Raw genomic sequence first — 57,671 nt, 5'->3', positions numbered from 1 at the left:
CGCCGTCCCGGTGGAGCCGCTGCCCTGGCCGTCCGGAGGCGCGCCGCGGATCGCGGGGGTGAGCGCCTTCGGGATCAGCGGGACCAACGCGCACGTCTTGCTGCAGGAGCCCCCGCCGCCCGCCCCGACGTCGCCGGAAGGCCGCGCGTCCGTCGTGCTCCTCCCCCTCTCCGCGAAGAGCCCGGCCGCGCTCTCGGCCCTGGCGGAGGCGTACCGGCGGCTCCTGGTCGAGGACCCCGCCGGAGCCGCCGTGGACCTCGCGGACATCGCGTACACCGCGAGCGTGCGGCGCAGCCACCACGAGCATCGGCTGGCCGTCGCCGGCGGCTCGCGGCAGGAGCTCGCCGAGCTGCTCACGGCCTACGGGCGGGGCGAGGAGGCCGCCGGCGTCGCCCGCGGGGACGCGCGCGCGTCGGCGCGGCCGCGGGTCGTGTTCGTGTTCCCGGGCCAGGGCTCGCAGTGGCCGGGCATGGCGCGGCAGCTCCTCGCCGAGGAGCCGAGCTTCCGCGAGGCCCTGGCCGCGTGCGACGCGGCGATCGCGCGGGAGGCGGGGTGGTCGCTCATCGAGGAGCTCCACGCGGGCGATGAGCGCTCGCGCCTCGCGGAGATCGACGTCGTGCAGCCGGCGCTCTTCGCGATCGGCGTGGCCCTGTCGGCGCTCTTCCGCGCGTGGGGCGTGGAGCCGGACGCCGTGGTGGGGCACAGCATGGGCGAGGTGGCGGCGGCGCACGTCGCGGGCGCGCTGACGTTGGACGACGCCGCGCGCGTCATCTGCCGCCGGAGCAAGCTCCTGCGGCGGATCAGCGGCGCGGGTGCGATGGCGCTCGTGGAGCTGCCCATGGAGCAGGCGCGGCAGCTCGTCGCCGGGCACGCGGGGCGCGTCTCCGTGGCGGTGAGCAACAGCGAGCGGTCGACGGTGCTGTCCGGCGAGCCCCTCGCGCTCGACGAGATCCTGGCGGAGCTCGCGCGGCGCGGGGTGTTCTGCCGCCGCGTGAAGGTCGACGTCGCGTCGCACAGCCCGCAGGTGGATCCGCTCCTCGACGAGCTGCGGGCGGCGCTCGACGGGCTCGCGCCGGCGCCGGCGCGGGTGCCCATGCGCTCGACCGTGAGCGGGGAGATCTGCCGCGGCGAGGAGCTCGGCCCGGAGTACTGGGCGCGGAACCTGCGGGATCCGGTGCTGTTCTCGGGCGCCGTGCAGCGGCTCGCGGACGGCGGGCCCACGCTGTTCCTCGAGATGAGCCCGCACCCGATCCTCGCGCCCGCCATCGAGGAAGGGCTGCGCGCGAAGGCGCCCGGGGGCGCGGCGCTCCCGGCGATGCGGCGGGAGCGGGACGAGCGGCGGAGCCTGCTGGAGGCGCTCGGCGCGCTCTACGCGCACGGATACCCGGTGGACTGGAAGCGCCAGCATCCGTCGGGGGGCCGCTGCGTCTCGCTGCCGGCGTACCCTTTCCAGCGAGAGCGCTACTGGATCGACGAGGCCCCCCGGGCGCCGTGGCCCGAGGGGCGCCTCGCGGCGCCGGACGACGGCGACGGCGACGGCGACGGCGACGGCGACGAGCTGCTGCACGCCGTCGCGTGGGAGCGCCACGCGCCGGTGCCGGCGGACGGCGATCGGCGCCGCTCCCACCGTGGCGCCTGGGTCGTGCTCGCGGACCGGACCGGGACCGGCGCCGAGCTCGCGGAGCTCCTGCGAACGCGGGGCGACGCCTGCGTCGTCGCCGTGGCCGGCGAGGTCACTGCGCGCCATGCGCCCGGGCTCTACGAGCTCGACCCGCGAGACCCGATGGCGTTCCGGTTCCTGCTCGAGGACGCGTTCGGCGGCGGCCCGGCGTGCCGGGGCGTCGTGCACCTGTGGAGCCTGGACGCGCAGGGCCCGGACGGCGTCACGCTGGACACGCTGGAGCGGGATCAGCGCCTCGGGACGCTGAGCGCGATGTTCCTCGCGCAGGCGCTCGTGCGCAGGGGGTGGCGCGACGCGCCGAGGCTGTGGCTCGTGACCCGCGGCGCGCAGGCCGTGGAGGAGGCGGCGCCGGTGTCGGTGTCGCAGGCGCCGCTCCTCGGCTTCGGCCGCGTGCTCGCCTCCGAGCACCCGGAGCTCCGGTGCACGCGCGTGGACCTCGACCCGGCGCGCGCGCCGGAGGACGCCGCCTCGCTCGCGCGGGAGCTCGACGCCACGGACGACGAGGATCACATCGCGCTCCGGGCGGGCGAGCGCTACGTCGCGCGGATGGCGCGCAGCGCGCTGCGGGAGCGGCGCGCCGGCGGCGCCGCGCTGCGGCCGGACGGCACGTACCTCATCGTCGGCGGGCTCGGGGGGCTCGGGCTCTCGCTGGCGCGCTGGATGGTGGCCCGGGGCGCTCGCCACCTCGTGCTGGCGGGCCGCAGCGGCGCGTCCGAAGCGGCGCGGCGCGCGATCGACGCGCTCGAGGCGCAGGGCGCGCAGGTCGTCGTGGCCCAGGCGGACGCGTCGCGTCGCGATCACGTCGTCGAGCTCCTCGCGGCGATCGACCGGCGCGCGCCGCCGCTCCGCGGGGTCGTCCACGCGGCCATGGTCATCGCCGACAGCACCGTGATGGAGCAGAGCGCCGAGCGCTTCTGGGAGACCATGGCCCCGAAGATGCACGGCGCGTGGAACCTGCACGAGCTGACCGCGGGCAGGCCGCTCGATTTCTTCGTGATGTACTCGTCGGTGGCCTCGCTGCTCGGCGCGCCGGGCAACGGGAACTACACCGCGGCGAGCGTGTTCCTGGACGCCCTCGCGCATCACCGGCGCGCGCTCGGGCTCCCCGCGCTGAGCATCGACTGGGGCCTCTTCTCCGACGTGGGCATCGCGGTCCGGCAGGCCGACGTCATGGGCCGCGTGGGCGACCGGGGGATGGACAGCCTCACGGAGGAGGAGGGGCTGCGGATGCTGGAGCGCCTGCTCGAGGCGGACATGCCCCAGATCGCGGTCGTCCGGTTCAACGTGCACCGGTGGCTCGAGTCCTACCCGAGCGTCGCGCGGTTGCGCTACTGGGACCGGCTCACGCGCGAGCGCGCCCGAGCGGCGCCGAGGTCGTCGGACATCCTCCGGGTCCGCGAGGCGCTGGAGGGGGAGCCGCCCGAGGAGCGCCGGTTCCGCCTGCAAGGGCACCTGAAGGAGCAGCTCGGCCGCGTGCTCCGCGTGGACGCGGCCGCCATCGGGCCGCTCGAGGTGTTCGCCAGCCTCGGGATGGACTCGCTGATGAGCCTCGAGTTCCGCAACCGCCTCGAGTCCAGCCTGGGGCTCAGCCTCTCGGCGACGCTGCTGTTCACGTACCCGAACATCGCTTCGCTCGCCGAACACCTGCTCACCGAGATCGAGGCGGCCGATGCCCCTGCTCAGGAGGCGACCGAGCGGTCCTTCGCCGGTTCCCTCGGCGATCTCGACGGAAGTGCGTTGCTGAGCCTCCTCGACGAGGAGTTGACGCTGGCCAGCGGGAGGAAATCGGTATGAGCGTGCCGGTGACGGATTACGAGGCTCGTTTGCGGCAAGCGATCGCCACCATCCGGGAGCTCCGAGCCGAGCGAGACGCCCTCGCGCGCGCGAGGGCGGAGCCGATCGCCGTCATCGGCATGGCGTGCCGGCTCCCGGGCGGCGCCTCGACGCCGGAGGCCTACTGGCGGCTGCTCGAGGACGGCGTGGACGCGGTCACGGAGATCCCCGCCGAGCGGTGGCGCCTCGATCCGGCGCCCGACGAGGCCCCGGACCCGCGGGCGCGCGCGGTCCGCTGGGGCGGCTTCCTCCGGGACGTGGATCTGTTCGACGCTCAGTTCTTCGGGATCTCGCCCCGCGAGGCGGAGCGCATGGATCCGCAGCAGCGCCTCCTGCTCGAGGTGGCCTGGGAGGCCCTGGAGCGCGGCGGGCAGGTCCCGGAGCGGCTCGCGGGCTCCAGCACGGGCGTCTTCCTGGGCATCACCACCAACGACTACGCCCACCTGTGCGGCGCGTTCGATCCCGGCGCGCAGGACATCCACACCATGACGGGCAACTTCTTCTCTTTCCCCGCGGGCAGGCTGTCCTACACGCTCGGCCTCCAGGGGCCGAGCCTGACCGTCGACACCGCGTGCTCGTCGTCGCTCGTGGCGATCCACCTCGCCTGCCAGAGCCTGCGGAGCGGCGAGTGCGCGCTCGCCCTCGCGGGCGGGGTCAACCTCCTCCTGTCGCCGGTGATGATGCGGCTCATCGCCACGACCGGGGCGCTCTCGCCGGACGGCCGGTGCAAGGTCTTCGACGCGGAGGCGAGCGGCTTCGTCCGCGGCGAAGGGTGCGGGCTCGTGCTCCTGAAGCGGCTCTCCGACGCGCTGGCCGACGGCGATCCCATCTGCGCCGTCATCCGGGGCTCGGCGGTCAACCAGGACGGCCGCTCCACGGGGATGACCGCTCCCAACGTCCTCTCCCAGCAATCGATGCTGAAGAAGGCCCTGGAGAGCGCCGGGGTGCAGGCCTCGGAGATCGGTTACGTGGAGACGCACGGGACGGGGACCTCGCTCGGCGATCCGATCGAGGTCGAGGCGCTCGCGCAGGTCGTGGGCAAGCCGCGCGCGGGCGAGGCCGGGTGCGTCCTCGGGGCGGTGAAGACGAACATCGGCCACCTCGAGGCGGCCGCCGGCGTGGCGGGGCTGATCAAGGCGGTGCTCGCCCTCCAGCACGGCGCCATCCCGGCCAACCTCCACTTCCGGGCGCTCAACCCGCGCATCCGGCTGGAGGGCACGTCGCTCTCCATCCCCACGCGCAAGCTCGAGTGGAAGGCGGGCGGCGCCGCCCGCCTCGCGGGCGTGAGCGCGTTCGGCCTGAGCGGGACCAACGCGCATACGATCCTGGAGGAGGCGCCGCCGAGCGCCGCCGCCTCCGCGGGGGAGGCGAAGGTCGTCCTCTTGCCCCTCTCGGCGAGGTCCCCGGAGGCGCTCGTCGCGGCGGCGCGGGCGATGCGCGATCTCCTGCGCGAGCCGGTCACCGACGCGTCCCCGCGCCTCGCGGACATCGCCTATACGGCGAGCGTCCGGCGGAGCCACCACAGCCATCGCCTGGCCGTGGTCGGGAGCTCCCGGGAGGAGCTCGCGGCGTCGCTGGACGCCTGCGCCGAGGGGCAGGCGCCTCCGGGGGCGACCCGGAGCGTCGCGGAGCCGGGCGCGCGGGTCCGGGTGGCCTTCGTGTTCTCGGGGCAGGGATCGCAGTGGGCCGGCATGCACCGCGAGCTGTTCGCGGAGGAGCCGAGCTACCGCGCCGCGCTCGAGGCCTGCGACGCGCTCGTGCGGCGCCACGCCGGCTGGTCGCTCCTCGACGAGCTCGAGGCGCCCGAGGCGACCTCGCGCCTCCAGGAGACCGAGGTGGCGCAGCCGGCGCTCCTCGCCGTCCAGGTGGCGATGGCCGAGCTCTGGCGATCCCTGGACGTCCGGCCCGGCGCGGTCATCGGGCACAGCGTCGGCGAGATCGCGGCCGCGCACATCGCGGGCGTCCTGAGCCTGGAGGAAGCCGTCCGGCTGGTGGTGCTGCGCGGGCGCCTGATGCAGCGGACGAAGGGGCTCGGGAAGATGGCGCTGGTCGGCGTGCCCGCCGACGAGGCGGCGCGCCTCCTCGAGGGCGCGGGCGATCGCCTCACCATCGCGGCGGTCAACGATCCGCGCTCGGCCGTGCTGGCGGGCGACGAGGCGGCGCTCGCGGACGTGCTGCGCCGCCTGCGCGGGGAGGGGGTGGATTGCCGCCTGCTCCCGGTGAGCCACGCGTTCCACAGCGCGCAGATGGCGCCGCTGGATCGCGAGCTCGAGGCCGCGCTCTCCGGGCTCTCTCCCCAGAAGGCGGCGCTGCCCCTGTTCAGCACGGTGACCGGCGCGCCGGTCGCGGGGAGCGAGCTCGATCCGGCGTACTGGGCGAGGAACATGAGAGAGCGGGTGCGGTTCGCGGGCGCCGTGGACGCGGCGCTGGCCGCGGGGTACCGGATCTTCCTCGAGGTCGGCCCGCATCCCGTCCTCTCCGGCCACCTCCGGCAGTGCTTCTCCGCGCGGGGGGCGGACGCTCATGCGGTCTTCTCGCTCCGGCGAGAGCTCCCGGCGCGGCGGTGCCTGCTGCAGTCGCTCGGGGCGCTCCACGCGCACGGCCACGCCGTCGCCTGGAAGCGCCTCTATCCGGCCGGAGGGCGCTGCGTCTCGTTGCCGACGTATGCCTGGCAGCGGACGCGGCACTGGATCCAGCGCGAGCGACCGGAGGCGCCGGACGCCCCGGTCGCGCCGCGCGCGTCCGGCGGCGCGCCGGCGGCGGTCGACGTGGGCGCGCCGGCGGCGGTCGCCTTGGTCGAGCGCCTCAGGGCGGCGACGCCCGACGAGCGCCGGCGGGTGCTCGAGGGGTGGCTGAAGACCTCCGCGGCGCAGACGCTGGGGCTGGACGCTCCAGAGAGGATCGCGCCGGGCGCGAGCCTGCTCGACCTCGGGCTCGACTCGCTGATGAGCCTGGAGCTCCGCGACCGGATCGCGCAGGGCCTCGACATCAAGCTGCCGGTCAACCTGCTGCTCGAGCATCCGACCGTCGCGGCGCTCGCCGAGCGCGCGCTGGACGCGCTGAGCTTGCCCGCGCCGCCGGGCGGCGAGCGCGGCCGGCAGGATGGCGGGGCGCGACCGAGGTCGCCGCTCGTCGCGATCCAGCCCGGCGGCGAGGGCTCGCCGTTCTTCTGTGTCCACCCGTTCGGCGGGCCGGTGCTCTGCTACACCGAGCTCGCCCGCCACCTGGGAACGGAGCGGCCCTTCTACGGCCTCCAGGCGATCGGGCTGGACGACGGCGCCGCGCCCGATGAGCGGATCGAGGACATGGCCGCGCGTTATCTCGAGGCCATCCGGTCCGTGAAGCCGGCTGGCCCCTACCTGCTCGGCGGCTGGTCCCTCGGCGGGCTCGTCGCGTTCGAGATGGCGCACCAGCTCGTGCGGTGCGGCGAGCGCGTTGCGCTGCTGGCCATGATCGATGGCTACATCACGATCCCGAGCACCCGTGAGCGCCGGCTGTGGCAGCTCGTCGAGGCCGCGAGGATGGCCCGCCCCGGGATGGCGTACGATGAGCTCCGCCGGCTCGACGAGGGCGAGCTGACGGAGCTCGTCCTCGACGCAGCGCGCGGCGTGGCGCCGGGCTTCGCCGATGCGGTCCAGCGGCTCGGGGCGGCTCACGGGCGGGCCGCGCGCTCCTACACGATGCTCTGTTACGGTGGTCGTGTGGTCTATTTCCGGGCAGCGCAGCAGCCGCCGCCCGGACCCTTCGGTCCGGTGACGGAGCCCTACGGAGCCCTCTATCAGCCCATGGCTGGGATCTCGTCACAGCCGATCGAGATCCATGAAGTCCCGGGATCTCACCACACGATGCTCCGGGAGCCTCACGTCCGGGTCCTGGCAGAGCGGCTCAGGGAGCGCTTGCTGGCCGCGGACGTCTGCCCCCGCTGAGGCGAGCGGGACGGTCAGGCCTGCAGAGGGCAGATCGGAGCACATCGGACGCCGCTGTGAGCCTTCGCCCGGCATCTGCTCGGGTGTGCAGCTGCGCCGCCGTTCCCGGTGTGTCTGCAATGAAACGCTACACGCCCCGAACGAATTACGATAGGAGATCAGGGGGGCAACCTGGGCGGAGCCGCCGCTCTGGTGCCACGGCTGGGTGGTCTCGTTCGAGCGGTCAGCCGGCGTGAGGAGGACAGGGATGGAGAACAGCACGGCGGTAACCTTCTCGTCGGGACGAGTCTGGCTTGACGATGCGAACGGGATTGTGCGGGTCGAGTTCGCGCCAGGAACCCTACAGACGCTCCAGATCGCCCGCGAGGTCATCGCCGGTATCAACTCGACCACCAGCGGCGGGCGCTGGCCGGTGCTCGTCGATCTCACCCACGTGAAGGTGATCGAACGTGACGCCCGGTCCTACTACGGAAGCCCCGAGGCGACGGCGAGCTGGCCTGCTGTGGCGATGCTGGCCGACTCGCCCTTGAGCACGACCATCGCGAACATCTGGCTGGCGGTCTTCAGCGCGATTCACGGCAGGCGCGCCAAACCATACAAGATCTTCTCCGACGAGACGGCCGCGGTCGAGTGGTTGAAAGGGTTCCGCTCGTGAGCGAAGGAGAGCCGTCGATCGACTCTCGCGTTGCCGAGCTTTGCTCGATCCTCCTCGGGGCGACTCCAGCGCTGGGCGAGGCCCCGGGCGAGGCCAGCTTCGACCTGGCGAAGCGCGCCGCCGAGGCGCTGGTGCAGGAGACGCTCGAGCGGCGAGCGAGGGAGGAGCGGCTGGAGCGCCGGCTCAACGACACCATGGTGATGCTCAACTCCATCGTGTCGTTCGACTTCTCGAGGCGGGCGGAGGTCAGCGACCAGGGCGACGCCTGGGACGCGCTCGCGCTCGGCCTGAACATGGTGGCCGAGGAGCTCGCCTCCAGGGTGGTGTCCAAGGAGTACGTCGACAACATCCTCCAGTCGATGAGCGATCTGCTCGTCGTCGTGGACAAGGAGGGCTCCATCACCAGCGTGAACGCCGCGGCGTGCCGCCTGTCGGCCTACTCCGCCGAGGAGCTCGTCGGCGCGCCCGCCAGCCGCATCTTTCCGGGCGCGTTCCCCTGCGTCATGGGCGACGGCGAGAGCAGCATCCTCTTGGAGGAGACGGCGTTCCAGAAGAAGACGGGGGACATCGTCCCTATCTCCCTCTCGACCTCCGTCATCTCCGGCGGCCTCGGGGAGAGCCAGGGGCTCGTCTGCGTCGCGCGCGATCTCACCGAGCGCAAGCGCCTCGAGGAGGAGGAGCGCCAGCGCCTCGAGCAGGTCGTGCAGACCCAGGCGCTCCTGCTCGAGGAGCTCTCGACGCCGCTCATGCCGATCGCGGATCAGATCCTGGCCATGCCGGTGATCGGCTCCGTGGACGATCGCCGCTCGACCCAGATCATGGAGACGCTGCTCAACGGCGTCGTGGCGCGCGAGGCGCGGATCGTCATCATCGATATCACCGGCGTGCGGAAGATCGACGCGCGGGCGGTGCAGGGCATCGTCAACGCCGTGAAGGCGGTGAAGCTCCTCGGCGCCCAGGTGGTGCTGACCGGCATCCGGCCGGAGGTCGCGGTGGCGCTCATGGAGCTCGAGTTCAAGCTCGGCGGCATTTACACGTTCGGCTCGCTGCAGACCGGCATCGGATACGCCATGAAGCAGCTCCAGAAGCCGAAGCCGGCTTGACCTGACAGGCCACGATGCCGCGCCGGCGAGCCCGGCATCGTCCTTGCCCGCGTCGGGCTCGCCGCGCCTCCGGGGAGGCGCGCTCCGAAAGGGGAACACGATGCCCAGGACGTCCCTTCACTTTTCCATCGTCCCGCTCCTCCTGGCCCTTGCCGGCGGCTGCTCCAGCGATGGCCTGCCGCCGTCCGACGCCGGCGGTGCGCCGTCGGAGCAGCCGCCTTCGCCCTCGCCGACATCACCGTCAGCGCCGCTCGGGCCCGAGCAGCAGGCGGAGCTCGGCGCGCTGCTCGAGGAGCGGGAGTCGTCGGCGCGCATGACCGCCGCGGACTTCGCCTCGAAGTACCGCGTCGACTTCGCGTCGGGCCTCTCGTACGCGCCCGCGGACGCCGACAACCTGTCGCTGATCCAGGGCTCCACGTTCCGGCTCGACGACGACGAGCTCGCGAAGCTGTCCGCGAACGGCTTCGTCATCTCGGAGAAGAGGACCTTCCCGACCTTCGTGTACGGCTACGAGAGCATCTACGCGCTCGACCTGCCGCTCTACGTGTCGGCCGACTCCATCCTGTTCGCGGTCCACCGCTCCTACGACGCGATCCTGAAGTTCCTGGAGGGCGCCTCCCTCTCCTCCGAGCTCGGGAAGATGCTCGAGGAGATGCGCGCGCGGCTCGCCGCGGGCGCGGGCGGCGACCTCGGCGCCGAGGCGCGCGCCGACGCGGACCTCTACACGGCCGTGGCGCTCGCGCTCTTGACCGGCGCGCCGGTCGCGCCCGTCGCGGGCGCCGACGCCGCGAAGATCGACGAGCTCGTGGCGGGCGCCAAGGCCCACCAGGGCATGGGGGCGGTGAGCCTCTTCGGCGCCGACCGGCTCATGGACTTCTCCCAGTTCGAGCCGCGCGGCCACTACAACGACTCGCCCGAGCTCCAGCGTTACTTCCGCAGCATGATGTGGCTCGGCCGCGTGGACTTCCGCTTCCTCGAGACCCAGGAGAGCGGCGCGCAGGTCTTCCAACGGCGGCAGCTCGAGGGCGCGTACGCGCTGCGCGCCCTGGCCGAGGAGAAGACCCTCGACCGTTACACGCGCATCGACGACACGATCCAGGCCTTCGTGGGCGAGAGCGACACCATGACGCTCCCCGAGCTCGACGCCCTGCTCGCGGATCTCGGCCTCGACGACGCCGCCGGCCTCGCCGGCGTCCCGGACGACACGATCGTCGCGGTCGTCCAGAAGAAGGGCTACGGGACGCAGCGGATCTCGAGCCATATCATGATCAACGGCCTCGACAAGGGCACGCTGCCCCTGTCGGCGAGCTTCGCGATGCTCGGCCAGCGGTACGTCGTCGACTCGCACGTCTTCTCGAACGTGGTCTACGACCGGGTGCAGGGCGGCACCGTCAAGCGCATGATGCCGAGCCCGCTCGACGTGGGCTTCGCCGCGCTCGGCAACGACCAGGCGGGCCTCCTGCTCGCGCCCGAGCTAGGCCAGTTCCCCTACGCGCCCGACCTGCACATGATGCGCGTGCTCGTCGACGCGCACCCGGCCGATTTCTGGGGCAAGAACCTCTACAACCGCTGGCTCGGCGCGCTGCGCGAGCTGTCGCCGTCGCGGGCGCTCGAAGGCGGCGAGGGGCTGCCCGGGGTGGCGAAGACCGAGGCGTGGGGCCGGCGCCTGCTGAACACGCAGCTCGCCTCCTGGGCCGAGCTCCGGCACGACACGATCCTCTACGCGAAGCAGTCGTACACGGGCGGCACCACGTGCGAGTTCCCGGACGCCTACGTCGACCCGTACCCGGCGTTCTACGCGCGCATCGCCGAGCTGGCCGAGCACGGCGGCAGGATCGTCGAGTCGCTCGATCTGTCCGCCCTTCCCGGCACCGGGGAGGAGCTGCCGGCGTACTTCGCGCGGCTGCACGGCGTCGCGACGACGCTCGGCGAGATGGCGGAGAACCAGCGCGCCGGGCTGCCCCTCACCGAGGAGCACCTCGCCTTCATCAACCAGGCCGTCCGGATCCAGTACGGCTGCGGCTCGCCCGAGAGCGTCGAGGGCTGGTATGCCGATCTCTTCTATCATCCCCTCCTCGGCACGAAGCAGGACCCGACGATCGCCGACGTGCACACCCAGCCGACCGACGAAGTCGGGGCGACGGTCGGCCGCGTGCTGCACGTGGGCACCGGCCTGCCGCGGCTCATGGTCGTCACCGCCGACCCGTGCGGCACGCCGCGCGCCTACGTGGGGCTCGTGTCGTCGTACTTCGAGAGGATCACCGGGAATTTCGAGCGCATGACGGACCAGCGGTGGGCCGGCGAGATCGTGGGGGCGACGCCCGACGACGTCGCCTGGATGAAGGACCTCGTCTCCCGCTGACAGCGCGGTCAGCGCGGTCCCGGGGCCACGCCGGCGCGAGCTGGCCTCCCCGGGAACGTGTGCCGTGGTGTGCCGGCCGGGGCGCCGGTGCGACAGCGCGATCACGGTCTGGCGTGGATGCCCTCGCCGGGGCGCCGCGCGTCGAGGGCGTGCCTCTCGGCGCGCTGTTCGGTTCGCCGCCCACCCCGGAGGTTCCGAACGGGTGGTGCGGTGCTTGCCGCAGGCAGCGCCGCAGAGGATCGAACCGCCAAGGACGCCAAGGACGCCAAATTTGTGAGATTTCTTGGCGTCGTTGGCGCCTTGGCGGTTCCCCCGATACCGCGCTTTCGGCCAAAGTACCGTACTGCCTCCGGACAGCCTCCGGTTTGAATTTCAATTCACCCTGAGATTCCGGACAGCCTCCAGTTTGAATTTCAATTCACCCTGAGGTTCCGGACAGCCGGTACGGACCGGTGGCCTGGGTAACGGTTCAGACCGGGAGCCTGGGTAGCACCCGGACGAACCGGGAGCCTGGGTGACACATGTCGTAGAGGGTCGGCGACGGAGGATCGCTGGTGCCCTGGAAAGAGACATGTTCAGTGGACGAGAGGCTTCAGTTCATCGCGCAGGTCAACGAGTCGGACGAGACGTTCGCGGAGCTGTGCCGACGGTTCGGCATCAGCCGGAAGACGGGGTACAAGTGGGTGGAGCGCTACGAGCAATCCGGACCTCGTGGTCTGGAGGAGCGGCGGCCCGTGGCGCACACGTTCCCGCATGCGACGCCAGCGGCGATCGTCGACGCGCTGGTCGAGCTGCGGAAGGTGCGACCCACCTGGGGTCCGAAGAAGCTGCGCGCCCGGCTGGAGAGCATGGGCCTTGAGGGGCTGCCGGCGACGAGCACCATCGGCGAGCTGCTCAAGAAGCACGGGCTGATCCGACCCCGGCGGCGCCGCGTGGTGATGCCGACGTCAGCGATGCCGTCGACGCTGGCTCCAGCGGAGCAGCCTAATGACACATGGTGCGTCGATTTCAAGGGGCACTTTGCGCTTGGCGACAAGACCCGGTGCCACCCCCTGACGTTGACGGACCAGGCGTCGCGGTACTTGCTCAAGTGCGAGGGGGTGGCGAAGCCGGACGAGGCCTCGGTGCGGCCGCACTTCGAGCGCGCGTTCCGCGAGTTCGGGCTGCCGAACCGTATCCGCTCGGACAACGGCCCGCCGTTCGCCACGCTGGGCATCGGAGGGCTCTCGGCGCTGTCGGTGAGCTGGATCAAGCTCGGCGTGGTTCCCGAGCGCATTGAGCCCGGCAAGCCGCAGCAGAACGGCCGTCACGAGCGCATGCACAAGACGCTGAAGGCGGAGGCGACCTCGCCGCCCGGAGCCACGCTCGCGGCGCAGCAGCGCGTCTTCGACCGCTTCCGGCACGAGTACAATGACCAGCGGCCCCACGAGGCGCTCGGCCAGAGGACGCCGGCTTCGCGCTACACGCCGTCGCGGCGGACGATGCCGAGCAAGCCCTCCTCGCCGGAGTATCCGGACACGATGGCCGTGCGACGCGTGGGGGACATGGGACGGCTGCAGTTCGGTGGCGCGAACACCTTCGTCTCCAAGCTGATCGCCAACGAGCCCGTGGGGCTGCTTCCGATCGCCGACGACGTCTGGGAGCTGTACTACGGGCCGGTTCTGCTCGCGCAGGTCACCCTGAAGAACAAGGAGCTGCAGCTCGCCAAGGCACGGTGACCTGCGCGCACTCACGCCGGAACGTGAGGAGAGGCTCGCGTGTACCGAGACCGCGGGAAGCGGATCGTGTATAGATCCTGGCGGTCCGAGAGAGCGCGGTGAGCGTGTCGCGTCGACGAGGATCCGGCCCCTGTTTCCACTCCTCCCGGAGCAGGGGCCCGTAGCTCAAGGAAGTGTCACCGCGGCTCCCGGTCAGAAGTGTTACCAGGGCTCCGCTCGTACAGCCCCCGGTTTGAATTCCAATTCACCCCTGAGGTTCCGGACAGCCTCCGGTCTGAATTCCAATTCACCCCTGAGGTTCCGGACAGCCTCCGGTTTGAATTCCAATTCACCCCGAGGCTCCGGACAGCCTGAATTTCAATTCACCCCGGCGCCCCCGGACAGCCCCCGGCTCGCGCTGAACGCCTCCCCCGCGCGCGCCGCTCCCCCGCCGCCCCCGCCCGTCCCTCACGCCGCCGCCGCGGCCGACTGGAACGCCCGCGACAGCTCCGTCGGCGACGGGAGCGCCGCGCTCGCGAGCCCGCGCCGCGCCACCGCGAGCCAGCGCATCGGGTCGGCGACCGCGCCGCTCGCGATCGCGGCGAGCAGGCGGCGGCGCATCCAGTCCTTGCGGCGGTAGAAGCTCGTGCCGTGCTCGGCCGTGGGGCGCGGGACGTAGCTCGCCAGCGAGACGTGCGTCTTCTCGTGCAGCAGGAGATCGGTGAGCGCGGTGAACGCGGCCGCGTCGTCCCGCAGGAGCACCGCCGTGAGCAGCGTCCGCACCCGCGATGAGGCGAGGTTCACGCTGATCCCGCTCCCGTCGGTGTGCGCCATCTCGTCGGGGCCGTAGAGATCCTGGTGCACCCAGATCGGCGACGTCGGCAGGTCCGCCGCCTCGGAGATCGCCGCGTCGAGCCGCTCGATGACCGTCATGGCCGCGGCCACGGCGCGGACGCCCGGCACCTCGGCCGCGATCGAGAGGAGCGCGTCGCGCGAGGTGCGGGGCATCGGGCACGGCGCGGCGCTCGCCGCGCGCTGCGGCGCCGCCGCGGCGGCCTCGGCGAGCGGCGGCGAGGCGGCGCCCTCGGTCGCGAGCCGCCGCCAGAACGCCTGCGCGAGCGGCTCGTCGATCGCGAGGTACACGAGCTCCCCCGGCCGCGCGCCGGGCGCCTCCCGCCCGGCGGCCTCGGGCGCCGCGGCGCCGCCGAGCGGCGCCCGGACGGCGCTCCGCGCGTGCCCCGGCGGGGAGGGCGGCGAGGAATCGAGCGGGCGGAGCACGCCGTCCCGGTGCGCCTTGAGCAGCTCGCGCAGCGTGAGCGGCGCGCTCCGGGCGTGGAGCGGGCCGAGGAGCGAGGACAGCGCCGTCCCCGGGGGCCGCGGGCCGGCGTCGACCACGATCGACCGGAAGAGCGGCGCGTCGAGCAGCCCGCTCGCGAAGCGGATGACCTGCTCGGGCGCCGCCACCGTGGGGGTGCGCGCGCTCGGATCGAGCTCGTCCACCGTCTGGGCGGACGCGATCGTGACGCTCTCGCCGAGCAGCGCCGCCTGCACGAGCCGGTCGAGCACCGACGAGAGCCGGTGATCCACCGCGCGCAAGAGCTCGCGGTCGTACAGGGCGTCGCGCAGGACGAAGCGCTCGAACGCGGCGACGAGCGCCGCCTCGACGGCCGTGGACGCGCTCGCCGCGACCGCCGAGCGGCCCTTGTTGAGCGGCACCGCGAGCGGCAGCTCCGCGACCAGCCCGAAGCCGGCCGCCGTGATCGCGCGCGCGAGCTCCCGGTGCAGCCCGAGCTCGGGGCCGGGGAAGGGGTCGATCCGCGCCGCCACCGTGAGCCCCTTCTGGGTGATCGTGAGCTGCGGCTCGACGCCGTCGCCCCGGCCCACGAGGAGCTCGATCGCGCCGCAGAGCTCGCCCGACGGCGGGAGCCGGAGCGGCACCTCGGCGGCGCGGCGGAGGCGCGCCCGCGCCGTGTTGACGAGCGCGCCGTCGACGTAGAGCCGCGCGACGGCCGGGTCGACCAGCCCCACCGCCGCGGCCACCTCGGCGGCGAGCGCCGGCCGCGAGATCGGCTGCGCGAGCGAGAGCCGCACCGAGGTGCCCGTCGTCGACCGGCGCGGCGGCGCGGCGGCGCCCGGGAGGCCGGGCGGCGGCGCGGCCGAGGAGCGGGGCAGGGACAGGAGCGTCCACGAGAAGTCCTCGTAGGGCGGCCCCGCGCCGAGCGGCGCGACGAGCAGCCGGTGCCCGCCCGAGGGCGTCGCCGTGACCACCTCGATCCAGGGCGCGATCTCCAGCGCCGAGAAGAAGCCGATCCCGTGCTCGCCGATCGCGTCGGGCTCGCCCGCCTTGCCGCTCCGGAAGGGGACGAGCAGGTCGGCGAGGAGCTCGGTCCGGCTCATGCCGCGGCCCTGGTCGGCGACCGAGATCTCGCGCCCGTCCTCGGTCGAGCGGACGTCGATGCGGGCGCCGGGGGGCGAGGCGTCGAGCGCGTTCTGGAGCAGCTCGCGGAGCGGGCCGATCCGCGACGACGCCTGCGCGTAGATGGTGCGCGAGAGGATGCGCTGCGCGAGGTCGGGCACCGTGGCCTCGCTGCGGCAGGCGGCGACGATCGCGAGGCGCTCCGCGCTGGTCGCCTGGAGGTAGGCCTCGGCGCGCCCGTGGATCCGCACGAGGAGCAGCTCCGAGAAAAGCCCGTACGAGATCTGGGTCATGGATCGCCTCCGGACGTCCTTTCGCCGGGCCGGAGCGCGGCGCAGGCCGCCCCGTCCACGGGTTCGCCGACGATGAGATCGCGCTCGAGATCGGCCTCGCGCACCCCGGAGGCCCGGTCGAAGGCGGCCCGCAGCGCGTACCGGTCGCACCAGCCCGCGGGCCACCGCACCGCCGCGCTGTCGTCGCGGATGAGCAGGAGCCGGCGCGTGCCGAGGCACGGCAGCGGGCCCGCCGGGCGCCGCGCCGGCGCGCCAGGGGACGGGAGCGCGCCCGGCGCCCGGCGCGCCGCGGCGCTCGCGCCGCCGCCCGCCTGGGGCCGGCCCCGGCAGAGGGTGACCATGGTCGTGTGTGGGCTCACCGCGCGCGCGACGAGCAGCGGCAGCCCGGCGAGATCGCCGCGGCGCCGCGTCAGGGCCGCGAGCGTCTCCGGCGGGTCGAACTCGAGCTCGTCCTCGAGGAGCTCGCGCTCGCCGGGCAGGTGGGGCTGCCACTCGCGCTCGGCCCAGAAGCTCTCGGGCACGAAGAGCCGGTCGGCCACGCTCGGCCCGAGGAACCCGAGCAGCGCCTCGCGCCGCTCGGGGTTCACCATGCAGCGCCCCGGGCCGAGCAGGGCGCCCGCGAGCTCGAGGGCCACCTCGTCCCAGCCCGCGGACTGCAGCATCAGCGCGCTGATCTGCGCGGCCATCTCGGCGAGCCGGTCGCGCGCGCGCCGGCCCTCGCCGCTCTCCGCGGCGATCTGGATGAGCCGCCGGTAGAACGCCGTCGCGGCCGCGGTGAACGCCGGCCCGACCTTGAGCGCGTCGCGCCCCTCGGTCAGCTCCACGGCGGCCGGGAAGTCGATGAGCGCGAGCTCGGCCAGGGCCAGGCACGCCTCGACCTTGACCCCGGCGTGGAAGGTGGCCGCCGAGATGCTCGGGAGCAGCCCCCGCCCGCCGACGTGGAAGCGCGCGACGAGCGCGCCGTCGCGCCCCTCCGCGAGGCGGGCGCGCGCCTCCTCGGCGGTCGAGCCGCTCGCGGCGGCGGGGGGCGGGCCGCTCGCGGCGGCGGGGCGCGGGCCGCTCGCGGCGGCGGGGCGCGGGCCGCTCGCGGCGGCGGGGGGCGAGCCGCTCGCGGCGGCGGGGCGCGGGCCGCTCGCCGCGGGGGGGTCGTCCGCGCCGGCGGCCGGCGCGGCCGCGATGCGCTCTTCGACGAGCCGCCCGCCCGAGATCAGCCGGCCGTCGTTCACGGCCGCGCCGTCGAGCAGCACGAGGGCGCGGCCCGCGGGGAAGAAGTGGAGCGCGTCGCGCAGGTAAGCGCGGACCGCGCCCGCCTCGAGCAGCGACGACGTGACCCGCACGCGCGTGCCGAGCAGCGGCGCGATGCGGCGGACCGAGCACATCAGCGCGGCGGTGAGCTCGGGCGACGCGCGGCCGCGGGCGCGCTCGGGCTCGTCGGGGGCGAGCTCGGGCGCGCCGCCCGCGTCGCCCAGGCTGGGCCAGGCCACGACGCGGATCGCCCACCCCTCGATGCCGTCGCCGGTGGTGAGGTGCAGGCTGAAGCTCTCCGGGTCCGAGAGCCCGAGGCCGAGCACCGAGAAGAACCCGACCCCGAACCGGCCGAGATCGATGCCGGGCCGCTTGTCTGTCGCGAACGGGATGAGCAGCCGTGAGAGGATTGCCCGGAGCCCCATGCCGGCGCCGGTGTCGCTGACGTCGACGCGCCCGTCGATGACGGCGACGTCGACGAGCGGCTGCGGCGCGCGGGCCGCGTCGGCGGCGTTGAGCACGAGCTCGATCAGCGGCCGGAGCGGGTGCCCGAACTGGCGGGAGATCTCCTCGTCGAGGATCTTGATCAGGTAGGCGCGGTCGATGGGGGGCTCGGCGATGTCGCGCTGCCCTGCGCAGAGCGCGTCGAGGGCCGGGCGGTGCAGGCCGATGGCGACGAGCTCGTGCAGCGCGCCCAGAAAGTACAGCCCGGCGTCTCCCTTCGGAGGCGCGGCGCGCCGGCTGCCGCCCCCGTCACCCCCGGCTCCGTAGTGCGCGTGCACGCTCGACTGCTCCCCCTCACGCCCGCCCTCGACATCCCCCTGCGCGAAGTGCGCGCACCCACCGTGCGAATGCGCGCCGAGTGAGCGCCGAGCGGCGAACGATCGGCGGAGCTTTCACCGCCCGTGCCGAGCCGAGCCGTCGGGCGGCGACCGTCCGTCCTTCAGCGCGCGGCCGCCGGGGGCGGCGGGGCCCGCTACCCCGCGGCCCGCCGCTGCGGCGGCGAGCTCGGGGCGCCGCGCTCTTCGCCCTCGTCCGCCTCGCCCTGAGCGTCGCGGCGCTGCGCCGCGCTCTGGGGCAGCGTCGCGCTCTGGGGCAGCGGCGTCGCGCTCTGGGGCAGCGGCGTGGGGCTCTGGGCGGGGTCGGCGAGCTGGGCCAGCTCGGAGAGCCCCAGCGCGCTCCACTTGCCGGGGGGCGGGATCGACATCACCCCGGCGCGCTCGCGCTCCAGGCGCGCGTTCAGCTCGCCGCCGATGAGCAGCGCCAGCGCCAGGAGCCACAGCCAGAACAGGAAGATCGCGACGGTCGCGAGGCTCCCGTAGAACGTGGCGTAGCGGCCGAGCGTGGCGACGTAGAGCGAGAACAGGGTCGACACGGCCGACCAGAGCACCACGGTGAGCACCGCGCCCGGGAAGACCCGGCGCCGCTCGATGTTCGGGCGCTGGATCGAGAGCCTGAAGAACGCGGCCACCATGCAGGTGACGAGCCCGGCCGGGAGGGCGAAGGCGACGATGCGGGCGCCGATCGAGCCCGAGAGCGAGCCGATCAGCACGCCGACGCCGGCGACCACGGGCACCACGGCCAGGCTGGCCATGACGCAGGCCGCCGCGATCGCCCTGCGGACGTACCAGGGGCGCTCGCGCGTGTTGTAGATGGTGTCGAACACGCCCATGGCGGTCGAGAGCCCGGAGGACGTGATCCAGAGGAAGCCGGTGATGCTGATGGGGGCGACCGCCGACGACTGCGAGAGCCGGAAGAGCTCCTCCGAGACGAGGTTCGCGACCTCCGGGGGCGCGGCCGTGAGGAGCGGCTGCACCACGAGGTCCGACCACTCCTTGGTGCGGCTGAGCACGTAGCCGGCGAAGGCGGCGAGGGGGATCAGGCTGAGGAACGCGTCGAAGGCCATCGCGCTCGCGGCCCGCGGCCCGTTGTGCCGGTCCAGGCTGACGATGACGCTCCACACCGCCTTCGCGGCGCGGTGGCGCTCGATGTGTCGCCGGATCGCAGATGGCACGGGCGCAGCGTCGCTCTCCCGGGTGCGGGGCGCAATACCATCCGCCGCGCGGGAGAGGCCCGGCGATCTCGGGACAGCGGCAACTTCCGGCACCGCAGCCGGAGGCGCGGGCCGAGGGCGCAGGGCGCCGGCGTCCGTGCGGGGCAGTCCCACACGCTGGAGCGCGTGACGGGCGCGTGACGACCGCGCGGCGCCTAGGCCTCGGCGTTCCTGTCGGCCGCGAGGAGGCTCTGCACCGCGTAGGGCACCGACTCGACGCCGGCGAGCTCGGCGAGGGCGTAGGCGATGTGCTCGCGGCTCGCGTGCGGCGGGATGCCGACGATCGCCCATGAGCCCCCCTCGCCGCGCTGCAGGTTGCTCCCGCGCTCGACGCGGAGCGCGGCGATAGCCGGGTAGACGGCGACGGTCATCCGCTTCGGCCGGAGGCGGTCCAGCGCGCGCATCGCGAAGGCGATCCGGTCGAACTCGCTGGGATCGCGGTACTCGACGAGCCGCTGCCGATCGATCTCCACGTGGTGGGCATCCCGCTCGCGCACGGGGTGAGCATAGCCCAAGCCGGCGGCGGCGCCGCTCCGGGCCCGCGGCGACCCCGGCGCCGCCGCCGGACGCGACGGCGGGCGGGCGCGCGGAGCCCAGGGCCCGCGGGTGCCGCCGCGCGCCGGCCATGCTACGCGCCGGGGCGCCATGGACAGCCTCCCCCTGCTCGCCGACCACCCGTACGCCTCCTTTCTCGATCAGGTCGAGAAGCCCGCGCGCTACGCGGGCGGCGAGGTCGGCTCGGTCGTGAAGGACTGGGCGTCGGTCGAGGCGCGCGTCTGCCTCGCCTTCCCCGACGTCTACGACATCGGGATGAGCCACCTCGGCTTCAAGATCCTCTACAAGCTCCTGAACGACGACCCGCGCACGCTGGCCGAGCGCTGCTATGCGCCGTGGGTCGACATGGAGGCGCAGCTCGTGGAGCGCGGGCTGCCGCTCGTCTCGCTCGAGTCGGCGCGGCCGCTCCGGGACTTCGACGTGGTGGGCTTCTCCCTGCAGTTCGAGCTCACCTACTCCAACATCCTCACGATGCTGCACCTCGGCGGCGTCCCCCTGCGCGCGAACGACCGCGGCGAGGACGACCCGATCGTCATCGCGGGCGGCCCGACGGCGACCCACCCGGAGCCGATCGCCCCCTTCCTCGACGCCCTCGTCATCGGCGACGGCGAGGAGAAGGCGACCGAGGTCGCCCTCACGTGGACCCGGCTGAAGCGCGAGGGCGTGCCGCGGCGCGAGCGGCTCATCGCGATCGCGCGCCTCGGCGCGGTGTACGTGCCCTCGCTCTACGCGACCCGGCTCGACCCCGACACCGGCCTCGAGGTCGTCGACCGCCCGCTCGTCGACGGCATCCCGTTCCCCGTCGACCGCGCCCTCGTCGACCTGAACCGATACCCGTTCCCGGACGAGAGCCCCACCGGCGGCCCCGAGGCCATCTTCGACCGCATGTCGATCGAGATCGCCCGCGGCTGCACCGAGGGGTGCCGCTTCTGCCAGGCCGGCATGATCTACCGCCCGGTCCGCGAGCGCGATCCCGAGCAGATCGTCGACACCGTGATGCGCGCGGTGCAGAGGTCCGGCCAGGACGAGGTCTCGCTCACGGCGCTGTCGACGGCCGACGTCTCGTGCATCTCGCCGCTCGTCAAGAAGGTCACCGAGCGCCTCACGAAGGAGCGCATCTCGCTCGGCGTCTCGTCGCTGCGCGCCTACGGGCTCGAGCCCGACCTCCTCGACGAGCTCAAGCGCGTGCGCGCCACGGGCCTCACCTTCGCGCCCGAGGCGGGGACCCAGAGGATGCGCGACGTCGTGAACAAGAACGTCACGGAGGAGCAGCTCCTCGAGACGGCCGAGCGCGTGTTCAGCCGCGGCTGGGGCAAGATGAAGCTCTACTTCATGATCGGCCTCCCGACCGAGACCGACGAGGACGTGCGCGGCATCGTCGAGACGGGCGCCCGCGCGGCCGGCGCCGGGCGGAGGGCGGCCGGCAAGGGCAAGCCGGTCGACGTGACCGTCAGCGTCTCGACCCACGTGCCGAAGCCGCACACCCCGTTCCAGTGGGCGGCGATGGACACGCTCGCCGAGGTCGGGCGCAAGCAGCAGCTGCTCAAGGACACGGTGCGGCCGTACCGCGCCGTCACGCTGAAGACGCACGAGGCCCACGCCAGCGTCCTCGAGGGCATCTTCGCCCGCGGCGACCGCCCCCTCGCCGACGTCCTCGAGCGCGCGTGGCGCAGCGGCGCCCGCTTCGACTCGTGGGACGATCAGCTCAAGCTGTCCGTGTGGGAGGAGGCGTTTTCGCATTTCGGCGTCGACCGGGCGAGGTACCTCGGCACCCTCCCGGTGACGGCGCGGCTGCCGTGGGATCACATCGACGTCGGCCTCGAGGAGGGCTTCCTCGCGCGGGAGTACAGGAAGGCGCTCCAGAGCCGCCTCAGCCCGCCGTGCGGCAAGGTCGCCGGCACGTTCGTGCACCACACGAACCTCGAGGACGCCAGCGCCGATACGCGGCGGCTCGTCTGCTACGACTGCGGCGTCGCCTGCGACATGACGCAGATGCGCGAGGAGCGGCTGACCTTCCTCGACCGGCTCGGCGCCCACAAGCGCTCGCTGCCGGTGCTCACCGACGCGGCCGCCTCGCCGCCGGCAGACGCCGCGCCGCCATCCGCCGCCGCCGCCAGCTCGCCCGCCGAGCCGGCGCACCTCGTCGAAGCGGAGTCCCCGCCCGCCGGCGAGGCGGAGCTCCCGCGCGAGAGCGCCGAGGATCCGGCCCGCGCCGAGACCGCGGCGCCCCCGCGCGCGAAGCCGCGCGCGCCTGCGCCGAAGGGGCGCGGCGGCTTCCGTTACCGCTTCCGCTTCGAGAAGACCGGCCCGATGGCGCTGCTCGGCCATCTGGACGTCGTGCGCGAGCTGCCGCGCGTGCTCCGGCGCGTCGGCGCGCCGATGACCTACACCGCGGGCTTCCACCCGAAGCCCGACATGACGTTCTCGCCGGCGCTCTCGCTCGGCGTCATCAGCCTCGACGAGTACGTCGACCTCCGCCTCGAGCGCGAGCTCGACCCGGCCGCGCTCGAGGCGCTCGTCGCCTCGATGTCGGCCGCGAGCCCCCGCGGGCTCGTGTTCCGCGGCGCCGTGAAGCTCGGCCCGGAAGACCCCGCCCTGAGCAAGCTGATCGCCGGCGCGCGCTACGCGCTCGCGTTCGCGCGCTCGGCGATCGGCGCCGACGCCGAGGCGGTCCTCGCGGCCCGCTGCAGCGCCGCCCTCTCGGCCGCGTCGCTCCCGATCCGCCGGGAGATCGAGCGGCTCGCGAAGATGGTCGACGTGCGCCAGTACCTGGTGCGGGCCGAGGTGGGCGGGCCCGACGTGCTCTCGGCGCTCGCGCAAGCGGGGCTCGTCGGCGATCTCGTCGCCCTCGAGGTCGAGGTCGACATCCGCGGCTCGGGGGCGGTGAAATCCTCCGAGGTCGCGGCGGTGATCGCGGGCGAGCCCGGGGAGGCGCCGGGCGCGATCACGCCGCCGCCGCACCGCGCCGTGCGGCTTCAGCTGTTCGGCCGCGCCGCGCCGTCGGGCGCCGCCGCGGGCGAGCGCTTCTCGCTCTTCGACCTCGAGCGGGCGCGCCGCGTCAAATCGGCCCCGGCGCCGGCGCCGTCCCTCGCGCTCGCCGCGGACGCCGAGTGAGCCAGCCCGGGACGGTCGCACCGCAAAGATCCTCCGGGTGACGTCGTCAGCGTCGCCCGCGGAGCGCGCGGGCGATCGCCCGCGGATCGGCTACGCTGCGGTCCGCTTTATGGCAAAAGAGGGTCACGAGACCGAATGCTGCGCCGCGCGCCTCGCCGCGGCGGGAGCGGTTGGTGCGAGCGTCGCCCATGAGCTGCGCAACGCCCTCGCGGTCGCGGAGTCGTCGCTCTACCTGGCGCAGCGCGACCTCGACGATCGGCCTCGCCTGCTGCGCCACCTCGACCGGGTGACGTGCGAGATCCGCAAGGCGCACGAGGTCATCGGCAGCGTCCTCGGGCTGGCGCGCGGCGAGCCGCTGCGGCGCGAGCCGGCGCATGTCGGCAAGCTCATCGAGAGCGCCCGGCACGCGCTGGTCCTGCCCACGGCGGTCCGGTTCGAGGTCGCCGTCGCGCCGGCCGACCTCACGCTCCTGTGCGATCCCATCCTGCTCGAGCGCGTCTTTTCGAACCTCTACCTCAACGCCATCGAGGCGCTCGACAACGCCCCTGGCGGCTCGATCGTCACGCGCGCGTGGCGAGGCGACGAGCGCACGTACCTCGAGGTCGAGGACAACGGCCCCGGCGTCCACCCCTGCGTGGTCGACCACCTCTTCGAGCCGCTCGTGACCGCCAAGGTGAAGGGGACCGGCCTCGGGCTCGCGCTGAGCCGGGTCATCATCGAGGCGCACGGCGGCGACATCACGGCGACGACGGGCCGGTGCAAGGGCACGGCGTTCCGCATGTGGCTGCCGAACCAGTAGCCGGGGGCGCCGGCCGGGCCCGTGGCCGGGAGCGCCGCCTCGCCGGGGCGCGCCGCCCGCGTGCTATCGTCCTCTCATGTCCATGCAGGCCAGGCGCCGTCCGGCGGAACGCGGCCCGTTTCGGCCGGAGCACCTCCGCTCGGGCGATCCGTACGAGCTGTCGAACGGCCACCCCGTGTACTGCGCCCCCACGGGCGGGCGAGGCTCCGGGCCGAACCACCTGGGCAGCTCGGTCGTCGGCTGGGATCCGGCGGTCAAGGAGGCGGGCGTGGACACGGGTTATTCCCTGGGGCCGGGCACGCTCCGGGCGCCGGACGTGGCGGTGGGGAACGTGCCGGACCGGCCCGGCTGGGTGAAGGGGGTACCGGAGCTCGCCATCGAGTACGCCGACGTGGGGCAGGACGAGGAGGAGCTCGCGGAGAAGATCGGCGACCTGCTCGCGGCCGGCACGAAGCTCGTGTGGGTGGTGCGCCTCAACGGTCCACGGCGGGTCGAGGTGCACGAGCCCCGACGGAAGATGCGCGTCGTGCTCCCCGGGCAGCGGCTGAGCGCGCCGGGCATCCTGAAGAACGCGTTCCCGGTCGAGGCGCTCTACGATCGCAGCGAGGCGGAGAAGGCCACGCTGACCAACCTGCTCCAGCGGCGCGGCTACGAGGACCTCGACGCCGTGCTGGCTGCAGGGCGCGAAGAGGGGCGCGAGGAAGGGCGCGAAGAGGGGCGCGAGGAAGGGCGCGAAGAGGGGCGCGAAGAGGGGCGCGAGGAAGGGATCCTCGAGGGCAAGCGCGACGCGCTGCGGCGCGTCCTCGATCGGCGAGGGCTGCGGCTCACGAAGTCGGCGGCGGCGAAGATCGCGTCGTGCAGGAGCGAGCGCGAGCTCGATGGCTGGCTCGACCGCGCCCTCGTCGCGTCGACCACGGCCGAGGTGTTCAGGCGCGCGGCCCGCTGACGCGCCCCGTCGACCCGCGCCCGCGCGCCGCGCCGGCTCAGCCGCGGCCGCGGCCGCGGACGAGCTCGGAGACGGCTTCTCCCAGGCCCTCGAGCGTGAGCGCGAACATCGGGAAGATGCCCTTGATCGCGTCGATGGTCGGGTGGGGGTACGGGCCGATCCCGTCCGGGTTCAGCCACACGGCGCGGTCGAAATGCTCGCGGAGCATCATCAGCCAGGCGACGCCGGGCAGCCGCGCGTCGGCGTCGAGCGAGGCGCCGCCGTAGCCCGACGAGCCGAGCAGCTCGTACGGTGCCATCGACGCGTCCCCGACCATCACGAGCTTGTGCTGCTTGCCGCACTCGCGGAGGAGCTCGCGCACCGGCACGGGCTCCTGCAGCCCCTCGGTCTTGTAGACCTTTTCGTAGACGCAGTTGTGGAAGTAGTAGCTCCTCAGCTCCTTCCAGTGCGTCGCGCGCTTCGCCGCGCTGAACAGCTGCGACACGAGCGCGGCGCTGGGATCCATCGAGCCGCCCACGTCCATCATCAGGATCACGCGCGTGTTCGGCCGGCGCGGGGGCCGCGTGACGATCTCGATCTCGCCCGCGTTCCTGGCCGTCGCGTCGATCGTCGCCTCGACGTCGAGCTCGCGCTCGCCGCCCTCGCGCGCGAAGGCGCGCAGCTTGCGCAGCGCCACCTCGATCTGGCGCACGTCGAGCGTGAGATCGCTGCGGTAAGGCCGGTAGCGGCGCGCGTCGGCGTTCTGCACCGCGCCGCTCCGCCCGCCCGCGGAGCCGCCGACCTGGGTGCCGCTCGGGTTGAACCCGCCGCGGCCGAACGGCGACGTGCCGCCGGTCCCGATCCACCGGTTCCCCCCGTCGTGGCGCTCCCGCTGCTCGCGGAGGCGCTCCTCGAACCGCCGGAGCACCTCCGGGAGGTCGAGCTCCTCGATCATCGCCTTCTCCTCCTCGGAGAGGGCGCGCATCTTGACCGGATCCCGGAGCCACGAGAGGAGCTCCTCCGCGATCGCCTTGGCCTCCACGTGCACGCCGCGGAAGTGCTGGGCGAACGCGAGGTCGAAGTCGTCGAGGTGCGCCTCGGAGTGGACCAGGAGCGCCCGCGCGACGTGGTAGAAGCCGTCGAGCGAGCTCTCGTGGAGGCCCGCGGCGAGCGCGCGCGCGAGGCCGATCGCCTCCTGGGCGCCGACCGGGACCTTGCGGGCCCGGAGCTCGTAGAGGAACTCGACGAACATCGCTACGACCGGTACCGCTTGCCGCCGGCCAGCTGATCGGCCAGGGCCGCGAGGTCCTGCTCCTTCTTGAGCAGCGCGCCGAGGAACGGCAGCGTCTTGTCGAGCTTCACCTCGCTCACGCCCGCCCTGCGCAGCACGGCGATCCAGTCGATGAGCTCGCTCGTCGAGGGCCGCTTCCGGATCCGGGTGTTCTTCCGGATCTCGTAGAAGACCTGCATCGCCTGATCGGCCAGCGCCCGATCGAGCTCGGGGTGGTGGACGCGGACGATGTCCCGCATGAGCTCCGGCTCCGGGAAATCGATGAAGTGGAAGACGCAGCGGCGCAGGAAGGCGTCCGGCAGCTCCTTCTCGTTGTTGCTGGTGATGATCACGACGGGCCGCTCCCGGGCGACGATCTCGTCCCCGGTCTCGGCGACGCGGAAGCGCATCCGATCGAGCTCGTGGAGGAGATCGTTCGGGAACTCGAGATCGGCCTTGTCGACCTCGTCGATGAGGAGCACGACGCGCCTGTCGGCGCTGAACGCCCTCCCGAGGGGGCCGAGCTTGATGTACCGGCGGATGTCGCGCACGTCGCCGTCGCCGAAGCGCGCGTCGTAGAGCCGCTGGACGGTGTCGTAGACGTAGAGCCCGTCCTGGGCCCGCGTGGTGCTCTTGACGTGCCAGGGGATGAGCTCGGCGGACAGGCTCTGCGCGATGGCCTCGGCGAGCAGCGTCTTGCCGGTGCCGGGCTCTCCCTTGACGAGGAGCGGCCGCTCCAGGACCAGCGCGCAGTTGACGGCGGCCTCGAGCGCTTCGTTGGTGAGGTAGCGTTCGGTGCCGCGGAAGCGGCGGAAGTCGGACATACCGAACGATAGCACCCGCCGGCGAGCGCGGCGGGGCGCGCGGGCCGGGCGAAACGTGGAACGACGTGAAACGACGTGGAACGACGTGGTACGTCGTCGAACGAGCGCGCCGGGGTCAGAGCCAGTCGCGCGCGAGGTAGGCTGTCCACGAGGCGGCCCGCTCCCAGAGCGGGCGCCGGGCCCAGTGCGCGGCGGTGATCTCGCGGCAGTGGGCGAGGTCGTCGGCGAACATCCGCTCCATGGCGCCGGCGAACCCGCGGTGCGAGATGACGGCGTTCGCCTCGAGGTTCATGCGGAGCGACTGGCTGTCGAGGTTCGTGGAGCCGACGGTGGACCAGACGCCGTCGATGACCGCGGTCTTGGCGTGCAGGACGCGGCCGCGCCACTCGAGCATGCGGGCGCCGGCGTCGAGGAGGTGGCCGTAGATGGTGCGCGACGCGAGCAGGACCGCGCGCACGTCGGTGGTGCCGGCGACCATGATCCTGACGTCGACGCCGCGGCGCGCGGCGGCGGAGAGCGCGTGGATGACCCGGAGCGGCGGCAGGAAATAGGCGTTGGTGATGAAGATCCGGCGCCGGGCGCGCTCGATGGCGTGCCGGTAGGCGTCGCGGATGCCGTGGCGGTGCCTGCGGCGAGGGAGGTCGTTGCTGATGATCTGGACGGCGGGGTCGGGCCTGCGCTCGGCGTAGCCGTAGCGCTGATCGTCGGTGGGGGCGCCGCCGGCGCGCTGCCAGGTGCGCAGGAAGAAGTACTGGAGCTCGGCCGCGGCGGGGCCCTCGAGCCGGAGGTGGGTGTCGCGCCAGCCGGCGCCGCCGTCCTCCGGGGCGGCGTAGTCGTCGGAGATGTTGAGGCCGCCGGTGAAGGCGACGGAGCCGTCGACGATGAGCGCCTTGCGGTGGTCGCGGCGGGCCACCTTCCCCAAGGGGGCCGAGAGCTCGAGGGGGCGGAAGGCGAGGGGACGGACGCCGGCGCGGCGGAGCCCGTCGCGGAACGACGACGAGACGGACGAGCCCCAGGCATCGAAGAGCACGCTCACCTCGACGCCCGCCGCCGCCCGCTCCATGAGCGCCTCGGCGAAGCGCCGGCCGGTGCGATCGTCCCGCAGGATGTACGTCTCGAGGCAGATCGTGCGCTGGGCCCGGGCGATGGCCTCGAGCATGGCCGGGTAGGTCTGGGCGCCGTCCTTGAGGAGCGCGAGCCGGTGGGCGCCGACGGTCATCTCGGCGAAGGCGGGCGCGGTGGACGCGGGAGGGGGCGAGGACATGCAGCGAGGGGCCGGGCTGCTCGGGCGAGGCGCCGCGATGATAGCGCGGGCGGGCCAGGGATGTGCCACGCGAGCGAAGAGAAATTTAACGCAAAGGCGCAAAGGGCGCAAAGACGCAAAAATGCATGAATATTTGTGCCTTTTTCTTTGCGTCTTTGCGCCTTTGCGCCTTTGCGTTGAACTCTCTCTCTCTCTCTCTCTCTCTCTCTCCGGATCCCTGGTCAGGACTCCTGGTGGGTGGAACTAGCGTGGTGACGAGCGGGCGGGGTGATCGTGTTGAGAGAAGGAGGTCGGCGTGAACAGGAAATGTGGAGTTTGCTTTGATATCCGGTCGATGGTGCCGATAGGCCGGGCGATGCGACGGGCTTATTTGATGAGGAGCGGTTGGACTTGCGCCGTGCGCACGGGCATCATCCAGCGCCTGGCGAGGAGCGCCGCGACTCCACGGTTCGGTCCGGCGGCTCGTGCGGAGGGAGGAGGCGTCACGCGATGGCACCGAGGCGAGCGAAGGAGCGACACGCCGCGGAGGACGAGCTGTCGAGCGCGGGCGGCCGCGCGCACGGATATCCGAGGCCGCAGCTCCGGCGCGCCGGGTGGACCTCCCTGAACGGGACATGGGCGTTCGCGCTCGATCCGCAGGCGAGGTGGAGGAGGCCCGCCGAGGTCGTGTGGGATCGCGTCATCGACGTCCCGTTCTCGCCGGAGACGGAGCAGAGCGGGGTCGGGGAGATGGGGTTTTACTGCGCCTGCTTCTACCGGCGGACGTTCGAGGCGCCCGACCTCCGCGACGGCGAGCGGCTGGTCCTGCACTTCGGCGCCGTCGACTACGAGGCCACCGTCTGGGTGGAAGGGTGCGTGGTCGCGCGCCACGTCGGCGGTTACACGCCGTTCAGCGTCGACATCACCGACGTCCTCGGCGCGAAAGGGGCAAAGGAGATCGTCGTCCGCGCCGAGGACGACCCCTCCGACATGGCGAAGCCGCGCGGCAAGCAGGACTGGCAGCGAGAGCCGCACTCGATCTGGTATCCGCGCACGACCGGGATCTGGCAGACCGTCTGGTTGGAGCGCGTGCCGAGGACGTCGATCGGGGCGGTGCGCTGGGCGTCGAGCCTCACGCGATGGGAGATCGACTGCTACGTGAGGATCGCTGGGGAGCGGCGCGACGACCTGCGCCTCAGGGTTCGGCTCCACAGCGACGACGCGCTGCTCGCCGACGACACGTACGCCATCGTCGCCGGCGAGGCGCACCGGCGCATCGCGCTCTCCGATCCGGGGATCGACGACTTCCGGAACCACCTCCTGTGGAGCCCCGAGTGCCCCATCCTGATCCAGGCCGAGCTCGAGCTCCTCGGCCGGGACGGGGAGGTGCTCGACCGCGTCCGGAGCTACACGGCGCTGCGCTCGATCGCGATCCAGGGCGATCGCGTCGTGCTCAACGGGAGGCCGCTCCCGCTCCGGATGGTGCTGGATCAGGGCTACTGGCCCGGGACCGGGATGACGCCGCCGGACGATCACGCGCTCCGGCGCGACGTGGAGCTCGCGCGAGCCATGGGCTTCAACGGCGTGCGCAAGCACCAGAAGATCGAGGACCCGCGCTATCTCTACTGGGCGGATACGCTCGGCCTGCTGGTCTGGGAGGAGATGCCGAGCGCCTACCGCTTCACCGCGCAGTCGGTCGAGCGCCTCACGCGGGAGTGGACGGACGTGATCGAGCGCGATTACAGCCACCCCTGCGTCATGGCGTGGGTGCCGTTCAATGAGTCCTGGGGCGTGCCGAACCTGCCGGACAACGCCCGGGAGCGCCACTGGGTCGAGGCGCTCTACCACCTCACCAAGACGCTCGACGCGACCCGCCCCGTGGTCGGCAACGACGGCTGGGAGAGCGTCGCGACCGACATCATCGGGATCCACGACTACGACGCCGACGCGGAGCGGATCGCGCGGCGCTACCACGCCGAGGAGGTCCGGCCCCGGCTGTTCCAGCGCGAGCGCCCCGGCGGGCGCCTCCTCGTGCTCGACGGCCACCGCGGGGTGAGCGACCTCCCGATCGTCCTGTCGGAGTTCGGCGGGATCGCGCTCCGGCAGGGCACCCCGGGTATCTGGGGCTATTCGCTCTACAACGACCCGAGGTCGTTCGCCCGGGCCTACGAGAGCCTGCTCGCGGCCGTGCGCTCGGTCGAGCTGCTCAGCGGCTTCTGTTACACGCAGTTCGCCGACACGTACCAGGAGGCGAACGGGCTTCTCTACGCGGATCGAACCCCGAAGTTCCCGCTCCACGAGATCGCCGCCGCGACGCGAGGCCGCGTCGCCGGGTACCCGCAGCCCGACTACCTGGAGCTCCGAGGACGCGAGGGGCCTCGGCAAGAGGGCGTGCTCGATCCCCTGGTCGAGGACGGCGGATAGCCGCGCCGGGGCGCCGGCCGGCCTGGAGCGCTGCCGCGCGTGGGCCGACCCCCCCATCTCGTCCAGCTGCAATGGGGTCTCGGGCCCGTTCCTCGACATGGACACGCCCTCGCCCGGCAATCGCGCGGCGGCTCCGCGCGAGGAGCGCTGACGCCGCGCCGCGGCGCGCTTGCGGGCATGCTCCTTGAATAGCGCTTGTCTGAAGCCCGGGATGCGACCCAGGTGCACACCGAGATGCGAGCGGGAGGGACCGATGAGCGCGAGACCGCAGCCGGACGTGATCTGCTTTTCGCACCTGCGTTTCAGCTTCGTGTTTCAGAGGCCGCAGCACCTGCTCACGCGCTGCGCGCGGCGGCGCCGGGTCTTCTTCTTCGAAGAGCCGGTGTTCGACGGCGCGCCCGCGCGCCTCGAGGAGACGGCGACCCAGCACCAGGGCCTCTGCGTCGCGACTCCGCACCTCCCCCCCGGCGCCGCGCCGCCCCGGGCCTCCGCCATGCAACGCGAGCTCCTCGACGGCATGATGAAGCGCCACGCGATCAGCGACTGCGTGCTCTGGTATTACACGCCGGTGGCGCTCTCGTTCTCTCGGCACCTCGCGCCCGCGGCGATCGTGTACGATTGCATGGATGAGCTCTCGGCGTTCGCCGGGGCGCCCCCGGCGCTCAAGGAGCGCGAGGCGGAGCTCCTGCGCCGCGCCGATCTCGTCTTCGCCGGCGGCGCGAGCCTCTACGAGGCGAAGCGCGCGCTGCACCCGAGCGTGCACGCGTTCCCGAGCAGCGTCGACGTCGCGCACTTCGCCCGCGCGCGGGCCGCCTCCCGCGCGGATCCCGAGGACCAGGCCGCGATCCCGAGGCCGCGCCTGGGCTTCTTCGGCGTCCTCGACGAGCGCATGGACCTCGATCTCCTCGCCGCCGTGGCCGCGCTGCGGCCGGCCTGGCAGATCGTGCTGGTGGGGCCCGTGGCCAAGATCGATCCGGCGACGCTGCCCCGCGCGCCGAACATCCATGTCCTGGGGCAGAAGCGGTATGAAGACCTGCCCGCGTACCTCGGGGGCTGGGACGTGGCGCTCCTGCCCTTCGCCCGGAACGAGGCCACGCGGTTCATCAGCCCCACGAAGACGCCGGAGTACCTGGCCGGCGGCAGGCCCGTCGTCTCGACGTCGATCCGCGACGTGGTGCACCCCTACGGCGAGCTCGGGCTGGTGCGCATCGCGGACGCGCCCCGCGACTTCGTGGCCGCCGTGGAGGCGGCCGTCGCCGAGGAGCGCGGCGCGCTGCTCGCGCGCGTGGACGACCTCCTCGGGCAGCGCTCGTGGGACGCCACCTGGGCCAGGATGGAGCGGCTCCTCGAGGGCGCCCTGGAGCGCCGCGGCCGGGCCGCGGCGGCGAGGTGAGCCATGTTCGATTACCTCATCGTCGGCGCCGGCTTCGCCGGGTGCGTCCTCGCCGAGCGGCTCGCCCGCGGCGCGGGGAAGAAGGTGCTCCTCTGCGACGCGCGCATGCACATCGGCGGGAATGCGTACGACCATTACGACGCCGCCGGCATCCTCGTGCACAGGTACGGGCCGCACATCTTCCACACGAACTCGCGGGAGGTCTTCGATTACCTGTCGCAGTTCACCGAGTGGCGCCCTTACCAGCACCGCGTGCGCGCCTGGGTCGACGGTCAGCTCCTGCCGATCCCGATCAACCTCGACACGATCAACGGCCTCTACGGCCTGAGCCTCAACGCGCTGGAGGTCGAGGGCTTCCTCGCCTCGAGGGCCGAGCGGCGCGAGCGCATCCGCACCTCGGAGGACGTGATCGTCAGCAAGGTGGGGCGCGAGCTCTACGAGAAGTTCTTCCGCAGCTACACGCGCAAGCAATGGGGGCTCGACCCGTCGGAGCTCGACGCCTCGGTGACGGCGCGCGTCCCGGTGCGAACGAACCGGGACGACCGCTACTTCGCCGACACCTACCAGGCGATGCCGCTCCACGGGTTCACGCGGATGTTCGAGCGGATGGTCGACCACCCGGGCATCAAGATCCTGCTCAACACCGATTACCGCGAGATCTGCGCTGTCATCCCGCACCGCGAGGTCATCTATACGGGCCCGGTCGACGCCTATTTCGATTACCGCTTCGGGAAGCTGCCCTACCGCTCGCTCGAATTCAAGTTCGAGACCAAGGACCAGGAGGTGTACCAGGCGGCGCCGGTCATCAACTACCCGAACGAGTACAGCTACACCCGGGTCACCGAGTTCAAGTACCTCACCGGCCAGGCGCACCCGAGGACCACGATCGTCTACGAGTTCCCGAAGGGCGACGGCGACCCGTACTACCCCGTGCCGCGGCCGGAGAACGCGGCGCTCTACCGGAAGTACGAGGAGCTCGCCCGGTCGACGCGCGGCGTCCACTTCGCCGGCCGGCTCGGCACGTACCGCTACTACAACATGGATCAGGTCGTCGCCCAGGCCCTCACCCTCTACGCGAAGCTGACGGGCGCGCCTGGCACTCGGCCCCTCGCGGAGGCGGCGTGATCGGGCCGGCCGGCGAGGGCGGCGAGCCGGCGATCGAGCTCTGGGGCGGCGTCGAGTGCACGGTGAACCGCGTCCGCGACGCGTACCACGATCAGCTCGTTTGGAGCGGCCACGCGCGCCGGCTCGACGACCTCGACCGCTTCGCCGAGCTCGGGATCCGGGCGCTGCGGTACCCCGTGCTCTGGGAGCGCACGGCGCCGGACGGCCGCGCGCGCTTCGCGTGGGCCGACGCGCGCCTCGGGAGGCTGCGCGACCTCGGCGTGCGGCCGATCGTGGGGCTCGTCCACCACGGCAGCGGGCCGCCCCGGACGAGCCTCCTCGACCCGAGCTTCGTCGAGGGGCTCGCGCGCTTCGCCCGCGCGGTGGCCGAGCGCTACCCGTGGATCGAGGACTACACGCCGGTGAACGAGCCGCTCACCACGGCGCGCTTCTCCGGCCTCTATGGCCACTGGTACCCGCACGGGCAGGATGGCCGCGCCTTCCTCCGCGCGCTCCTCACGCAGTGCCGCGCGATCGCCGCGGCCATGCGCGCCGTCCGCGAGATCAACCCGCGCGCGCGCCTCGTGCAGACAGAGGATCTCGGGCGGACGTTCAGCACGCCGCTGCTCGCGTACCAGGCGCAGCACGAGAATCACCGCAGGTGGTTGAGCTTCGATTTGCTCACGGGGCGAGTGGACCGGGATCACCCGCTCTATCCCCAGCTCCTCGAGTGGGGCGTGTCCGAAGGCGAGCTCGAGGCGCTCGTCGCGTCGCCGTGTCCGCCGGACATCCTCGGCGTCAATTACTACATCACGAGCGAGCGGTTCATCGACGAGCGCCTCGAGCGCTACCCGCCGGGGGCGCACGGCGGCAACGGCCGGCACGCCTACGCCGACGTCGAGGCCGTCCGCGTGCTCGCCGGGGGCGTGGGCGGGCATCTCCCGCGCCTCCTGGAGGTCTGGGAGCGTTACCGGCGGCCTGTCGCGATCACGGAGGCGCACCTGGGCGGCTCGCGCGAGGAGCAGCTCCGCTGGCTGGCCGAGGCGCACCGCGCGGCGGTGGCCGCGCGCGCGGCGGGCGCGGACGTGCGGGCGATGACCGTGTGGGCGCTGCTCGGCTCGTTCGACTGGGACAGCCTCGTGATGAGCGCGCGCGGGCGCTACGAGCCGGGCATCTTCGACGTCCGCGGCGAGGCGCCGCGTCCGACCGCGCTCGCCGGGCTCGTCCGAGCGCTCGCGCGCGGCGAGCCCTTCTTCCACCCGGTGCTCTCGGCGCCGGGGTGGTGGCGCCGCCCGGAGCGGCTGCTCTATCCGGCGGTCAGCGTGGAGGAGCGCGACGGCGCGGGGAGCGTCGAGCCGTCCGGCGGCCCGACGGCGCAGCCCGAGGGGCCGCCGATCGTGATCGCCGGCGCCGCGGGCATGCTCGGCAGGGCGTTTGCGCGCCTGTGCGCCCGCCGAGGGCTTCCGCACCGCGTGCTGCGCCGCGCCGAGATGGACATCGCCGATCCCGCGTCGGTCGAGCGCGCCCTCGAGCGCCACGCGCCGTGGGCGGTCGTCAACACCGCGGGCTATGAGCGCGTGGACGACGCGGAGCTCGAGCCTGACCGCTGCGCGCGCGAGAACGCCTCCGGGCCTGCGGTGCTCGCGGCGGCGTGCCGCGAGCGCGGCATCCGGCTCGTCACGTTCTCCTCCGATCAGGTCTTCGACGGCACGGGCACGACACCCTATGTGGAGACCGACTCGGCGCGGCCGCTCAGCGCGTACGGGCGGAGCAAGGCCGCTGCCGAGCGACAGGTGCTCTCGATCCTCCCGACGGCGCTGGTGGTGCGCACGGCGGCCTTCATCGACCCGTGGGACGAGGCCCATTTCATCGCCGCCGCCCTGCGCGCGTTTCGTGACGGCCGCCCCTTCAGCGCGGCCGAGGACCTGATCGTGACGCCGACCTACACACCCGATCTCGTCGACGCGACCCTCGATCTCCTGATCGACGGCGAGGGCGGCCTCTGGCATCTGTCGAACCGCGACGCGGTGACGTGGGCCGAGCTCGCCGCGCGGAGCGCCGCGCTGGCGCGCCTTCCCGCGGCGCTCCTCGTCCGCTGCCCGGGCAGCGCGCTCGGCTTCGTCGCGCCGCGCCCGCGGTACAGCGCGCTGGGCAGCCGGCGGGGGCTCCTGCTCCCCGCGCTCGACGATGCGCTCGCGCGATACCTCTCGACCGCGGCCGAGCCCCAGATCGGCCGCCAGGCCGCTTGAGCCGGGACGAAAGCTCGGGCTCCCGCCGTCGGTGACAGGCGCCGTGGGTCGTCGGGCGAAAGCGGAACCGTGTCCGCGACCACCTTGGGTCGGATAGTGAGGAGCCGGCAGTGGCTCTCCGCGTTCTCCCGTGCGGTGAGCGCGTGTCCAGGGCTCGTCGGCCATCGATCGGTGCGAGGCGTCACGGATGAGCTTGCCTTGCGGCCTCGATCGCCTTCAGCGCTCGTGTGCCCGGGCGTCTGGTGTCGACAGATGACTCTCTGTTTCATTGGCGCGGCATCTGTCGAGGGCGTCAGCACGTCTGCTCCACCGGAGGAAAAGTGGAGCGGCCCGGTGGCATTGCTTGCTCCCACCTTCGCCGGCGCCTAGCCTAGAACGCAGACGTAACCACGAAATTTCGAGGAAACGCCATGATGCCGATGATGAGCATGCCGATGACGGGGTCGACGGGGATGATGCCTCAGATGATGGGGATGATGCCTCAGATGATGATGCCCCAGATGATGGGGATGATGCCCCAGATGATGATGCCTCAGATGATGGGGATGATGCCTCAGATGATGATGCCCCAGATGATGATGCCTCAGATGATGGGGATGATGCCTCAGATGATGGGGATGATGCCCCAGATGATGATGCCTCAGATGATGGGTCAGATGCCGATGATGGCGCGGATGACCTGTGAGATGGATAAGGAGGGGATGGTTTGCAAGGTGATGCCCATGGATGGCATGAACATGGACATGCTGCGCCAGCGCTGTGATGCCATGATGAAGATGATGGGCATGGGCATGCCGATGATGCTGATGTGCGGCAACATGCCGATGATGATGTGCATGGGCACCGGCATGAGCATGGGCTCTGGCGCGAGCGGCACGAGCAACATGGGCGGCTCGAACGTCGCCAGCATGAACCGATGATCGCGCGCCCCTGGCGCAGCGCCTGACGCTCTCCGGCGCCGGGCAAGCACGAACCGATGGACAGGACGCCAGGAGCGCCAGGAGATCCTTCGTCTCCCGGCGCTCCTGGCCCCCTGGCGGCTCGCTCTGGTCAGCCGGTCTTTTCGACGTACGTCATCACCAGGTACATGATGACTTCCTGCTTGGTGGGGTTCCTGTACTGGTGGGGCACGTCGGCCTCGAACAGGATCGCGTCGCCCGTCGCGAGCAGATGGCGCTCGGCGCCGACGATCATCTCCAGCGTTCCCGCCGTCACCACGAGGTTCTCGAGCGTGCCCGGCGGGTGCGGATCCGCTTGCTCGGTGGCGAGGGGAGCGAGCTTGAGCTCGTAGAACTCGACGGTCCTCGGCACGTCGAACGGGAACAGCGCGCGCGAGGTGAACGAGCCGTCGTGCGACGTGAGCACCTTGGCGCGCGCGGCCGGGATGAGCGCCGTGCCGCCGATCGACTGGTCGCTGATCAGCGCCGAGAACGGCACGCCCAGCGCCCGGGCGATCTTCCAGAGCACGTTGATCGTCGGCGTGCTCTGGCCGAGCTCGATCTGGCTGAGCATCGCCCGGCTCACGCTCGACGCCTTCGCCAGCCGCTCGAGGGAGAGCCCGCGCTTGGTCCGGAGGCGGCGCAGGTTGGCGCCGACGATGCCGGTGAGCGCCGAGGACGAGTCCTGCGGGGCCATCTCGTAGCCCCAGGCCTCGTCGGACGTCTCGTCCACGTCCCGCTGCGGCGGCTCCTTCGGCGCCCCGTTCCCCTTCGCGCGGCTCGCGTTGGCGCTCGCGAGGTCGGCGGCGTCGTCCGGCCGGCGATGCGAGCGCGGCTCGGCGAGCGGTGAGGTGCTCTCCGCACGCTCGGCGGGCGCTTCAACCCCGTTCTTGAAGCCCGTCCCGGACGACGAGGCTTCGAACCGCTCGCCGGCGATCAGCCCTAGGGGGGCGCGCGGCGTGTTCTGGCGGACCGATTTCATCGCAGCTGCCAGACCGGCATCCACGTCCACACGGGGAACCACCAGAGGGCGACCGGCATGGTCAACGAGCTACCCGACGCCATCGTGTCGTTCTCGAGCGCGCGTTCGCTCCGAGCCACCCGCCGCTGTTGCCGGTACTCTTCCAAGTCGATCACTTGAGCACTCTGGGGGCGCATCCGACTTACCTCCAACCCGTAGACCTATCATCCGTTATAACGGATTGTTTGTCAAGGGACAGCTCGGTCATGACGCGCCGATGACGGTACGGTGCGTCATGGTGATGACGCCATCGGGCAATCTCATCCGTAGCCTGCCGTGTCGGCGAAGAAGCCGCGAATTCAGCGACTATTTACGTTGTTTCTGTAAAATTTCCTGAGGCGCCGCCCGGTTCGATGGGTCGTTCATGATGCGGTGCGCTGTATTTGCAGAGGCGGCAAAATGATGCGCCTCCGAAATAGTGGACGGCGCAACGAGCGCGCCCGCGATCGTCCGTCCTCCCGGGGGGCGGCTGTCGGAGGCGATGCGGGGTGGCCTGGCGTGTCTGTGCCTCTCCGCGGTTGTCCGTTGCTGTATCTCCGCACGGATGCGCCGCTCGGCCCGGTGCGTTCCAGGAACATTCAGGGCGCGCCGTCCTCTGTTCCCCACGTCGCAGCGCGGTTGCGGAGCCGGGGCGCTTCGCGGCTCACGAGCGCACATCGCGACGGCACGAACACACAAGGAGGCAGCCATGGCGGGCGTCGACGTGGGCGGTGGCGAGAGGCGGGCGAGGAACAGCGATATCAACATGATTCCGTTCATCGATCTCCTGATGGTGACCATCGCCTTTCTCCTGATCACCGCCGTGTGGGTCTCGAGCTCGCGTCTCAAGACCAGCGCAGAGGCCCCTGCCGCCGCCGGGTGCGGCGAGGAGTGCCAGAAGGAGCCTCTCAAGACGATGCACGTCCACGTCGGCGAGGACAGGTTCAACCTCGTGTGGAAGCAGGGGGCGACCGTCCTGAGCGAGGTGAGCGTCCCCAAGCATGCTGTCGAGATCGGCGCGGCGGGGGTCAGCGCGATCCGTTATCGAGAGCTCAGCGACGCCATCCAGCGCGAGTGGGAGCGGGGCGGCGAGCACCGCGCCCCGAGCGACCGCCGCGCCGATCAGGCCGTGCTCCACAGCGACGACAAGACGCCGTTCCGCGAGCTCGTCGCCGTGCTCGACGCCATCAACGCCCCGCGCCGCACGGTCCTCCTCGACGACGGCCGCAGCGTCGAGATGCCCGCGTTCCTCGCCACCTTCTCCGCGCGCTGACCTCCACCGTAGGCCCCCGGCGAGGGTGTCCTCGGCGCGGGGCGGGCAAGTGGCGCTACGCCGTGAACTCCGTCGTGAGCGCCACCCAGTTCGAGGGCGGCCGCACCGCGTAGCTCAGCGCCAGCACCTCGATCAGCACCACCCGGTAGATCGCGTGGACGTCGTCGACGTCGACCTCGTGCGCGTTCGCCTCGAGGGCCGCGTCGAGGTGCTCCTGCACGAACGCGAGGACGTCGGGCTGCTCCATCGCGATCACGTCGTCCGAGTCGACCGCCTCCGCGGGGTCGTGGAGGCGGATCTGCTCGTCCAGGTTCAGCGACTCCTCGACGCCGGTGAGCGCCGTCTCGGTGACCTCCTCGAGGTCCTGCCCGAACAGCTCGTCGAAGGCGAGCCAGATCGCCAGCGTCAGGAAGTAGCCGAGGGCGAGCGCCGTCTCGTCGAGCGGGCCGGAGAGCACCGAGGAGATCCGGTCGGCCAGCGCGGGCTGCGTCTGCTCGAAGCGCGTGAACGCGTCGTCGAGCTGCTTGCGCGAGTCGTCGTCATCCTCGGCGAGCTGATCCTCGATCTCGGACAGGACGCGCGCAGGCACCTGAGCGTACGAGGGGACGGGGCGAATGGCTGCGCGGCGTACCCACACGCGGACAACCTAGCACACGATGGCGCGGCTCATGGAGCGAGGAGCCGGATGCTCGACGCCGGAACCCACCCCTCCGCCGCGCCCCAGCGGACCTCCGCCAGCCCGCCCGATCTCCTGCCGACCTCGACCGACGCTCCCTCCGGGATCGGGCTCTGCGCCGCGGCGGCCAGCGCGCGCCCGCCCTCGTCGAGCAGCCGCACCTCGGGCACGACCACGACGCCCGCCCGGGTCGTGAGGCGGAGGTGCCGCGCCGCATAGGTGAGCGGCACCAGCGCGAGCAGCGCGACGAGCGCGGTCGGCGCGAGGACGCTGCCCGCGACGTGCGCGGGGCCGGCCGGGCGGCGCCGCAGGACCACGCCCAGCGAGAGCAGGAGCGACGCGAGGAGCGCGGCCGCCGCCCAGGTGCGCTCCGAGGCGAGGCCGACGACGACCCGGTCGAGCGTGGGGCGCGCGTCGACCGCGTCCGCGGCCCGGCGCGAGCGCCGGCGGGTGATCTCGGCGCGCACGAGGTCGAGCGCGCGATCCGCGTCCGCGTCGCCCGGGCGGAGCCGCAGCGCCTCCTCGAAGGCGGCCGCCGCCCGGCCCAGATCGCCGGGGCGATCGGCGCCCTCGCGGACGCGCGTGACGTAGGCGAGGCCGCGGTTGTAGCTCGCGTCCGGGTGCACGAAGCCGCGGTCGGCGAGCAGCTCGAACGTGTCGATCGCCGCGCCGTACTCCCCGCGGCCGAGCGCCGCCGTGCCCTGCTGGAACAGCGCCTCGGGCGGCTCCGCCGGCTGCGCGCGCGCGGGCAGCGCCGACGCGAGGCACGCGGCGAGGACGAGCGCGGCCGCGAGGGGGCGCCTCGTTCGGCGGCTCACGTCGGCTTCCATCGGGCGAGCTCGGTGAGGACGGCGCGGCCCTCCTCGACGAGCGCCGCGGCGGCCGCCGCGCCGGCGCTGCCGCCGCGCGCGGCCGGCTCGAACCGGATCGCCTCGCACGCGGCCAGCGCCTCGCAGGCGCGCGCCGAGAGCGCGTCGGGGACGCCGCGCTCGCCGAGCTCGCCCGGCAGCGCCGCCAGCAGGACGCCGCGCGAGCGGAGGCCCGTCGCGGACTCGATCGCCCGGTGCACGGCGCGCTCGATCGCCGCGGCCGTCGCCCCGAGGTCGCCCTGCGCGGCGGCCTCCTCCGCCTCGCGCAGCGCGACCTCCGCGAGCCGGGCGGGCGAGGTGGCGCCCGCCGCGCGGCGCTCGCGCGCCCGGCGCGCGAGGCGAGCGCCCGCGCCGAACAGCGTGACGGCCAGCGGCGGCGCGGCCAGGAGCAGCCAGAACGGCGCCCCGTCGAGGGGCAGCGTCGCGGGCGGGGAGTACGGGCCGAGCGACGCGCGCAGCCCGGGCATCCCGGCGAACGGCTCGGCGCGGCCGGCGGCGCCGTCCGCGGCGCCGGCCGCCCTGGACGACGGCGAGGACGCCGCCGGCGGCGCGACGGGGGTCACCCGGATGACGCCGAGCTCGGCGCTCTCGACCACGTAGCGCTTCTGCGCCGGATTCCAGTAGGGGAGCTCGATCTTCCCGAGATCCACGGCGCCGCTCTCCTGGATGCGGACGACGTAGCCGAACGACCGGAAGCCGCCGATCGCGCCGCCGCGCGGCTCGATCGACTCGCGCTTCTCCGGATCGAGCCACTCGAGGCCGGTCCGCTCCGGCACCCGGAGCGACTGCGGGAAGTTGCCGGTGCCCGCGACCTGCACGGTGACGGCCACCGAGCCGCCCTGCTCGATCTGGCGCGGCTGCACCGTCGCCTTGAGCGTGAACTGGCCGACGTCGCCGAGGACGTAGCCGGACGGGCGGCCGGCGAGCGGCGGCTCCGTGACGCGGACGACCACGTCGTTCGACTCGCGCAGCACGCGCGCGCCGATCCGCCGCCCCGTGATGCGCGCCTGCATGCTGCCGGCGTGCAGCTCGCCCGCCTTCAGCGGGAACAGCGCGAGCTTGTCGACGAGGCGGACCGCGTACCGGTGCCCGCCGACCCGCGTGTACACCGGCCGCTCGTGGCGCGGGTCCTCGAGGAGCGGGTGGCGGAGGAAGTCCGCGGCGGGCGCGGCGCGGGGCTCGCTCATCTCCGCGTTCTCGCGGAAGTAGAGGTAGAACGAGACGGTGACCTGCTCGCCGACCACGGCGGTCGTCTTGTCGGGGATGGCGCGGAGGAACACGATCGGGTCGGGCTCGCTCGGCATCGCGAGCTCCGGCGCCTGGTCCTCGGGCTCGTCCTCGACCGCGTCGTCGTCGTCCAGGAGGCTGCCCGGGCCGCCGAACGGCCAGGGAAAGCCCGGCATCGGGCCGCCGGGCAACAGGAACGGGTTGTTCGGCCGGCGCGGCCGCCCGCTCGCGGGCACGACCTTGATCAGGATCGGCGCCGCCGTCAGGCGCTTGCCGTTCCACGCGATCGTCGGCCCCGGGATCGTGTAGCGGCCGGGCTTGTCCGCGACGATCTGCCACGTCGCGCTGATCCCGAGCTGCGTGGTCATGACGCCGCCGCTCAGCTGCGTCTTCATCTGCGTCCCGATGCTCGGGCCGGAGACGATGGAGAGGTCGGGCGGGACGCGCAGCTCGGGGTCGGACGGCATGCCGCCGCCGCGCTCGATGAGCGCCTTGACCTCGACCGTGAACGGCTCGCCGACCTCGACCTCGGTGGAGCTCGCGCGCGACGAGAGCTCCGGCTGCTGGGCGCGCGCGCGGAGCGGGGCGAGCAGCGCGAGCAGCGCGAAGAGCAGCGCCGTCGCGAGCGGCGCGAGGCGCGGGGCGGCGAGCGCGAGCGGGGCAGGGAAGCGCGCGGCCAGCGCGAGCGGGGCGGGGGAGCGCGGCGGGCGCGTCACTTGTCCTCCATCGCGCGGCCGCGGCGCATCCCGGCCCTGCTCTTCGCTTCCTGCTCCTGGTACGTCGGCGCCTCCTCGAGCTGGTCGAGGATGCGATCGTCCTGCCGCCCGGTGGGCGGCTGCTCCTGGGGCTGCTCGCGCGGCGGCTCGGGCTGATCCTGCGGGCCCGCGTCGGGCGGCTGATCCTGCGGGCCGGCGTCCGGGCTCTGGTCCTGGTCGCCGCCGTCGTCGCCCGCGTCCTGGTCGCCGCCGTCGTCGCCCGCGTCCTGGTCGCCGCCGTCGTCGCCCGCGTCCTGGTCGCCGCCGTCGTCGCCCGCGTCGGGCTCGGCGTCCGGCGGCGCGTCGGGCTCGGCGTCCGGCTCGGCGTCCGGCGGCGCGGCGTCCTGCTGCTCCTGGATCCGTCGCAGGGCGATGGCCCGGTTCCAGGCCGCGTCCCGGCCGACGCCGTCGCCCCCCGCCTCCTCGAAGATGCCGGGGATGATGGCGAGCGCCTGGTCGTAATACGTCACGGCGTCCTCGTACTTGCGCCGCAAGAACTCGAGGTTGCCCGCGAGGTAGCGGGCGCGCGCCCGCAGGTCGGCCGGCACGCTCGGGTCGGCGCCGATCGCCTTCACCAGGATCAGCGCGCAGTCGATCTCGATCCCGCGCAGCGCGTCGTTCTGCTCCTGCTCCGGCCCGCCGTCCGCGAGCTCCTCGTCGCCGAACCGGTGGCCGTAGCGCTCGGCCAGGTGGAACAGCGTCAGCCCGAGATCGAACGAGCCGTTCGGCTTCTGGCGCACGGCGTCGGGCAGCCCGATGCCGGCGTCGGTGCACGGGCCCGTCCCCAGGTAGCTCGCGAGCGCCTGCTCGGCCGACTCGAAGTTGCCCGCGTCGAGCTCGCGGATCGCCTGATCGACCGCGGGCGCGTTCCGCTCGAACGGGGACGTCGGATCCCACCCGCTGCAGCCCGTCGCCGCCGAGAACGCGGCGCCGGTGAGGCACGCGGCGGCGAGCCCGATCGCGATGAAGCGCCCGTGGCGCGCGAAGAACCCGGAGAGCGCCGCCCGCCGGCGATCCCGGCGCGGCGCATCGGCCCGCTTGCGATCACGACGCGGCATGCTGCCCTCCCGCGCTGCCCTCCGCCGCCGTCCCCGCCGCGGCGCCGCCCGGGCGCGCCTTCAGCAGCGCGGCGCGCTTCGGCGCGACCTCGGGCCGCGTCGCGACGAAGCGCCGGCGCGGCGCGTCCTTGAGGAACACCTCGGCGATGAGGAGCAGGATCGCGAGGCCGAGGGGGTAGAAGTAGACGTCCGCGTAGACCGTCTCGACCCGCTCCGAGAACTCGCTCTTCATCTGCCGCCTGAGCTCCGCGGCGATCGTCTCGATGCCCGTGGTCCCCTTCTCCGCGCGGATGATCTGCCCTCCCGGCGTGGCCTGCGCGATCGACGCGAGCTGCTGCTCGCCCGACAGCGACAGCTCGGTCGTGAGCGGCTTGCCCTGGCGATCGGTCCGCCACCCGACGATGCGGCCGTCCGGGCCGATCTCCGGGAGCGGCTCCGGCGTGCGCCCGCCGATCTGCACGACGTGGATCGTCGTGCCCTGGGCGCCGATCGCCTGGGCGACGCTGAGCGGGTAGCCCTCGAGGTCCTCGCCGTCGGTGACGAGCAGGATGATCCGCTTGTGCTCGGCGGACTTCGGATCCCGCTTCAGGAGGTCGTTCGCCTGGTCGAGCGCGCGCGCGATCGCGGTGCCGCCGATCGGCATGTCGTTCGGGTCGAGCTGGCGGAAAAACTGAGCGATCGCGGCGCCGTCGGCCGTGAGCGGGAAGCCCATCGGCTCGCCGGCGAACGCGACCGCGCCGAAGCGCGCGCCCTCGAGGTCCTTGATGAGGCGGGCGACCTCGACCTTCGCGCGGAAGATGCGCGACGGCTCGACGTCGCGCGCGTACATGCTCTTCGAGTAGTCGAGCACGACCACCACGTCGACGTTCGTCGCCGGCACGAGCCGCGTGCCCTTGCCGTACTGAGGCCGCGCCGCGGCCACGAACGCGAGCGCCGTCGCGAGCACGAGGAGGACGCCCTTCCACGCGCGGCGCTTCGACGGATCGGCGGTGGTGAGCGCCTTCACGCGATCCTCGTCGCCGAAGCGCTTGATCGCGCGCGCCACGCCGAAGCCGCCGAGGATGAGCAGGAGGCCGATCAGCGCGGCGAACGCCGTCCCGAGCAGGAACCACGGGGCCGCAAAGTTCACGGGAACCTCCGGAGCAGCCAGGCGCGCAGGAGCGCGTCGAGCCCGATCAGGAGCACGCCGGGCAGGAGCAGGAACGGGAAGAGATCCTCGTACGCGGCGCTCGACGCCTCGAAGCGGGTCTTCTCCAGCCGGTCGAGCACGTCGTGCATGCTGTCCGCCAGCGCCTTCGCGTCGGTCGCCACGTACGACTCGCCGCCGGTCTTCTGCGCGATCTCGTGGAGCAGCGCGGGGTTCACCGGGAAGCGGTGGCGCACGTAGCGCGGCTGCCCGAAGAGATCGACGCCGTCCTCGACCTCGACCTCGTCGTCGGTGCCGATCTGGATCGTGTAGACCTTCACGCCGAGCGACGTCGCGAGGTGGGTCGCGTACTCGGGCGAGATCGCCCCGGCGTTCGAGTCGCCGTCGGTCAGGAGGATGACGACCTTCGACTGCGCGTCGCTCCTGCGCAGGCGGGCGACCGCGGTGCCCAGCGCGTCGCCGATCGCCGTCGCGCTGCCGTCGATCACGTTGAGCGTCATCTGCGACACCATCTGCGTCAGGAGGTGGTAGTCGAGCGTCGGCGGCGACAGCACGTACGCGGCCTTGCCGAAGACGACGACGCCGAGGCGGTCGGTCTTCCTGCGGCCGATGAAGTCCTGGAGGACGAGCTTGGCCGTGTCGAGCCGGGTCAGCCGCTTGCCGCGCGGCAGCCTCGGCTGCCCGGGCAGATCGCTCGCCTTCGCGTCGAGGATCGCGCGCATCGAGCCCGACAGGTCGAGCGCGACGACGATGTCGATGCCCTTGTCGTCCGTGCGCTGCTCGCGGAGCACGCTGACCGGCCGACCCATCGACAGGACGAGGAGCGCGAGCGCCACGGCGCGGAGCACGCCCGGCAGGTCGCGCAGGTGGCTGCGCAGGCCGCGCGGCCCGCTCGCGAGCGGCGCGACCGTGCCGAGCCGGAGCCGCGGCCTGCGCGCGTCCTCCGCGAAGATGCCCCAGTACCAGACGACCGGCACCGCGAGGAGCGCGAGCAAGAACCACGGCGCCTGCCAGCTCGCGCCCGCCCACGCGTCGCGGCGGGCGAGGTAGGGGTAGACGCACGCGAGCGCGGCGACGACCAGCGTCGCCCCGATCGCGAGCGCCGCGCGCTTCGCGCGGCTCACGGCGCCTCCCCGGGCGCGCCGGACGCGCGAGCGGGCGGCGGCTCCTTGCCGGCGGGCGGGGCTCCGGCCCCGGCGCCCCCTTCGGGCCGCACCGCCGGCGGGGTCGTGCGGTGCACGATGACCTCGCCGCGCTCGATCGCCTCGAGGCAGTCGGCCTCGCTCGGCTGGAGGCGCGCGAACTTCACGAGGTCGCAGTCGGCGAGGAAGCGCGCGATCTGCGGCAGCACCGGCACGGGCGGGCGCACCCGCGCGAGCAGCGCGCGCATCTCGTCGCTGGTCGTCTCGAGGCCGTCGAAGCCGTAGCGCGCGCCGAGGTACTTGCGCACGCAGTCGCTCACGCGGTCGAAGTACTCGTCGGTCCGGCCCTCGCTGAGCAGGCTCGAGCGCCGGAGCGCCTCGAGCTCCTCGAGCGCGGCGACCCACGGCAGCTTGGGCGGCGGGGCGGCCACCACGCGGGGCCGGCGCATCCACCGCCGGACCAGCCAGGCCACGACGAGCCCGAGCGCCGCGCCGATGAGGATGCCCGCCGCGAGCTGCTTCGCGAGCACCCACTCCTCCCGCTGCGGCCGCGGCGGCGGGTTCGGCTTGACCTTGGGATCCCGCTCGTTGGCGATCGGGTCCTCGACCACGATCTCGTGCGGCCGGGTGCAGACGGTGACGAGCTCCCCGCTCGCGCGGGAGACGGCGATCGGCACCGGCGGCAGCTGCAGCACGCTCCTGCCGGGGTCCTTGGGCAGCGGGACGAACGGGATGATCAGCTTCGTCGTCGCGCCGGCCTCGGTCGCCGTGGTCTCGCTGGTCGGCCCCGCGCCCGCGTCGGCCTCGGGCAGGATGAACCCCGCCTTCTCCAGCGCGCGCGCGGCGTCGCTGTCGCCCTGGACCTTGAAGCCCTCCGGCAGCACCGTCTCGCCCTTGCCGTGCGCGACCGTGATCTCCAGGTGCGCCGCGTACCCGCTGAACCCGTTCCTGGGGAACGTCTCCTGGAGCGTCGGCCGCGTCGCGCCGGGCGGCACGTGCTCCGCGCACGAGGCCCACACGCTCCCGCCGCGCTCCGTCGCCGCGGGCGCCGGCGCGGGCAGCGGCGCCGGCGCGGGCAGCGGCGGCGGCGCGGGCGGCTCGTCGTCGTCCCGAGCGGCGGGCCCGCCGGCGGCGCCCGCGTCCGGCTGCGCGAGCGCCGGCGCCGCGCACGCGAGCGCCGCCGCGAGCGCGGACCACGCGACGAGGCGCGCGGCGCCCGCGCCGAGGGCCGAGGGGCGGCGCGGCCTCATCGCCTGAGCCTCCGCGCCCGCTTGGCGAACAGGTCGCGCAGCGGCGTCACGAAGCTCTCCCCCGTCTTCACGACCACGGCGTCGAGCGCGAGCTTCTTGAAGAGCTTGTCCCGGTCGCTCCGGAGCTTGCGCATGGCGGCGCGGTAGTGATCGCGCACCGCCCGGTCGCCGGTGTCCACGACGACCTCCTCGCCGGTCTCCAGGTCCTCGAACGTCGCGAGCCCCACGTCGGGCAGCTCCTCGTCGCGCGGATCGACCAGCATCACCGGGATCACGTCGTGCTTCGCGCTCGCGAGCGAGAGCGAGCGCTCGAAGCCGGTGGCGAAGAAATCGCTGATCACGAAGCAGACGCTCCGCCGCTTCGCCACCTTCACCAGGGTCTCGAGCGCGAGCTTCAGGTTGGTCCCCGTGTACTTCGGCTCGTGCCCGAGGATCTCGCGGATGACGCGCATCACGTGCTTGTCCCCCTTCTTGGGCGGCACGAGCTTCTCGATGGCCTCGGTCGCGAGCACGAGGCCCACGCGATCGTTGTTCTTGATGGCGCTGAACGAGCAGAGCGCCGCGATCTCGGCGGCGACGCGGGCCTTCGACGCGCGCCGCGTGCCGAACTGCTCGCTCTGCGAGGCGTCGACGACCAGCATGACGGTCATCTCGCGCTCCTCGACGAACACCTTCACGAACGGCTCGCTCATGCGGGCCGAGACGTTCCAGTCGATCCAGCGCACGTCGTCGCCGGGCATGTAGGCGCGGACCTCGCGGAACGAGAGGCCCTGCCCCTTGAAGACGGACGAGTACGTGCCGGAGAGCTGCTCGTTGGCGAGCCGTTGCGTCCGGATCTCGATGCGCCGGAGCTGCTTGAGGAGCTCCGGCGGCAGCGGGTTCTTCGAGCCGGAGGCCTTGATCACGGCACCTCGACCACCTCGAACACGCGCCGGACGATCTGCTCGGACGTCACCTCCTCGGCCTCCGCCTCGTAGGTCAGGACGACGCGGTGCCGGAGCACGTCCGGGCCGATCGCCTTCACGTCCTCCGGCGTCACGTAGCCGCGGTGGCGCAGGAACGCGTGCGCGCGCGCCGCGAGCGCCAGCGCGATCGAGGCGCGCGGGCTCGCCCCGTACTCGATGAGGCTGCTCAGCTCCCGCATCCCCTTCTGCCCGGGCTCGCGGGTCGCGAAGACCACATCGACGATGTAGTCCTTCACGCGATCATCCATGTACACGTCGCGCACGACCTTGCGCGCGGAGACCAGCTCGTCGGGCGTCGTCACCTTCGCGGCCTTGCCCTCGATGACCGCGGTCGTGCGGTCGATGATCTGCCGCTCCTCGGCGCGCGCGGGGTAGCCGACCTTGACCATGAGCATGAACCGGTCGACCTGCGCCTCCGGGAGCCGGTAGGTCCCCTCCTGCTCGATCGGGTTCTGCGTCGCCATGACCACGAACGGGCTCGGCAGCGGGTAGGTCGTGTCCCCGATGGTGACCTGCCGCTCCTGCATCGCCTCGAGGAGCGCGCTCTGCACCTTGGCCGGGGCGCGGTTGATCTCGTCGGCGAGCACGAGGTTCGCGAAGATCGGGCCGAGCTTCGAGGTGAAGTCGCCCTTCTGGTGGTTGTAGATGACGGTGCCGATGAGGTCGGCGGGCAGCAGATCCGGCGTGAACTGGATCCGGGAGAATTTCGCGTCGATCGCGTCGCAGAGCGTGCGCACGGTGAGCGTCTTGGCGAGGCCCGGGACGCCCTCGAGGAGCACGTGCCCTCCGGTGAGCAGGCCGATGACGATGCGCTCGATCATGTACGTCTGGCCGACGATGACCTTGCCAACCTCGCTCAGCAGGGTGTCGATGAAGGCGCTCTCTTTGGCGACCAGCTCGTTCAGGGCGCGTACGTCGTGCATAACGGGTGGGAGCTCATAGCAAGCCCGGCCGCCCGAGGACAACCGGGGCCGCCCGAATATTCCTCGGCGGGCGCCGGGCATCGCGGCGCGGCGCGCGGCGCGCGGCGCTAGAAGCCGGGCTCGCGGAACCTGGCGCGCCCGGTCTCGGCGGGCGCGCGCGGCGGGCGCGGAGGGCCCGGGCTCGCGGCCGCAGCGGGGGCGGAGGACGGCGGCGTCGCGGGCGAGGTCGAGGGCGCCGGCGCGGGCGGCGGCTCCGGCGCGCGCGGCTCGGCGGCCGCGGACCGCGGGCGCGGCTCCTCCGTGAGGGGCGGCGCCGCGGGCACCTCGACGATCTGCTGCGCGGCGGGGCCCTCCCCGAGGCCGATCCACAGGAGCGTCGCCGCCCCGAGCAGCGCGCCCGAGGCGACGAGCGCCGCCGCGGTGGCGATCGTGCGGGCGCGGCGGCGCGGATCGAGCCGGGAGGACGGCCGCCCCCGCGACCTGCCGTCCGCGGCGCGCAGCGCGTCCTTGATCACCACCGCGCGCCGGGACGTGCGCGCGGCGAGCGCGTCGCGGATGTACCCCGTGACCTCCTCGGGGCGGCCGCCGAGCGTCGCGTTCACCGCCTCCAGCGCGTCCGCGAGCTCGGCCATCGTGGCGAACCGCTCGGCGGGATCCTTGGCGAGCGCGCGCATCACCGCGGCCTCGAGCGCGGGCGGGTAGCCGGGGGCGAGCGAGCTCGGCGGATCGACCGGCTCGGGCCGCGCGATGCGCGCCATGGTCGCGAGGTCGTGGCTGGCGGCGAAGGGGTGCGTGCCCGTCGTCAGCTGATAGAGCACGATCCCGAGCGCGAAGATGTCGGACCGCCGGTCCAGCTGCTCGCTGTAGACCTGCTCGGGGGCCATGAAGAGGATCTTGCCCTTCATGTGCCCGGTGTTGGTCGTCGGGTTGTCCGCCTGCGCCACGGCTTTGGCCACGCCGAAATCGGCGATTTTGACCGTGCCGTCCCGCGTGATCAGGATGTTGTGCGGAGAGACGTCCCGGTGCACGAGCCCGACCAGCGCGCCGTCCTCGTCCCGCAGCTCGTGGGCCGCGTGCAGCCCGCGCGCCGCCTCGATCGCGATCCGCACCGCGACGGGCAGGGGGAGCGGCCGGCCCTGCTTGCGGGTGCTGCCGCCCTGCAGCGCCACGAGCGCGTCGCCGTCGATCCACTCCATCACGAAGTAGAGCACCCCGCTCTGCTCACCCTGATCCAGGATCGCGCACACATTCGGGTGCTTGATCCGGGCCGCGATGCGAGATTCCGTGAGGAACATGCGCTTGCAGCGCGGATCGCTGGAGAGCGCCGGCAGCATCGTCTTGACTGCCACGATCTTGTCGCCCGCCGCCCCGTCGCGCTCCCGGGCCGCCCACACCGTGCCCATTCCGCCCTGCGCGATAGCGATCAGCAGCTCATAGCGGCCGAGGAGTTGGCCTGGCACAAGATCGACGGGCGCTATCACAGCTCGTACCTGCGACTCCTGTGTCGTCGTGAATCCGACCACGCTGAAGCTCTCACGGGCGATGCCTCACGGGCGATGCCCTCGGGCGATGCCTCGGGCGATGCAAGAGCGTTCCAGGATCGGGCACCAATCTCAAACAATTTTCCAGTTGTCGAGGATCGGCCGGCATGAGTACGGTTAGACTGCCTCTATCGCTTCGTTGAGGAAGGAGGCTGGGTGGAGCATCGGATCACCATCGGCGGAGTGGTATTCTTCGCCGTGGTCGGCGTCGGTCCGGCTGCGTTCGCCGATCCTTCCCCGGAGGGCGCCGTGCGCGTTGCGCCCGGCGCGATCGCGGGCGACACGGCGGCTCCCGCCGCGCCGCGGCAGCCGATCGCGGGCGACACGGCGGCTTCCGCCGCGTCGCGGCAGCCGGGCGCGGTCGCGGGTGACACGGCGGCTTCCGCCGCGCCGCGGCAGCCGAGCCCCGCGGAGCTCGCGTCCGCGCGGCACCTCTTCTCGCTCGGCCTCGCCGCGGAGGACCAAGGACGATGGGCGGAAGCGCTCGAGATCTACGAGCGCATCAGCAAGATCGTCGTGTCACCGCCGCTCTTGTACCACCTCGGCGTCTGTCACGAGGCGCTCGGCCACGTCGTCGAGGCGCTCAACGCGTTCGAGCTCGCCACGTCCGGCGCGACCGCGCGGAAGGAGCTCGCGCTCGCCAGGGAGTCGCGGTCGCGCATCGAGAAGCTCCGCGCGAGGACGTCGCAGATCGTCCTCCGGCTGCCCGGGGACGCGACCGGCGTGCGCGTCGAGATCGACGGCGCGCCGATCCACCCGGCGCTCGTCGGCGCGGCCATCCTCGTGAGCCCCGGGGCGCGGCGGATCGCGGTGAGCGCCGAAAATTACGCAGAGCGCTTCGAGGCCACGGTGCAGGCCGAGACGGGCGCCGTCGTCGAGCTGCAGGCCGAGCTCGGCCGCAAGCGAGCGCTCGCGGCCCTGCGGCCGATCGCGCCCGCTCGCCCTGCGCCGCCCCGCGCGCCCGCGCCGGGCCCGAGCGTCCCGCCGGTGGCCGTCCTGGGGGCGGCGGCCGCGCTCGGCGCCGGCGCCGTGGTCACGGGCGCGATGGCCTACGACGTGCGGCACACCTTCCTGAAGAAGAACGCGAACCCCGCCCCGGGCTCGCTGGCCGAGCGGCAGGCGCTGCGCGATCGCGGGCAGGCGCTCGCCGTCACGAGCACGGCGCTCACCGGGGCGGCCCTCGTCGCGGGCGGCTTCGCCGCGTACCTCTTCTGGACCTCCCCGTCGCCGCCCGCGGCGCCCGAGCACGCCGCCGGCCCGCGGCCTTTGCCCGCGCCGCGCGCCCCCGGCCTGACGGCGCTCTCGCCGTGGGTCGGCGCGGACGGCGCCGGCGTCGCCGTGCAGGGAGCGCTGTGAGCCGCGCGCGCCGCCTCGGAAGGGGCGCCGTCGCGGCGCTCGCCCTGGCCTGCACCGGGGTGGACGCGTGCGCCTTCATCGCGCCGTTCCCCGACGTCGCCGCGGATCCGGTGAGCGAGGGGGGAGGCGGCGCCGGCGGGGTCGGCGCCGGCGGCATCGACCCCAGCGGGACCGGCGGCGGCGGCTCGAGCGCGGAGGTCTGCGTCCCCGGCATCGAGACGGCCTGCTACGCGGGGCCGCCAGGCACGAAGGGCGTCGGCCCCTGCGCGGCCGGCGTCGCCACGTGCAACGACGACGGGACGGAAGTCGGCGCCTGCGTCGGCCAGGTGCTGCCCGCGTTCGAGAGCTGCACGGGCGCGGACGAGAACTGCGACGGGCGGGCGTGCACCGGCGATCCCGTGCAGAGCGTCGCGCTGGGCGGCACCGGCGCGCAGCAAGGCCTCGGCGTCGCCGCCGGCGAGCACGCCGTCGTGGTGGTCGGGTCGGCGTCCGGCAGCACCGATCTCGGCGCGGGCCCGTCGGACGAGCTCGGCTCGCTCGCCGAGCCGGACGCCTTCCTCGTCTCGTTCTCCCGCGACGTCGCCACGCGCGAAGGGCGCTTCCGGTTCGGCCGCCGCTTCGCGGACACCGTCGCCCAGGGGGTCGCGCTCGCCCCGGGCGGCGACGTGGTGCTCGCGGGCAGCGCGTCGGGCGACGTCAATTTCGGCGGCGGCATGCGCAAGGGCCACGGCCGCCGCCCCGACGTCGTCGTGGCGCGGTTCGACGCCTCCGGGGCGCACCAGTTCAGCCGGCGCTTCGGCGACAACGACACCCAGCGCGCGATGGCGGTCGCCGTGGACGAGGCGGGGAACGCGTACGTCACCGGCGAGTTCCGGAGCACGCTCGACTTCGGCGAGAACAGCCACGGCGAGCGCTTCGTCCTGAAGAGCCAGGGCAAGACCGACGTGTTCCTCGCCAAGCTCGACGCCGCCGGCAACGTCTGCTGGGCCAGGCAGTTCGGCGACGCCGCGGATCAGGCCGGCACCGGCGTCGCCGTCGACGGCCATGGCAACATCGTCCTCGTCGGCCGCTTCGCCGGCAGCGTCGATTTCGGGGGGTACGGGAACGGGCTCTCCACCGACGCCAAGAGCGACCTGTTCATCGCGAAGTTCGACCCCTCGGGCGACCACGTCTGGAGCAAGTCGGCCAACGCGACCAACTCCGCCGAGGCGTTCGGCGTCGCGGTCGACGGCGCGGGCAACGTCGTCGTGACCGGCTCGTTCCGCAGCTCGGTCACCGTCGGCGAGTCGGTGCGCACGAGCGCGGGGGACAAGGACATCCTCGTCATCCGGCTCGACGAGAACGGCGTCCTCCAGTGGTGCGAGGACTTCGGCGACGACGCCGACCAGGAGGGCGCCTCGGTCGCGACGGATCTGGCCGGCAACATCCTCGTGACCGGCTTCTTCGGGGGGAGCATCGAGCTCGGCGACAGGGTGCGCTCGGCCAAGGGCGCCTTCGACGCGTTCGTGATGAAGCTCGCCCCGGCCAGCGAGCCGATGTGGCTGCTCTCGTTCGGCGACTCGAGCGAGCAGCAGGGCGCCTCCATCGCCGTCGATCGCCTCGGCCACAGCTGGGTGACCGGGCGCTTCGACGGCGTCCTCGATCTCGGGAGCGGCGCGATCGCGAGCGGCGGCGCCGCCGACGCGTTCCTGGTCCAGCTCGGGCCGTGAGCGCCGCGCGCCGGCGGCTCACTCGCCGGCGAGCGGGTAGATCGGCCGGATGTCGATCGGGATCCCCTCGAGGCCGCCGAGCGCCTGGCGCATGGGCTCCGAGACCTCGCCGTACCGCGCGAGGAGCTCGCCGGCGGCCTGCTTGTCGCCGCGGTGCTGAACGAGGCAGAGATCGCGGACGAGGCGGGCGATGGCGGCCTCGAGCTCCGCGGCGTCGACCGTGAAGCGCCGGGTCGCCGGGTCGAAGCGGGCGGCGCGCTCCTCGAGGAAGCGGTTGATCTGGAGCGCGGCGCCCTTGCCGTGCGCCTCGGCCACGCCGAAGCGGGTGCTCCGGAAGAGCCCCGCGAAGTAGGAGACGAGGAGCTTCTCCCGGAAGTCTCCGGCGAAGTGGCCTCGCTGGATCATGAAGAGGACGTTGTAGGCGCCCATCACGTCGGCCTTGGCCTCCTCGATGGCCGAGTAGGCCGCGCCGAGCGCGAGCCGCACCTCGACCCGCTCTCTGCCGACATGCGCGAACGCCGGGCCCAGGCTGTGCGAGAGCTCGTGGAAGAGCGTCTCGTTGAAGAACGCGTCGGCGGACAGGTGCTCGAGCTGCGCCGGGTCGAGGATGCGCTCGGCGATGGGCCGCATGATCAGATCGAACTTCGTCTCGATGACGTTGCGGAGCAGGACCTTCTTGGCGCCCTTCTCGGCGCGGACGCGCTCGTCGTTCGGCAGGTTGAACGCGATCGTCTGGACCGATTTGCGGGCGTCGCCGGCGCTGAAGACGAGGTCCACCACCTGGATGGGGCTCTCCCCGCCGCGCTGGGTCTTCACCTCGTCGGGGATGGGCAGGTTGCGCTCCATCTCCGGGAGGAGCTCCTTGTACTTGGAGAGCCTCCGGGAGGCGTCCGGGTCGCTCACCGTGACGAACGCCTCGAACGAGGCCTTGAGGCCGAGGAGCTCGTCCTCGTAGGTCTCGTAGGGGCCGATGGTCACCTCGACCGGGCTGTCGAGGTCCATCCAGTCCTTGTCGGAGGCGTAGTAGTCGTCCGACCGGAACGCCGCGGCCCGGGACCTCAGGAACCTGCGCAGGCTCTCGTTCGCCGTGAGCGCCGCCGCCTCCTCGAGGAGCGCGCCGGCGGGGCCGAGCCACGCCGCGTAGGCCTGGCTGTACGGCACCGCGACGAGCCCGCCCCGGTCGCGGCGGATGAGCGTGAACAGGCCCTCGAACGCCTCCTTGTCGCCCGGGTGCTGCTCGACCCACGCGTGGAGCTCGTCGGCCGAGAGATCTTCCGGGTAGAAGCCGGCGCCGGGCGGACGAGGTCTGTCGATGGCGAAGGGGCGGTGGTGATCCTGCCTGTCCCACGGGCCCCGCATGATGTCGAAATAGGCGAGCCTGTCCCGGCCTTCCGGGGTGGCGTCCGAGACGAGCCGCTCGCGGAGCTCGGGGTTTCCGGCGTAGGCCTGGCGATCGAACACGGGATCGAGCCGTCGCGAGGCCTCGATGAGCTTGTCGAGCGCCCTCCGCTCGGGCTCGGGGAGCGCGCTGATGTCCGCGGTGAGCCTGGCCGGCGCGAACTGCTTGACCTTGTCGGACAACATCGGAACCTCCTAAGGGCGAACTCCGGCGATCTCCGGACGGTTCAGGGTCAGCCCGCTGGGACCGGGTGCGCGTCGCGGTACTCGCGGATGGCCTGGGCCTCGTCGATGGCGTGCTTGAACCCGGTGGCGGCGCGGAAGGCGGCGCTGTCCACGACGACGGGGTACTTGATGTGGGTCAGCGCCGCGCGCGGGAGCTTCGGCAGGCCGAAGCGGCCGAGCGCGTTGCGCAGCACGAACTCGGGGAGGGGGACCGCCACCCGTCCCGCCGCCCGGATGATGAGCGACAGGGGCACGGGCTGGGGGCCCGAGACGTTGTAGACGCCCCGGATGCGCTTCTCGAGCGCCAGGCAGATGGCGGTCACGACATCCTGCTCGTGCATGAACTGGAACAGCGGGTCGAACCCGAGGACGTACGGGACGTGGGGCCCGCGGAGGAAGCTCGCCAGCGTGCCGTGGCCCGTCGGGCCGAGCGTGTAGCACATGCGGAGCACGGTCGTGCAGAGCTCGGGAGCGCGCCAGAGCGCCGTGCAGGCGTAGAGATCGGCGGCCACGAGGTCGGCGAGCTCGGGAAAGGTGGACACCGCCATCGGCGGATCCTCTTCCTTGTGGTAGAGCGGCGACTCGGGGCCAGCGCCGTAATACGTGTGCCGTCCGACGAAGATCACGTGCTCGACGCCGCACGCGCGGCTGTTGTCGAAGACGACGCGCGTGCCGCCCAGGTTGATCCGATACCGCTCCTCGGTCTGCTCCACGAGGTGCGTCACGGTCGCCATGTGGATCACGGCCTGGGGCCGGCTCTTGCGGAACACGTCCTCGGCGGCGCGCTTCTGCAGATCCACGTTGTGCATCTCGACGCCGGCCGGGGCGTCCGGCCAGGGCCGGCGGTCGATGCCGATCACCTCGTGCCCCTCCACGAGGAGGCGCGCCGCGACCATGCGGCCGAGCTGGCCGGTGATTCCAGGGATGAGGACCCTCATGCGCGCTCCTTCGACGACGCCGGCGCGGGCGGCGCGGCGCCGCGCTGCTCCAGCGTGAGCTTGCTGCGGCGGCGGCGCCGCCCCGCCTCGATGAGCTCGGCGATCCTCGCCTTCACCTGCTCCACGTAGCCGGCGATCACCTCGTCTTCCTCCGCGCCGTTCCCGGCGAACGTCATCGGCTCGCCATAGGTGATCTCCAGCTGGACCGGCAGCGGGGCCGGCACCAGATACGGGGTGATCGGGATATAGGGCACCCCGAACAGCCGGCCGATCGTGTACGAGTTGGCGACGGTGGGCACCGCCTCGCCGCCGCCGACGAAGCCGAACGGGATGATGGGCGTGCCCGTCTTCATCGCGAGCCGCACGAAGCCCGACCCGAAGTGCACGAGCGAGTTGCGCTCGCTGTAGAGCTTGGCGGTGCCGCGCGCCCCCTCGGGGAACACCATGAGCAGCCGCTCGTCCTCGAGCAGGCGGCTCGCGTGCTCGGGGAGGCCGGTGAAGTGCCCTGTGCGGCTCGACCAGAGCGAGGTGAACGGGAGGCGATTGATGAATTTCTCCGCCATCCCCTCGGCCAGCCGCGGCGGCTCCATCTCGAAGAACATCGACGCGACCACCATCGCCCCGTCGATGGCGACGCCGCCCGAGTGGTTGCCGACGAGCATCGCGCGCCCGCGCGCAGGGACGTTCTCGATGCCCGTGACGCCCACAGAGAAATAATGACGATAGAAGAAGTCGAGGAGAGAGAAGAAGAGGCCCAGGTGCTTCCGGGAGATGCCGTAAGGATCGACCCCGAAGCTGTTGAAAGGGATCTCCAGCCGCTGGACGCGCTGGGCAATCGAGTCGCTGACGAGCAGTGTCAAGGGGCTCCCTCCGGAGGCTGCGGCGCCCGGAGGGTACGCGCGATCGGGCGGGAAGCACAACCTCCGCCGGCCGGCGCAGGAGGCGGCCGGGCTGCGCCGCGCCGGCGCGACGCGCCCATGGATCACGCGCTGTGCGCCCGAGCGCTCGCCGTTCACGTGGAGGATCACATCTCGAAACATAACGCGCCGCGGCGGCGCCGTCGCCGCGGCGATCTGCGCGCTCGCCGCGGGATCGGGGCGCGGCGGTTGAGCAGCCGCTCGGTCCGCGGTATGGGGTCGGCCATGTCGAACCGACGCCGCGCACCCGAGCTCCCCGGCATTCCGCCCTCCGCCCCCGCGCCGGGAGGGCGCCGCTGCGATGCCCGCCGGGGGGTCGCCCTGTGACAGCGCTCGTGATCCGCCGGGCGGCGCCCGCCGACGTGGAGATCATCGCGGCGAACAACCGCGCCATGGCGCTCGAGACGGAGGGCAAGGTGCTGGACACCGCCACCACCCTCCGCGGCGCCGCCGCGCTGATCGCGGATGAGACCAAAGGGTTCTATCTGGTCGCCGAGCGCGCCTCCGAGGTGGCCGGGCAGCTGATGGTGACCTACGAATGGAGTGACTGGAGAAACGGCACTTTCTGGTGGATCCAGTCCGTCTACGTGTCGCCCGCGGCGCGGCGCAGCGGGGTCTTCCGGGCGCTGTACCGGCGAGTCCACGAAATGGCGGCGGACGCGGGGGACGTATGCGGCATCCGCCTCTACGTGGAGACCGCGAACGCGCGTGCGCAGTCGACCTATGTCGCGCTCGGAATGAAGCGGTCGCACTACGAGCTCTACGAGCTCGATTTGGACTTCGGCTCGTCCTGAGGTGTCCGGCCGTCCTGGCTCTGGGCGGGGGGGACGACCGCGGGCATCGACGGCCAGGAGCCCTTGACGAGGGCGCGCATCGCGGCCGTCTTCAGCGCGACCTCCGAGGGCTCGAGGAAGACGCCGAGGGCCTGGCGGATCTGGGGGAGCGAGCGGATGAGATCGGCAGGCGTCATCGCGTCGGGCGGCGACACGCCGCTCCGCTCGCAGGCCTCCTGGATGATCTTCCTGGCGAACGCGGGCGCGAGGCCGCAGCACTCGACCACCTGCTCGAAAAGCGAGCGCATGAGCTGGTTCCCCCGGGGTAACGTCTGACGCGCGGCGCGTCTTTCACTTGGGCGAGCACATACCGCCCCACGACAAGAATAGCCTACCTCCTATGTCGCGCTCGTGAGATGGCGACTGA

General features: G+C 72.9%; 40 protein-coding genes (1 of these 40 only partly in view). 18 read left to right on the top strand and 22 right to left on the bottom strand.

Going from position 1 to position 57,671, the window contains the following annotated elements; all coding sequences use genetic code 11:
• From WMF20_RS37705 to WMF20_RS37680, 6 genes are all read left to right on the top strand, one after another.
• A protein-coding gene (locus tag WMF20_RS37705; RefSeq protein WP_437606620.1) for an SDR family NAD(P)-dependent oxidoreductase crosses the window boundary here: on the top strand, positions 1 to 3,475 show its end. It extends 12,089 nt beyond the left edge of the window; only the last 3,475 of its 15,564 coding nucleotides appear in the window; its start codon lies beyond the left edge, outside the window; the stop codon is at positions 3,473 to 3,475.
• The gene (locus WMF20_RS37700; protein ID WP_437606619.1) at positions 3,472 to 7,440 is read left to right on the top strand and encodes a type I polyketide synthase; all 3,969 of its coding nucleotides are present in this window, start codon (positions 3,472 to 3,474) and stop codon (positions 7,438 to 7,440) included. The genes WMF20_RS37705 and WMF20_RS37700 overlap by 4 nt, the downstream gene beginning before the upstream one ends.
• Before the next feature lie 247 nt (positions 7,441 to 7,687).
• Positions 7,688 to 8,095: a DUF7793 family protein gene (locus WMF20_RS37695; RefSeq protein WP_129578821.1), complete on the top strand. Its 408-nt coding sequence runs from the start codon at positions 7,688 to 7,690 to the stop codon at positions 8,093 to 8,095.
• On the top strand, positions 8,092 to 9,198 hold the full coding sequence (locus WMF20_RS37690; protein WP_437606618.1) for a PAS domain S-box protein: 1,107 nt from the start codon (positions 8,092 to 8,094) through the stop codon (positions 9,196 to 9,198). The genes WMF20_RS37695 and WMF20_RS37690 overlap by 4 nt, the downstream gene beginning before the upstream one ends.
• A 100-nt stretch (positions 9,199 to 9,298) precedes the next feature.
• Positions 9,299 to 11,560 carry a DUF3160 domain-containing protein gene (locus WMF20_RS37685; RefSeq protein ID WP_437606617.1) on the top strand — a complete coding sequence of 754 codons (2,262 nt, stop codon included), beginning with the start codon at positions 9,299 to 9,301 and terminating at the stop codon, positions 11,558 to 11,560.
• A gap of 554 nt (positions 11,561 to 12,114) precedes the next feature.
• Positions 12,115 to 13,278 carry an integrase core domain-containing protein gene (locus tag WMF20_RS37680; RefSeq protein ID WP_437605551.1) on the top strand — a complete coding sequence of 388 codons (1,164 nt, stop codon included), beginning with the start codon at positions 12,115 to 12,117 and terminating at the stop codon, positions 13,276 to 13,278.
• Between the two features lie 447 nt (positions 13,279 to 13,725).
• Here the strand turns inward: WMF20_RS37680 and WMF20_RS37675 are convergent, their stop codons facing one another.
• From WMF20_RS37675 to WMF20_RS37660, 4 genes are all read right to left on the bottom strand, one after another.
• Positions 13,726 to 15,966: an ATP-binding protein gene (locus WMF20_RS37675; RefSeq protein WP_437606616.1), complete on the bottom strand. Its 2,241-nt coding sequence runs from the start codon at positions 15,964 to 15,966 to the stop codon at positions 13,726 to 13,728.
• Positions 15,963 to 17,993: an ATP-binding protein gene (locus tag WMF20_RS37670; RefSeq protein WP_437606615.1), complete on the bottom strand. Its 2,031-nt coding sequence runs from the start codon at positions 17,991 to 17,993 to the stop codon at positions 15,963 to 15,965. Before WMF20_RS37670 ends, WMF20_RS37675 begins: the two co-directional genes overlap by 4 nt.
• A gap of 194 nt (positions 17,994 to 18,187) precedes the next feature.
• Positions 18,188 to 19,225: a YihY/virulence factor BrkB family protein gene (locus WMF20_RS37665; RefSeq protein WP_437606614.1), complete on the bottom strand. Its 1,038-nt coding sequence runs from the start codon at positions 19,223 to 19,225 to the stop codon at positions 18,188 to 18,190.
• A gap of 194 nt (positions 19,226 to 19,419) precedes the next feature.
• On the bottom strand, positions 19,420 to 19,761 hold the full coding sequence (locus WMF20_RS37660; RefSeq protein WP_129578815.1) for a hypothetical protein: 342 nt from the start codon (positions 19,759 to 19,761) through the stop codon (positions 19,420 to 19,422).
• Positions 19,762 to 19,909: 148 nt separating this feature from the next.
• Here WMF20_RS37660 and WMF20_RS37655 point away from each other — a divergent pair, with 148 nt between their 5' ends.
• The 3 genes from WMF20_RS37655 to WMF20_RS37645 all read left to right on the top strand — a co-directional run bounded on the left by WMF20_RS37655 (position 19,910) and on the right by WMF20_RS37645 (position 24,678).
• Entirely contained in the window at positions 19,910 to 22,933 is a 3,024-nt protein-coding gene (locus tag WMF20_RS37655) for a TIGR03960 family B12-binding radical SAM protein (RefSeq protein WP_437606613.1), read from the top strand.
• A 109-nt stretch (positions 22,934 to 23,042) separates the two neighbouring features.
• The gene (locus WMF20_RS37650) at positions 23,043 to 23,732 is read left to right on the top strand and encodes a sensor histidine kinase (RefSeq protein WP_437606612.1); all 690 of its coding nucleotides are present in this window, start codon (positions 23,043 to 23,045) and stop codon (positions 23,730 to 23,732) included.
• Between the two features lie 82 nt (positions 23,733 to 23,814).
• Positions 23,815 to 24,678 carry a Uma2 family endonuclease gene (locus WMF20_RS37645; RefSeq protein ID WP_437617204.1) on the top strand — a complete coding sequence of 288 codons (864 nt, stop codon included), beginning with the start codon at positions 23,815 to 23,817 and terminating at the stop codon, positions 24,676 to 24,678.
• A gap of 37 nt (positions 24,679 to 24,715) precedes the next feature.
• Here the strand turns inward: WMF20_RS37645 and WMF20_RS37640 are convergent, their stop codons facing one another.
• The 3 genes from WMF20_RS37640 to clsB form a co-directional block, all read right to left on the bottom strand.
• Positions 24,716 to 25,909: a vWA domain-containing protein gene (locus WMF20_RS37640; protein ID WP_437606611.1), complete on the bottom strand. Its 1,194-nt coding sequence runs from the start codon at positions 25,907 to 25,909 to the stop codon at positions 24,716 to 24,718.
• Between the two features lie 2 nt (positions 25,910 to 25,911).
• Positions 25,912 to 26,751 carry an AAA family ATPase gene (locus WMF20_RS37635; protein WP_437606610.1) on the bottom strand — a complete coding sequence of 280 codons (840 nt, stop codon included), beginning with the start codon at positions 26,749 to 26,751 and terminating at the stop codon, positions 25,912 to 25,914.
• Between the two features lie 115 nt (positions 26,752 to 26,866).
• Positions 26,867 to 28,015 carry a cardiolipin synthase ClsB gene (clsB, locus tag WMF20_RS37630; RefSeq protein WP_437606609.1) on the bottom strand — a complete coding sequence of 383 codons (1,149 nt, stop codon included), beginning with the start codon at positions 28,013 to 28,015 and terminating at the stop codon, positions 26,867 to 26,869.
• Positions 28,016 to 28,504: 489 nt separating this feature from the next.
• Between clsB and WMF20_RS37625 the strand changes: the two genes are divergently transcribed.
• The 5 genes from WMF20_RS37625 to WMF20_RS37605 all read left to right on the top strand — a co-directional run bounded on the left by WMF20_RS37625 (position 28,505) and on the right by WMF20_RS37605 (position 36,084).
• A complete protein-coding gene (locus WMF20_RS37625; RefSeq protein ID WP_437606608.1) occupies positions 28,505 to 30,418 on the top strand; it encodes a glycoside hydrolase family 2 protein in 1,914 nt (637 codons plus the stop codon).
• Positions 30,419 to 30,671: 253 nt separating this feature from the next.
• Entirely contained in the window at positions 30,672 to 31,811 is a 1,140-nt protein-coding gene (locus WMF20_RS37620) for a glycosyltransferase (protein ID WP_437606607.1), read from the top strand.
• Between the two features lie 3 nt (positions 31,812 to 31,814).
• The gene (gene glf / locus WMF20_RS37615) at positions 31,815 to 32,936 is read left to right on the top strand and encodes a UDP-galactopyranose mutase (RefSeq protein WP_437606606.1); all 1,122 of its coding nucleotides are present in this window, start codon (positions 31,815 to 31,817) and stop codon (positions 32,934 to 32,936) included.
• Entirely contained in the window at positions 32,933 to 35,164 is a 2,232-nt protein-coding gene (locus WMF20_RS37610) for a family 1 glycosylhydrolase (protein ID WP_437606605.1), read from the top strand. The genes glf and WMF20_RS37610 overlap by 4 nt, the downstream gene beginning before the upstream one ends.
• A gap of 410 nt (positions 35,165 to 35,574) precedes the next feature.
• On the top strand, positions 35,575 to 36,084 hold the full coding sequence (locus tag WMF20_RS37605; RefSeq protein WP_437606604.1) for a hypothetical protein: 510 nt from the start codon (positions 35,575 to 35,577) through the stop codon (positions 36,082 to 36,084).
• Between the two features lie 130 nt (positions 36,085 to 36,214).
• On the opposite strand, the gene WMF20_RS37600 is transcribed toward WMF20_RS37605, so the two are convergent.
• The gene (locus WMF20_RS37600; protein ID WP_437606603.1) at positions 36,215 to 37,084 is read right to left on the bottom strand and encodes a helix-turn-helix domain-containing protein; all 870 of its coding nucleotides are present in this window, start codon (positions 37,082 to 37,084) and stop codon (positions 36,215 to 36,217) included.
• Between the two features lie 727 nt (positions 37,085 to 37,811).
• Between WMF20_RS37600 and WMF20_RS37595 the strand changes: the two genes are divergently transcribed.
• Positions 37,812 to 38,375, top strand: coding sequence for a biopolymer transporter ExbD (locus WMF20_RS37595; RefSeq protein ID WP_129578801.1), 564 nt, complete (start codon positions 37,812 to 37,814; stop codon positions 38,373 to 38,375).
• A gap of 55 nt (positions 38,376 to 38,430) precedes the next feature.
• On the opposite strand, the gene WMF20_RS37590 is transcribed toward WMF20_RS37595, so the two are convergent.
• The 10 genes from WMF20_RS37590 to WMF20_RS37545 form a co-directional block, all read right to left on the bottom strand.
• Positions 38,431 to 38,964: a hypothetical protein gene (locus WMF20_RS37590; protein ID WP_020739589.1), complete on the bottom strand. Its 534-nt coding sequence runs from the start codon at positions 38,962 to 38,964 to the stop codon at positions 38,431 to 38,433.
• 77 nt (positions 38,965 to 39,041) lie between these two features.
• The gene (locus WMF20_RS37585; protein WP_437606602.1) at positions 39,042 to 39,869 is read right to left on the bottom strand and encodes a hypothetical protein; all 828 of its coding nucleotides are present in this window, start codon (positions 39,867 to 39,869) and stop codon (positions 39,042 to 39,044) included.
• The gene (locus WMF20_RS37580; protein WP_437606601.1) at positions 39,866 to 41,863 is read right to left on the bottom strand and encodes a BatD family protein; all 1,998 of its coding nucleotides are present in this window, start codon (positions 41,861 to 41,863) and stop codon (positions 39,866 to 39,868) included. The genes WMF20_RS37585 and WMF20_RS37580 overlap by 4 nt, the downstream gene beginning before the upstream one ends.
• The gene (locus WMF20_RS37575; protein ID WP_437606600.1) at positions 41,860 to 42,960 is read right to left on the bottom strand and encodes a tetratricopeptide repeat protein; all 1,101 of its coding nucleotides are present in this window, start codon (positions 42,958 to 42,960) and stop codon (positions 41,860 to 41,862) included. Before WMF20_RS37575 ends, WMF20_RS37580 begins: the two co-directional genes overlap by 4 nt.
• Entirely contained in the window at positions 42,947 to 44,089 is a 1,143-nt protein-coding gene (locus WMF20_RS37570) for a vWA domain-containing protein (RefSeq protein ID WP_437606599.1), read from the bottom strand. The genes WMF20_RS37575 and WMF20_RS37570 overlap by 14 nt, the downstream gene beginning before the upstream one ends.
• Complete coding sequence (locus WMF20_RS37565; RefSeq protein ID WP_129578796.1) at positions 44,086 to 45,231, bottom strand: vWA domain-containing protein; 1,146 nt, start codon at positions 45,229 to 45,231, stop codon at positions 44,086 to 44,088. Before WMF20_RS37565 ends, WMF20_RS37570 begins: the two co-directional genes overlap by 4 nt.
• The gene (locus WMF20_RS37560) at positions 45,228 to 46,499 is read right to left on the bottom strand and encodes a hypothetical protein (protein WP_437606598.1); all 1,272 of its coding nucleotides are present in this window, start codon (positions 46,497 to 46,499) and stop codon (positions 45,228 to 45,230) included. The genes WMF20_RS37565 and WMF20_RS37560 overlap by 4 nt, the downstream gene beginning before the upstream one ends.
• A complete protein-coding gene (locus tag WMF20_RS37555) occupies positions 46,496 to 47,404 on the bottom strand; it encodes a DUF58 domain-containing protein (RefSeq protein WP_437606597.1) in 909 nt (302 codons plus the stop codon). The genes WMF20_RS37560 and WMF20_RS37555 overlap by 4 nt, the downstream gene beginning before the upstream one ends.
• Positions 47,401 to 48,387, bottom strand: a complete 987-nt coding sequence (locus WMF20_RS37550; RefSeq protein WP_129578793.1) for an AAA family ATPase — start codon at positions 48,385 to 48,387, stop codon at positions 47,401 to 47,403. Before WMF20_RS37550 ends, WMF20_RS37555 begins: the two co-directional genes overlap by 4 nt.
• A gap of 107 nt (positions 48,388 to 48,494) precedes the next feature.
• Entirely contained in the window at positions 48,495 to 49,847 is a 1,353-nt protein-coding gene (locus WMF20_RS37545) for a serine/threonine-protein kinase (RefSeq protein ID WP_437606596.1), read from the bottom strand.
• 237 nt (positions 49,848 to 50,084) lie between these two features.
• On the opposite strand from WMF20_RS37545, the gene WMF20_RS37540 reads away from it, so the two are divergent.
• A complete protein-coding gene (locus WMF20_RS37540; protein WP_437606595.1) occupies positions 50,085 to 51,284 on the top strand; it encodes a hypothetical protein in 1,200 nt (399 codons plus the stop codon).
• On the top strand, positions 51,281 to 52,993 hold the full coding sequence (locus WMF20_RS37535) for a hypothetical protein (RefSeq protein WP_437606594.1): 1,713 nt from the start codon (positions 51,281 to 51,283) through the stop codon (positions 52,991 to 52,993). Before WMF20_RS37540 ends, WMF20_RS37535 begins: the two co-directional genes overlap by 4 nt.
• 18 nt (positions 52,994 to 53,011) lie before the next feature.
• Here the strand turns inward: WMF20_RS37535 and WMF20_RS37530 are convergent, their stop codons facing one another.
• The 3 genes from WMF20_RS37530 to WMF20_RS37520 are packed head-to-tail and all read right to left on the bottom strand — an operon-like array spanning position 53,012 to position 56,414.
• Entirely contained in the window at positions 53,012 to 54,577 is a 1,566-nt protein-coding gene (locus WMF20_RS37530) for a dipeptidyl-peptidase 3 family protein (protein WP_437606593.1), read from the bottom strand.
• A gap of 47 nt (positions 54,578 to 54,624) precedes the next feature.
• Positions 54,625 to 55,554 carry an SDR family oxidoreductase gene (locus WMF20_RS37525; RefSeq protein ID WP_437606592.1) on the bottom strand — a complete coding sequence of 310 codons (930 nt, stop codon included), beginning with the start codon at positions 55,552 to 55,554 and terminating at the stop codon, positions 54,625 to 54,627.
• Positions 55,551 to 56,414: a lysophospholipid acyltransferase family protein gene (locus WMF20_RS37520; RefSeq protein WP_437606591.1), complete on the bottom strand. Its 864-nt coding sequence runs from the start codon at positions 56,412 to 56,414 to the stop codon at positions 55,551 to 55,553. Before WMF20_RS37520 ends, WMF20_RS37525 begins: the two co-directional genes overlap by 4 nt.
• A gap of 380 nt (positions 56,415 to 56,794) precedes the next feature.
• Here WMF20_RS37520 and WMF20_RS37515 point away from each other — a divergent pair, with 380 nt between their 5' ends.
• Positions 56,795 to 57,265: a GNAT family N-acetyltransferase gene (locus WMF20_RS37515; protein ID WP_061627057.1), complete on the top strand. Its 471-nt coding sequence runs from the start codon at positions 56,795 to 56,797 to the stop codon at positions 57,263 to 57,265.
• Here the strand turns inward: WMF20_RS37515 and WMF20_RS37510 are convergent.
• Entirely contained in the window at positions 57,232 to 57,552 is a 321-nt protein-coding gene (locus WMF20_RS37510) for a hypothetical protein (protein ID WP_129578786.1), read from the bottom strand. The genes WMF20_RS37515 and WMF20_RS37510 overlap by 34 nt on opposite strands.
• Positions 57,553 to 57,671: the final 119 nt, after the last annotated feature.

It is taken from the genome of Sorangium sp. So ce834 (assembly GCF_051521425.1).
Taxonomy (GTDB): Bacteria; Myxococcota_A; Polyangia; order Polyangiales; family Polyangiaceae; genus Sorangium; species Sorangium cellulosum_D.
Note: the sequence above shows the minus strand (reverse complement) of the source record. Positions and strands in the feature narration are given on the sequence as shown.

Bases quoted from the DNA above. Each gene is read 5' to 3' on its own strand.
- WMF20_RS37550 (WP_129578793.1), bottom strand. From the start codon at position 48,387: ATGCACGACGTACGCGCCCTGAACGAGCTGGTCGCCAAAGAGAGCGCC.
- WMF20_RS37575 (WP_437606600.1), bottom strand. From the start codon at position 42,960: ATGCCGCGTCGTGATCGCAAGCGGGCCGATGCGCCGCGCCGGGATCGC.
- WMF20_RS37685 (WP_437606617.1), top strand. From the start codon at position 9,299: ATGCCCAGGACGTCCCTTCACTTTTCCATCGTCCCGCTCCTCCTGGCC.
- WMF20_RS37700 (WP_437606619.1), top strand. From the start codon at position 3,472: ATGAGCGTGCCGGTGACGGATTACGAGGCTCGTTTGCGGCAAGCGATC.
- WMF20_RS37595 (WP_129578801.1), top strand. From the start codon at position 37,812: ATGGCGGGCGTCGACGTGGGCGGTGGCGAGAGGCGGGCGAGGAACAGC.
- WMF20_RS37625 (WP_437606608.1), top strand. From the start codon at position 28,505: ATGGCACCGAGGCGAGCGAAGGAGCGACACGCCGCGGAGGACGAGCTG.
- WMF20_RS37635 (WP_437606610.1), bottom strand. From the start codon at position 26,751: ATGTCCGACTTCCGCCGCTTCCGCGGCACCGAACGCTACCTCACCAAC.
- WMF20_RS37530 (WP_437606593.1), bottom strand. From the start codon at position 54,577: ATGTTGTCCGACAAGGTCAAGCAGTTCGCGCCGGCCAGGCTCACCGCG.
- glf (WP_437606606.1), top strand. From the start codon at position 31,815: ATGTTCGATTACCTCATCGTCGGCGCCGGCTTCGCCGGGTGCGTCCTC.
- WMF20_RS37695 (WP_129578821.1), top strand. From the start codon at position 7,688: ATGGAGAACAGCACGGCGGTAACCTTCTCGTCGGGACGAGTCTGGCTT.
- WMF20_RS37620 (WP_437606607.1), top strand. From the start codon at position 30,672: ATGAGCGCGAGACCGCAGCCGGACGTGATCTGCTTTTCGCACCTGCGT.
- WMF20_RS37675 (WP_437606616.1), bottom strand. From the start codon at position 15,966: ATGACCCAGATCTCGTACGGGCTTTTCTCGGAGCTGCTCCTCGTGCGG.
- WMF20_RS37645 (WP_437617204.1), top strand. From the start codon at position 23,815: ATGCAGGCCAGGCGCCGTCCGGCGGAACGCGGCCCGTTTCGGCCGGAG.
- clsB (WP_437606609.1), bottom strand. From the start codon at position 28,015: ATGTCCTCGCCCCCTCCCGCGTCCACCGCGCCCGCCTTCGCCGAGATG.
- WMF20_RS37560 (WP_437606598.1), bottom strand. From the start codon at position 46,499: ATGAGGCCGCGCCGCCCCTCGGCCCTCGGCGCGGGCGCCGCGCGCCTC.
- WMF20_RS37640 (WP_437606611.1), bottom strand. From the start codon at position 25,909: ATGTTCGTCGAGTTCCTCTACGAGCTCCGGGCCCGCAAGGTCCCGGTC.
- WMF20_RS37510 (WP_129578786.1), bottom strand. From the start codon at position 57,552: ATGCGCTCGCTTTTCGAGCAGGTGGTCGAGTGCTGCGGCCTCGCGCCC.
- WMF20_RS37605 (WP_437606604.1), top strand. From the start codon at position 35,575: ATGATGCCGATGATGAGCATGCCGATGACGGGGTCGACGGGGATGATG.
- WMF20_RS37600 (WP_437606603.1), bottom strand. From the start codon at position 37,084: ATGAAATCGGTCCGCCAGAACACGCCGCGCGCCCCCCTAGGGCTGATC.
- WMF20_RS37650 (WP_437606612.1), top strand. From the start codon at position 23,043: ATGGCAAAAGAGGGTCACGAGACCGAATGCTGCGCCGCGCGCCTCGCC.
- WMF20_RS37655 (WP_437606613.1), top strand. From the start codon at position 19,910: ATGGACAGCCTCCCCCTGCTCGCCGACCACCCGTACGCCTCCTTTCTC.
- WMF20_RS37525 (WP_437606592.1), bottom strand. From the start codon at position 55,554: ATGAGGGTCCTCATCCCTGGAATCACCGGCCAGCTCGGCCGCATGGTC.